Raw genomic sequence first — 57,671 nt, 5'->3', positions numbered from 1 at the left:
ACTTGTCCATGCCCCGGAATTAACAATTCGATATTGTGCTGGTCTAAAATCTGACTTGCCGTATTCATCGTTTCCTTATATGCTTTGGCACTATGATAAATAAACGGTAATTCAAAATCGGATAAATAATCGCCTGTTATCCAAATACCCAACGGTTCAATGATCGTAAACAATCCATCCGGTGTGTGTCCCGGGGATTTGTAAAAAGTCAATAATGTATCCCCTATCCTAAGTTCTTCGGCATCTTTCGAAATGATAATATCCAGGACTGGAAATTCGACGGGATACTTTCGATGAATATAATGTTTCCTATCGAATTCTTGTATCAATGAAATCTTATAGTCTTTCTTCGGATGACAGCTTAGTGCATAGCTCCCAATTGTTTTTGCGCCGGGAAATGCTTTATAACCTATAATGTGATCAAAATCGCCATGCGTAAATAACAGATATAGATCCCTATCACCTTTTACCGAATCAACGTAATTTCGAATTTCATCGACCTCATTTGGAAGCCAGTTCGGATCAACAATTAATACCATTTCCTTCGTCAGCACAACGGTTGATGTCGTCTGGTATAGTACGCTTTGAAAAACGGTTGTATGTTCATTTTGATATATAATCATCAGAATTTGGCTCCTTATCGTAAACTTTTCTTGCTAATAACCTAACCGATCACTTCTTATACTACCACGAGTATTTGGGTTACGGTATCTTCCCATTCACATTGAAAGGGTAACGGAATTATGGTTCATCGCAGTCAGGTTGCGGAGAGCGGAGAGGCAGAATTCCTATGGTGGACGCCGTTTATCGTTCCCTTCCACAAAATGGTATAATAATTCTCACATACCGCAGGCAAACCGCATGTTCATCCTATTCAAAGAGGGGGAAGGTTTATGAGATCGATCCTAGTAATTCTGTTAGCTTTATCGCTTGGGATAACCTCTGGCTGTACGCCGAATAAACAAGCTAATGAACCAGTTCCAGATCAGACAACAACTACACAATTGGATATTCCTTATAAAATGGAGACAGTCGCCGAAGGACTTAATGTTCCTTGGGAGATGGATATCGCGAAGGATGGCCGGATTTTTTTCACAGAAAGACCTGGTACTCTGCGTGTGATTGAGAAGGGGCGTCTGAACCCAGAGCCGCTAATCACTTTCGAGGCCCCATTCATCAGCGAAGGCGAAGGAGGATTATTAGGGCTTGCGCTTGATCCCTCTTTTATGGAAAACCATTATATCTATGTGTATCACACTTATCGAATGAAGGATCAAGTCAACAATCGGGTATTGAGGCTTATCGAAAAAAATAACAAAGCGCAGCTGGATAAAGTATTAATTTCCGGATTGCCAGGAGCTGAAAATCATAATGGCGGAAGAATAAAGATAGGTCCCGATAAGCTGCTTTATATTACTTCCGGCGATAGATATGATCCCCCTTTAGCACAGGACCCAACTAGCCTTGGAGGCAAAATATTACGAATTTCCCTAGATGGATCTATTCCAGCCTCTAATCCAATTAAGAATTCACCCATTTACAGCATGGGTCACCGTAACCCTCAAGGGCTCGCTTGGCATCCAGAAACAGGGCAATTATACAGCTCCGAACATGGACAAACCGCACATGATGAGATTAACCTGATTGAACCTGGGGGCAATTATGGATGGCCTTTAATTGAAGGTGAAGCATCATCGAGTCCTGGAAAAGCGAATTTAAAAGCGCCAATCCTCCAAAGCGGAACAGAAACGTGGGCACCATCAGGCGCAGCATTCGTTAGCAAAGGGCCATGGAAAGGCAGCCTTCTGGTGGCAGGATTACGGGGAGAACGGCTTATAAAAGTAGACCTAAAAGGTCCAAAGTACGATACTGTCGCCAATGTGGAACATTTATTTCAAGGGAAATTCGGCAGGCTTCGCAATGTCTATGAAGGACCGGATGGATCTCTTTATCTCATGACGAACAACCGCGACGGTCGCGGCAAGCCTAAAGCAGGCGACGATAAGATCATTCGTTTGAAGCCCCTCTAGGTCAAGAGCTCCTCATCCAAAATCAAATCTATTTTTGCATTTAGCCGGCTACAATTGTTACCATTGTTGTATTTTTTACAACAATTCACACGGCAAAACGCTATTTTGCACGTTGAAGTTGCATTTCGTACAACAATTCGAACCCATTTGTAGCAAAAAGGTCCTTTGTAGGGTCCAATTGTTGTACAGAATACAACATCAAAGGAGAAAAGCCGGATTTAGGCAGTTATTGTTGTACTTTATGCAACAATGAAGGTGAGAAGCGGGAACTATCTGAAATTGGTGTACTTCCTACACCATCATCCGGCCACGAATGTGGATTCAATCTAGAACCAGATTAGACGCATGAATCGACGATCTCTTCATATTAACATTTGATGTGGCCTTTTGTGCGATTCATTTGCTGTTGGAAACTTAGGCAAAAGAACTTCGGTACGCATACCTCATGAAAATTCAGGAAATGATGTTGATATACAACATCCTAGAACTTGGAGATAATACCACATGTTCGCTCACTGGTTGCGCTCCAAAAAGACTCCCATTGCTCCTTCGCAGAACACAATTGTAGAACCTATGGCAACCACGCCTTTGTTCTCAACAATTAAAGAAAATGTTGATTACGTTCGACAAATTCTCGGAAACAGCACGGATATTGTTATTCGAGAGTTTACCTATAATGCTATTACAGAAGGGTTAGCCCTCTTGTATACGGATGGACTAGTTGATGCGAAAGTCGTCAATGATTTCATGATGAGATCTTTGATGGCAGATTCCACGGAAATTGATCCCGATCAAGATCCCTTTGATGTCTTAACCATGCATACACTGACGATTGGTGAAATTCAGAAGGTATCGGATATGAAAGGAATGCTCCATCATATCCTGTCGGGCGATTCTGTCATATTAATGAACGGATATACCACCGGGCTGGCAGCCGCTACCAAAGGATGGAAAGACCGAGGCGTTACAGAGACGAATGTAGAAACCGTCGTGCGCGGGCCGCGGGAGGCTTTCTCCGAATCCATTCGAACGAATACCGCCTTGATTCGAAGAAAGATCAAAGATCCGAATTTATGGATGGAAACCTTCCAAGTTGGCCAGGTTACCCAAACTGACGTTGTTCTTATGTATGTGAAAGGTATTGCTCTAGATTCACTAATTGTCGAGGCCCGAAATCGATTGACTCAGATTCACATTGACGGGATTTTCGAGAGCAGTAACATTGAGGAGCTCATTCAGGATGAAGTGATAACTCCTTTCCCAACCGTGTATAACTCAGAACGTCCAGACGTAATCGCCCTTGAATTGATTCACGGTAAAATTGCCATTCTTGTAGATGGGACCCCCTTCGTGCTGATTGCTCCTGCTTTATTTGAAACTTTCCTCAAATCATCCGAAGACTATTATCATCGGGTAGATATTAGCACTTTAGTAAGGATACTTCGTTATGCTGGATTTCTTATTGCCTTATTAGCCCCGTCTTTTTATGTGGCAATAACAACGTTCCATCAAGAAATGCTGCCGACTCAACTGCTCATTAGCCTCGCTGCACAACGAGAAGGTATTCCATTTCCAGCGTTCATCGAAGCCTTATTGATGGAGATTACATTTGAGGTTTTACGGGAAGCAGCCCTACGCATGCCGCGAAGCATAGGTTCGGCCTTATCGTTTGTTGGAACGCTCGTTATTGGGCAAGCAGCAGTTGAAGCCGGAATTGTTTCGGCAGCCATGGTTATCGTTGTTTCCATAACTGCGATTTCCAGCTTTGTTTCCCCTTCTTACGACTTATCAAATGCCATTCGCATCCTGCGATTTCCTCTGATGGCTCTGGCTGCTTCATTCGGATTTTTTGGCATACTCGCCGGATTACTCGGACTTATTCTGCATCTGAATAGCTTGCAATCATTCGGTGTGCCATATTTAAGCCCTTTTGCTCCACTTGAATTGAACAAACAAAAGGATGCCTTGTTTCGATTTCCTTTTCAATCGTTATTTTCAAGGGTCCGTATTCTTAATGCCAGTAACGTAGTCAAGAAAGCGAATAGAAAGCCCTTCAAACCTTAGAAGGAGGAAAGAGGCAGATGTGAAATCATTCATTCGACTAACAGCTTGCTTACTTACCATTGTCTTATTGTTAAACGGCTGTTGGAGCCGCAAGGAACTTAATGATATTGCCATAGCCGAGGGAGTTGGCATTGATATTGCGGGCGATCAGTTTGAGTTAACCGTTCAAATTGTGAATCCGCGCAGTGTGACGAAGGCGAAAGGAGAGCATGAAATTCCTGTTATCGTGTATTCATCCAAAGGTGTCACACTAAACGAAGCTGTGAAACGATTGACTTCGTCAATTTCGAGAAAGATTTATTTCGCTCATATCCGCATTCTTGTGATATCCGAGGAATTAGCCAAGAAAGGGATTGTCAATTCGATGGATTATTTAATGAGAGGGAGTGAATTTCGATCTGATTTCAACGTGGTCATTGCCAGAGAAGGGTCCGCTAAGGAATTATTAAGTGTGATGACACCTTTGGAAAAAGTTCCGGCCAATTACATCTTTAACTCCCTCGAAGCAGCTAAGAAAGAATGGACAGCTGCAGTAACGATTCAATTAGATCAATTATCAAATGCACTAGTGACCCCAGGGAAGAGTACGGTCATATCAGGAATTCAGATTATTGGTGATCATAAGGTAGGCACTAGTAATAAAAACATTGATTACACAGGGCCTCCTGTACGATTAAAATACTCTGGTAATGCGATTATCAAGAAAGATAAACTTGTTGGTTGGCTTAACGAATATGAGTCTCGCGCTTATTCCGTTATTACCAATCAATCAAAGCGGTCTGCTATACATTTTGTATGTCCCGATGGAGGGAAAATCGGCATTGATGTTGCCCGTATCAAAAGCAAGATTTACGCAGTTGTAAAAAACGATAAGCCTGAAATATTTATTGAAACTCGAGCAGAGGGAAATGTTTCTGATGTGGAATGTAAAATCGATCTATTCAAAGTCGAAACTATCGATTACTTAGATAAACAATATGTTAAATTTGCTAAGTCTAATATGGAGAGCACGATTAAGAAGACACAGAAATTAGGTGCAGATATATTTGGTTTTGGTGAGGCAGTTCATCGCGCTGATCCGAAATATTGGAACAAAGTGAAGAACAATTGGGAAGAATATTTCAAGCAATTGGAACCCCATCTGAATATCGACGCCAAAATTAGAGGTGCCGGTACACTGGGTGATTCTGTTGTTAACGATCTGAAGGAGTAGTAGTTATGTTAATCGGCCTATGTGTACTTGCGTTTTCAATTCTCATTGCCTGCTATGAAGTTCCACGTCTATGGAAACAAGGAAGCAGGAAGGAAGTCTGGATCTACTGCGCACTCATGTTGCTTGGTAATGTGATGGCGACTCTGAAAGGAATGGCCAAAGAAATACCTAATCCGGCCGACTGGATTACGTTCCTAATGATGCCATTAACTAAAATTTTACTGCAAATCGGTTTGATAAAATTGTAAGCATTTATCCTGCTTAGGGAGGCATGTCATGAATAACGAGAACATATTAACGGCTCGTCAACTCATGATCCTGATTATTTTATTTTCGGTGGGAACGACCATTCTTGTAGTCCCATCAATGTTAGCCGCAGAAACTAAGCAGGATGCGTGGATCTCAGGTGTAGTGGGCGTAGCCATTGGTTTGCTTTTCTTATGGATGTATGTGAAGTTAGCGAAGATGTATCCCGATTGTACTTTATTCGATATGAATGAAATGGTATTTGGGAAATGGTTAGGCAAAGCTGTAACACTCTTTTTAGTCTTTATCGCACTTGTGATCAGCGCACAGGTACTATACTATATCGGCACCTTCATGACTACTCAAATTATGCCAACGACACCTATGCAAGCCATAAATATTCTTATGATTACTTTTGTAATTATAGGTGCAAAACTAGGCGTAGTTGTATTAGGGAGAACCGCGGAAATCTTTTTCCCGTGGATTCTTCTGTTATTTTTTTTATTGGTGATCTTTGTAACGCCGCAGGCCCAAATTAAGAACCTTTTGCCCATAGGTGAAGCAAGTATAATGTCTATTACACGGGCATCCATATTTATGATCGTTTATTCCTATTTTCCTATCATTTTCATATTTTGCTTGATCTCAAGCGATGCTAAACTCCCTAAAGGGTTATCTAAATCATTCCTCTATGGGGGTACAGCGAGCGGAATTTTGTTGATTACTATCGTTCTTCTCAGCATCTTGGTAATGGGACCCGACCAGTCGTCAAGACAAGTATATGCCACCTATGCATTGGCAAAGAAAATAAGTGTGGGGAATTTTTTGCAGCGTATCGAGGTCACTGTTGCATTCTTATGGTTTATTTCCATTTATTTTAAATTGACACTTTATTTTCACGTAGCACTTAAAGGAATAGCCTCATTATTTCAGATCCAGAATTACAAATCTCTATCGACTCCAATTGGGTTTATCGTCACAGTGCTTTCGTTAGTGGTATATCCGAATGTGGCTTATACACACCAATGGGATATATTGACATGGGTTCCGCTCACGTTTTGTTTTGGATTCGTGTATCCACTCTTATTGATCGGTCTTAGCTACATGCGAAGTAAAAAGGATAAATGAGGTAAATAAGGGACGTGTAGATATGGGTAAAGATCAAATTTCCCCGCGACAATTAATGATTATCGTCATTCTATATGCCATTGGAACAGCTATCTTGGTTATTCCGGCATCTGTTGCGGCAGATACGAAGCAGGATGCATGGATGCCACAAATGGTAAGCATTGCATTGGGTGTCGTTCTCGTTTGGCTTTATTTTTTTATTTCCAAGAAGTTCCCAACATGTTCTATTTTCGAAATAAATGATACCGTTTTTGGTAAGTGGTTGGGGAAGTTCATAACGCTCGGTCTTGCACTGTTAACACTCATTTTTAGTTCACAAGTTGTTTTTTATGTGGGTCAGTTTATGACCACTCAAATCATACAGGAAACGCCAATTCAATCTATTCACATCTTATTCATGCTAATTGTCATAATGGGAGCAAAGCTAGGGATGGTTGTCCTGTTAAGAACGGCAGAGATCTTCTTCCCATGGATCGTGCTTTTATTTATCTTATTCATGGTTATTAATATACCTAATATGGAACTTAACAATCTTTTACCTGTTGGGGAAATAACGACCCTTCCGGTCGTTCGATCTGCAATAAGAATCACTAGTTATACATGTATATCGTTGTTTATTACGATTGGTCCAATCATTCATCAAGTTACAAGTATGCAAAAGGCTAAGAAAGCTTATTTAATAGGCGTAATCATAAGTGGCATGATGATGCTTCTACTCATCTTATCAAGTGTTCTGGTATTAGGGGCAGATAATACTGCTGCGCAAGTTTATCCTAGTTACGCATTGGCACAAAGAATAAATATAGGGAACTTTCTACAACGAATTGAAGTGATCGTGGCATTTTTATGGCTTGTTTCGATTTTTTTCAAACTATCTATGTTTTTTAATACAGCAATAAGAGGCATTGCGCATGTGTTCCATTTTCGTGATTACAAAATGCTTTGTTTTCCATTAGGACTAATTGTTACGGTCTTATCTCTTGTTGTATATCCAAATACCGCCTATGAAGATAAATTTGATAACTTAACGTTTATTCCCCTTGCACTCTTAATAGGTGTAGTCTATCCTCTCTTGATTGTACTGATAAGTTGGATGCGAAAATCATCCGTTCGAAGTTAATCGCATGACTAAATGCGCTTATTTCGCTGCAGCCAAAACTTGTCTATCCAAAAAGCGATGATAATCCCAATGACATATCTAAATAAATCAACCGTTACATATCCTCTTCCAAGTATGAGCGATCCAATGACCGTGTTTCTTATTTCAACTATCCATTCTGCTTGATATAACTGACTGAATTCAATAGCAAAGCTAAATATCACACTGATCCCTACCGCCCATATTAAACTTCTCTTTATGAAAATAAATCGAAACCCAAAATAAACCATACTTGCCCAAAGCACGTCGCCAGCATGTTTAGCAATAAAGTGAGGGATTAGACCGGGAAACGTTCTTGAACTTAAGCCTAAAACGACGGAAGTTATAATAGCTACAACATACTTAATCCGAGTATTCAAATAGAATCATCCTTCCTATTAAATTGACACAATTTACATTATCAGCTTCACTATTTATACTAAAAGATGATTTTGATTATTGAAAGTGGAAAAAAAGGAGCTATTCGATGAGTTCTCCCATTATAAACGATGACCAATGGTTGGAGCTGCTGGAGTACGTAGCCGAAACTTATAATGACGTTACCCTTAGTCGAGGGTTTACTTACTTTAAACAACAGCGTGTAGCTTCCTTGATCATTTCTGATACTCGAGTCGTTCAGGCAAAGGTGGAGGAGGAAGAATCCGGAAACTACCGTGTCACTTTGAACTTAGACAAGCCCCGCTCCAGTCAATGCAGTTGTCCAGTTCCAGCATCTTGCAAGCATATGGCAGCCGTTTGGATGGAGCTTGGAGATCGTCTGGGTTACCCCGCTTCCCAAATTATGAATGCTAAAATGCATCTCAAGCGGATTACTTCCACTACCTCCTTGGAGTCAACGCTCTTACAATTGCCCAAAATGGATGTATCCGGCTGGCAGAAGTTTCTGAACCAATACACGTCTCTCATTAAGGCGACATATGATTTGGGAAATTATGTTGACATGCTGCGGATGCAATTGCAAAACATCACGAAGATCACTATTCCTTTTTCTGATATGGATCAGATTTTTTTTGACATGCATCAGGAATTATTTATCCTTAGAAAACTAAAAGAGCAGAATGTACAAGGTGGCGTAAGTTCCTACACGTCTTTCACCCTTTACCGGGTTTACGATGAGATTCATACTTGGCTGAAGGAAAAATCCCCCCTCCTCAACTTCTCGGTCGCCGGAGTGCGCCTTGAACAGACGTTAGGTTATATCAGACAGCAAATGGCTGAAGAATCTGGTCATAATTATCAAGATTATGGCGTCTATACCGTGCTTTGGAAACATTGGGTTGCACCAGATCCCGAGGCAAGTCACTATGTTACAAAGGAAATAGAAGCTCTTGAGACGATGACAATGGACAGTCCTTCACCTTCCCTTTCAGCCGTAAAGGCTTTCTTGTACTTGCAGCAATCCAGGAGCAAAGATGCCTGGGAGGCTTTAGAAGAGAATGGTATTTTCAAAGAGGCCCCTGCCAAACTGTTTATTCCTTTCCTTGACTATCTATACGACACACAGAACTGGGAAGAGTTAGTGAATTGGTTGCGAAAATCAGCCGCTTTTTTCAATCGAAAACGGACCAAAGAACTTGATGTTTATGCCGATTTTTGGACAAAAGCCATATTGCATCTCCCTCAAGCGGAAGAACACATGTGGAACGTTCTAGAAGAGCTATTGCCTTATTCGTTCCGGATTATAGAGGAAATGCTGTACGAACAAAGAAAATGGAAGCCTTGGTTGGAGATGCAGATTATTCAAGGACATGATCCTCTCTACCATCGCGTCAATGTCCTGCAGCCGATTGAGAAAGAAACACCAAAGCTCCTACTCCCTTATTACCATCAAGCGATAGATCATTATGTCAGTTTGAAAAATCGGCATGATTATAAATTAGCGGTAAGGCTCCTCAAGAGGCTCGATAAAGTGTATAAAAAAATGAAACAAACCGAGCGATGGGAACATTTTTTTTCTGGTTTCGTGGAACGGCACAGCAGGCTTAGGGCGCTGCAAGAGGAACTTAGGAAAGGAAAGCTACTCGGATGAGCACAAAATTGCATGATATGACATTGAACGTGACCTTAACGGACAGTGGCGATGCCTTACTCTGGGGGCTGCAGGACGGGCGTGATGTGCCTGGAGATAAATTTCGCAAGCTGCTGTTTGCGTGGCATGAGCCATCTTACTATGGGACCATTCTGGACCAACAGGTAGCGGGAGACTTGACACTAACGGTTCTACCCGTGGAGATGGTGCTCCCCTTCTTCGCAGAACCCTACTTCATGGATGTCCTCCGGTGGGAAGGGGGAAACGAAACCACTAAGGGACTGCTGGAAGTGGCGCCGGTTCTATACCGAGAAGCTAAAGCAGGACATTACGTGCCCAGTTATAGCGCATTCCGGAATGGGAATCTGGCTTGGACTTGGGATGTCGAGACGGAGTCACTGAAAGAATTGGATTGGCATGTACTACAAAGCTTAGATGGCTTAGGTGAGGGAATGTCTGGCTTGCGAGCTGCCTTCTCTGCCGTAGTTTCAGCTGAGCATTATCCCAATGAAGCTTCATTATCCGATCTTCGGCGAGACTATCCAGTCCTGTTCCGAGCACAGAAATCAGCGTCTATCTCGGCTGATGCGTTCACGGAAGAAGAATGGCTTGCCTCACTGGGCTGGAGACCGGACACCGCGCCCTTCCGCCCTGCCCTGCAGCTGCTGGAACCGGACGAGAACGATGACACTTGGCGGCTTCGGTTGGTCCTGCAAGATAAAAATGAAGGATCTTTATTGACGCCTATTCGCCTTCATGCTGACGGACGTGCTGCTGGCACGTGGGCCAGTGATTGGAGCCCGTATATCCTGGAGCGTTCTCTTGGCTGGGCGACAAGACTCATAGAAGCAATGCCTGGACGAAATAACGGCGGCGAGCTATTTGCAGAGCCTTTAAGCGACGAAGCGGCTTGGTCGTTCCTGACAACGGACAGCCGGCATTTGTTAGAGGATGGCTGGAATGTCATGCTGCCCGGTTGGTGGGAGGCTGCCTCGAAGCGTAAGCCTCGGCTGCGCGCAAAGGTCTCCTCCGAAGCTGGCGGCAAAGGCGAGTCACTGTTCGGGCTGAACTCTCTAGTAAACTTCGATTGGCGAATTGCCATTGGCAATACAGATCTAAGCGAAGCAGAATTCGCCAATCTGCTTAGCCGCAATGAACGCCTTATCCGCTTCCGTGGACAATGGGTAATCTTGGACCCTGCTTTTTTGGAGCAAATCCGGAGGATCATGGAAAGCGTGAATCCGGAAGAAGGTCTGTCCCTGCAGGATATCTTCCAGCTTCACTTGTTAAGTGAATCAGAAAAGGAAAGAGCCCAAAAGGAAAGTCTTACAGCTGAGGAAGAAGCAGATAATGAAGAACGGCTGAAGCTGGAAGTCGAGCTGAATGCGCATCTCTTGGCGCTGCTTCGTCAGCTTGGACAGCCTTCGGAATTAAAGGAAATTGCAGTGCCTGCGGGGCTGCGCGCTGAGCTTCGCAAGTATCAACACGAAGGCTTCACTTGGCTAAGCTTCCTCAGGAAGTTCGGGCTTGGTGCCTGCTTAGCTGATGACATGGGACTCGGCAAAACGGTACAATTCATTACATATTTACTGCATCATAGAGCAGAATCGGAGCACCCTGCCCTGCTCATCTGCCCCACTTCCGTGCTTGGCAACTGGCAGAAAGAGCTCGTACGCTTCGCTCCGGATCTAAAGGTTTTTCTTCATTATGGGAAGGGACGTTTAAGCGGTGAGGCACTTGCTGCCGTTCTGAAAGAAACGGATGTCGTACTGACTTCCTATACGACGGCGCTGATGGATCAAGAAACACTGCAGGAAACCACGTGGAGTTCCCTTTGCTTGGATGAAGCCCAGAATATCAAGAATGCCCAGAATAAACAATCCGCAGCGATTCGTACGCTCAAAGCTCGGCACCGCATTGCGCTGACAGGAACACCTATTGAGAATCGATTGTCCGAGCTGTGGTCGATCTACGACTTTCTTAATCCGGGATACCTCGGAAACCAACGAGGGTTTCAACATCGTTTTGCGAATCCGATAGAGAAGCACCACGACGAGGAGCGAACGGCACAGCTGCAGAAACTCGTCAAACCGTTCATGCTGCGCCGCAAAAAGAAAGATCCAGCGATCCAGCTCGATTTGCCCGATAAGCTGGAAATGAAAGTCTTTATCAATTTAACAGCCGAGCAAGGAGCACTCTATGAGCAATCCGTCAAGGATCTCATGGAACGCATGCAAAAACTGGAAGGTATGGAACGCAAAGGAGCGATCCTAGCAGCCTTAACGCAGCTCAAGCAGCTATGCGACCACCCTATGCTGCTAACGAAGGAAGTTCATCTAACGGAGGAAACACTGCTTTCCGAGGAGAACCGCGAAGCCTTCGTGATGCGATCCGGGAAGCTTGAGCGGCTGGTTGCCATGGTCGGTGAACTCCGGGACGAAGGCGACTCCTGCCTGATCTTCACCCAATATGTAGGCATGGGGCGAATATTAGCTGACGTGCTGCGGACACAAAGGAATGAACCTGTTTTGTATCTGAACGGAAGCACGCCTAAGTCGGAGCGCGATAAGATGATTGATACGTTCCAAGCCGCAGACGGAACGGGGCCAGGTATCTTCGTTCTGTCGCTGAAAGCTGGCGGAGTCGGACTCAACTTGACCGCAGCGAACCATGTGTTCCACTTCGACCGTTGGTGGAACCCTGCCGTAGAGAACCAGGCTACGGATCGCGCCTATCGGATGGGACAGACGCGCAATGTGCAAGTGCACAAGTTCATCTCCCTCGGCACATTGGAGGAACGAATTGACGAGATGCTAGAGAGCAAAATGAGTCTGAGCGAGAATGTGATCTCCACCTCCGAGGGTTGGATTACCGAACTCTCAAACGATGAATTGAGAGATTTGTTTGCACTCCGTAAGGAGTGGTAATTGCAGATCGACAGGGGCTATCCCATAAGACGTTCATCTTTAGGCTGCCTCTGATTTCACTGTTGCACTATGCACTACATGGAAAACCTACCGTTAATTTGCGAATTTTTTCATAAAAAGCTAGTTTACATGGAAAATTGCACCTAGAATAAGAAGTGGACACCTCACTAAGAGAATTAGATAATAATCATAACTAGGAGGTGTTCACATGAGTGGGCAGCGGAGGTCATTTAATGAAGAATTTAGACGTCAAACAGCAAAGTATTTGCAAGAGCAGACAAAGTCTGTAGAGGAGATCGCACTCGAACTGGACATACCTGCCAAAACGCTACATGCTTGGAAAGCAAAATACCGCGAGTTTAAAAACGAATCCGTCAATCAAAGTGAACGGGTTCGAGAACTCGAGCAACTATTGAAAGAAAAAGAACGTGAACTGAATCAGAAAGACCGCCGTTTAGCTGATGTAGAAGAGGAATTGGCTATCGTAAAAAAGGCGGTGCACATCTTCAGCAAACCAAAGAATTAAGGTTTCAATTCATTGAAGATCATCGCTCTGAGTTTCCAGTGGAGAAGATGTGCAGCGTGCTTAAAGTATCCAGGAGCGGCTATTACAAATGGCGTACGGCAGCACCGTCCGAACAGCAAAAACACAAAGAGATGCTAACAGAGCGGATTAAGTTTCACTTTAAGGACTCTGATCAGCGGTACGGAAGTCCAAGGATATGGAATGAACTTAAAAAGGAAGAATTGCGGGTATCTGAGCGTACTGTCGGCAAGATCATGCGTGAACAAGGCCTTCGCTCTTGTATGTCAAAGAAATTCAGAGTAACAACAACGGATTCGAAACACAATGAACCCATCGCTCCAAATGTACTCGAGCAAGACTTTTCAGCGACAAAACCCAATGAAAAATGGGTAGCTGACATTACCTACATTCCCTGTCGTGAAGGAAAACTGTACTTAGCAAGCGTAATGGATCTGTACACAAAGCAGATTGTAGGTTGGAAGCTCAGCGACAGCATGACGACAGACCTCGTGCTAGACGCATTAAAACAAGCTTATCACGCTAAGAAGCCCAAGGAGGGGCTTATTCATCATTCTGATCGTGGCGCTCAGTACGCGTCCAGTGACTACCGTAAACAGCTCAAAACCTATCGAATGAGAGCTAGCATGAGTCGTAAAGGGAACTGCTATGATAATGCCTGTATCGAGGCATTTCATAGCATTTTAAAGCGCGAACTTATTTACTGCACCCCGACATTCAAAACAAAGCAGGAAGCCTATGAGAAGTTGTATCGTTACCTAGAGTTATTTTACAACCGAAAAAGATCCAACAGTACGCTAGGCTATGTGTCCCCTCTTCGCTTTGAGCAGCAGTACTATAGACGCACTGCCTGAAAATTAGGAGTGTCCACTTTCTTGACAGAAGAGCAGTTTTCCAGTTAGTTGACCGTTTAGAGCAGTTAACGCCAAATGAACAGGAGGAATTCCTGTTAGATTTCGCTCCGTATCGAAACAAAATAGAGGCTGCTCGCTAGGTTATTAACCTTTTGAGTCAGCCTCTTTTCATTTCATATAATTTTCTGCGCTGAGCTAGGAGATAGTTCTTCCTGCTTCGCATTTTGTTTTTCCACAATCACTCTCACACTGATTCCGATAACGTTATAATACACGAAAGAGTAATTATACTTCCACTTAATATAGACAACAACCATTATCCAATTACAGAAGGGTTCCCCAACTGTCTCGCGCCACTTTCGCTGCATTCGGGCCTCAGAGACAGCCTTTTCTGCCTTCTCAGGACGCAAAACTAGCTAACTTACCTGCTCTCAGCAACTGAGAGGTCCTATTCAGACGTCTCGCGCCACTTTCGCTGCATTCGGGCTTCCGAGACAGCCTCTTCTGCCTTCTCAGAACGCAAAACTTGCTAACTCGCCTGTTCTCAGCAACTGAGAGGTCCTATTCAGACGTCTCGCGCCACTTTCGCTGCATTCGAGCCTCCGACACAGCCTTTTCTGCCTTCTCAGGACGCAAAACCCACTAACTCGCTTACTCTCGACAGATGAGAAGTCCTTTACTGACATCTCGCGCCGCTTTCGCTGCATTCGGGCCTCCGAGACAGCTTTTTCTGCCTTCTCAGGACGCAAAACTAGCTAACTTACCTGCTCTCGAAGTTGAGAAGTCCTTTTCAGACGTCTCGCGCCATTTTCGCTGCATTCGGGCCTCTGAGACAGCCTTTTCTGCCTTCTCAGGACGCAAAACTAGCTAACTTACCTGCTCTCAGCAGCTGAGAGGTCCTATTCGGACGTCTCGCGCCACTTTCGCTGCATTCGGGCCTCCGACACAGCCTTTTCTGCCTTCTCAGGGCGCAACATGCTATTTTATTTAGAGCATCGGTAAAGTGAGTATTCACCTCATGCTGCGCTTTAGCACCATTCCTACACTTTAGGGATGAGTTTCATCGCCTCATTAATCAATACAGAGGTTATGGACGGATATTCCGATTTCAAGCGTGTTTTTCTCACTAACATGTCACTTCCACGCGCTCCCCGCACTTTAGCAATGAATACATCTTTTTCCGCGGCGGACCATTAAAAAAGGGCTATGCTTCTACTTACCCCGAACCCAAAATTAATAGACAAATAAAAAACGGCATTCGTTCCAAAAGAGCGAATACCGTTTTTTTATATTACACTAGATACTTCTTGAGCGGTTCCCAATAGTTTGTGTGCCAGCCTGGAGCCAGGTGAGCTTCTTGACCTTCAGGAAACCCTGTATGGCTAAAAACTAGGCGGGTTCCCTCGCCTTGCCCTTCCAATTCGAACTTCACAAGGGAATATACGCCTTCTTCCCAATTCGCGACACGCCACGCTTGAACGATTCGCTTGTTTGGCTCCAGCTCAATATTTTTCCCTACAATCATCCCACCGAAGCAGGAGAAAGAACCGCCAGCCTCCGGATTTATTTCTGTAGGAGCTCCTCCTGAGACTTTGCTAAACTGCGCAGCATCAGTCAATGCTTCATAAATGCGGTTCGGGCTTGCTGCGAACTCAACCTCCTGATGAATAGCTGAGGAATCGCCTAATTGCTTGTCCTTCCCCATCAACCATTCTGTAAGCTGCTCTACAGTCATGCTTTGCAACATATCAGCGTGATCGTGAATGGCATGATGCCACATCTTCGCCTCTACTTCGTACCGGTTTTCCTCTTCTACTTTGAACCCGCAATCGCAAGATAATGTTGTCATTGTCTTCCATCTCCCCATAAGCTTTTTTATGAAATGCAATTATTAATGCATGGCCTTAACTGACCATGGATCTATACCAGGATCTCCACCCTCAGCCAACGTTTGAAGTCTAGTTGTATAATGCATCCAGCCCGCAGTGTGAGCGGCGACTTCTTCGACCGGCAAATCGTAGTGAGTTAATAGCAGAACCGTACCTTTGTCTTTAGCTGTGAATGTAAATTCGAGCGTGCTTGAACCAGGTGGAACCACCTTGGATTTCTCCCAGCCCCATGTCATAACGATTTTCTCGTTAGGAATAATCTCTTTGTACTCCCCCATCGCAATATCCGATCCATTCACATCGATCCGATATCTCCCTCCGATGCTTGGCTCGAGCAGAATATGTCTGCCCATCCAACGAACCATCTTCTCCGGGTCTGTAAAAAAGGAGAATAAGATCTCCGGACGGCAATCGATGAACATCTCTTTCCTAATCGTATCACTGGTCTGATTCATTTGATTCACGGTTACGCTGTCTCCTCTCTTCTTCTTCTGCGGCTTCCTTCAATAGCAGTAGACTATCATCCCAGAAACGGTCAATGTACGCTTTCAGATCAGCAAAACCTTCCCTCCTCATACGATAATACCGCTTGGTTCCCTCTCTCCGAACCGTAAGTAGTCCGGATTCCTCAAGAACCTTAAGATGTTGTGATACTGCTGGAGCCGAAATGTCAAAATGGGATGCGATGGAGCTTGATGTAAGCTCTCCATCCCGTACGAGATACAAAATATCTCTGCGTCTTGGCTCTACTATGGCTTGGATCACTTTTTCGATCATGACGTTAATTTAGCATATACTTAATTAAGTGTCAACTTAACTTACAAAACTATTTAAGTTGACACTTACATAAGTGATTGCTAAAATACGAGTGTCAACCATGACTTTTATTAACGAATTACGATAAGAAATAAGGAGATTATAGATATGGGAATTGATGTATCGGCCAAGCTGGTCATTGCTCGAAGCCGTAAAGAGGTTTCCCACTATGCGATGGAGCCAACCAATGATCCCAATTGGACCAAAGGCATTACCGAGGCTGAACTGCTAACGGAGCGCCCTATTGGTTTGGGAACTCAAGTAAGACGAATTGCTAAATTTCTGGGTAAAGAAATTCATTATGTACTTAAAGTAGTTGATTATGTACCTGAGCATTTGATGGTGATGGAATCGATCAAAGGTCCTTTTCCGATGAAAGTCACCTATCAATTTGATGATGAGCATCAAGGTACAATGGCACAAATTCGTGTTGAAGGAACCTCTGAAGGCTTCTATAAGTTAACGGATCTCATCATGTCTCCCCAAGTCAGAAGAAGCATTCAAGGTGATCTGAAGCGGCTTAAGTCGATTTTGGAAAAATAAATATACACAACGAAAGGGAGTTTACTTTATGTCCATGCCTCGTCCTGATGAAGAGATCAAACAATTTTTTGCTGCTGTCATGCCCAGCGATCCTCATATTCATATTCGTCCGATGTTCGGTAATCTGGCTGGTTTTATCAATGGCAATATGTTCGTAGGACTTTACGGACAACGGATCTTTATTCGCCTGCCGGAAGATGAGCGTTCTCATCTGATTGAGCAAGAAGGAGACTTCGTTATTTTCCCCCATGCCCGGCAAACCGATGAAGGAATATGTAACCATACCCGAGCAATGGCATGAAGCACCTGATACAATTACCGCGTGGATCGAAAAGTCTTTGCAATGGGTCGCAGCCATGCCGGAGAAAGTTCCTGCGAAGAAGAAACCGAGCATGAAGAAAAAGAAAGACGTATAGTTAGCTGTACGATTCTGGCATACCAAAGACCATCCACTTCAAACCTGGATGGTTTTTTTTGATGAATCACTCTTTGCAACCATTTGAATTACCTTTTATAAGGATAGTAGAGCGTTACGTTCGATCGCACCAGGCATTTTTTCCATCCAATCATTCTTTATCGTGAGTTCTGCGCCATCGTCTGCATATGTTCCAATTTCACCGGTAAGCCGAAGATATACAGTTGTCAAATCCCTCCTCATGCTTGCTGCAAGAGAAACTCCATAGTTCCCCATTCCTACCGCTGCAAGAAAGACCGTATGGTAGAGCATTAGCTTATCGGAAAATGGGGACTCCTTAGAATTCGAAATTTCTGTTTCCCAAGTCGTTGGTGCCGGCAATTGGTCATCGCGCAATAAAGCACTGAATACTTCGACATGCTTCGTGGAGATATCTCTGCCGCGCACGATATATGCAATGACATCTTTGTTTTCAGCAACTTGAGAAAAAGCTAACATCAATGCTTGACCTATGCTGTTTTTCATACTATTCAAATAAAGGTTCGTGATTTCTACGGCATTTAAAGGCCTACGATCGCCCAACAGTCCATTTAACCAACTTTCTTTGTGTACAAACTCAACTGAATCCGGATAGGGTATGAAAGGACTCCTAGTGAGAATTCCTTTAGATTGAAGAATAGCCGTAGATTTCTCTATCAGTTCAGCCGCTGTCTTCAGATTTTGATTATAAAATGCACGTATATCCTGTCTTGAACTGCTTGCTAATGCCATTCCATAGGAAACTGTACCAGCAATGCCCATATGTCTTAGATAGAGAAGCATATAGCCATCAGAAAATAGTCTTGGTGCATTTAGGTTGACATCCTTCTCGGTGAAGGCAAGAGGGATAGGGAACTCTTCTTCTTTAAATATAACCTCCCCATAGAGGCGCAATATCACCAGAAGTTAGTTGAATATGATCTGACTTCTTTTCCAAATTCCTTTCAGCTTGACTCAATGTATTGCCTCCTAAGATTATGATTTGCGCTACGATTAGAGTTCCATAAATACCAACTTCTATGTACAAAAAAAAGCCTACCGAATTATTCGGTAAGCTTCCGATCAAGATTGTTCTTATCTAGTGCAGTCCCTCTAACGCGACTTCTTGTTTCACAGCCTCATTAGGCTGCGTCTTATTACGGCGAAGGAACAAGCCTAAGAATATTCCACAGATAGCAACAATTAGCATCACGTGGAAAGTTTGGCCGAACGCTTCGGGCGCTACGGCAAGCATTGCCTTTTGCATATCAGCAGGACTTTTTATGGGAATGTTTTTCGCAGCAATGGATGAGTTCACGCGCGAGGAGAGAATTGTCACCAACGTAGCGACAGCGAAAGAATTGATAACTTGCTGCATCGCACTAGTTAAAGAAGTAACTCGGCTCACCAAATCATGCGGAGCTTTCTTAATTAGATGCGAATTAAGCGGCATCATCATAAGTCCCATTCCCGAACCAGCCATAATAAGCGGTAAAATTAAGTCATGCCCCTCTGTTGTTAGACTGACATGCGAATATTGAAAGATCGCCCCGGAAACAAGGCTGAGTCCAACGACTACCAACCAGCGAACACCGATTTTATCAAATAAGTAACCGCCAATCGGCATCATGACGGCCGAAGCTAACGCTTGCGGGAATAACGTCATCCCCGTGTCGAAAGCACCGTACCCGCGGGCTTGCTGAAGAAATTGCGGAAGTAGGAAAATAGCCCCGAACAAGCAGAATTGCAGTACCCACTGTACGAAAATACCGAAGGAAAAATCAACAGACTTGAACACTCTCAACTCGAGCAGAGGGAGTTTGGATTTCAGTTCCACAATGATAAAGGCGATCAATGCGACAGCTCCAATGATGATGCCCCAAAGCGTTTTATCAGAAGTCCAGCTCTCAGCACCTTGTGTGATCCCATACGATAAGGATGCAAAGGCAATGGGCCCAAGAATCATACCCGGCAAATCAAAACCAGCTACCTTCTTACGTGCGACAGCCGGCAGCTTCCATAGCCCAAAGATAAAGCTGAAAATACCAACGGGAAGATTAATTAAGAAAATCCAATGCCAGGAATGATACTCAACCAACCATCCGGATAAGATTGGTCCAATGGCAGGCGCCAGCAAAATGGGTACACCCAGCATCCCCATTACTTGACCAATTTTGTTCGGAGGACTAAGCCGGAATACATAGGCCATAGCAACAGGCATAACGAATCCGCCGCCTAAACCTTGAAGGATACGGAAAACAATCAACCACTCCGCGCTGTTCGGCGTAGCACATAAGACCGACGCAACGGTGAAAAGAATAACAGAGGTAAGAAATACGTTCTTCGCCCCAAATCGATCGGATAGCCATCCCGCGAGTGGAATGACTGCCGCTGTTGCCAGCATATAACCTGTTACGGTCCACTGGATGGTCGGTAAATCCGTTTTAAAATCGACGACCAGCTTAGACAATGCCACATTCATTGCGGTCGTGTCGAGGATAACCATAAATATACCTGATATGATGGCGATGAGCGGTACCAGAATACTCGAAATCTTAAACTCCGGCCCCGCTTCGCCAGATGTTATTTGTTGACTCATGTTGTGTTCCTCCTTCACAATATCTATTCCATCGTGCTACAATAGTAACGGACAATTGTCCGCAACATCATATTACGGACAATTGTCCGGAATGTCAATTATTTCTTTTGTTAAGATTGTTCTTATAGGAGGAACACGCATGAAACATCCAGATACCAATGAGAATTCATTATATAGCCAAGATATGAATGCTATTCCACCTTGCGGTCGACGGGAAGAACGTGATTCAGAGTATCGCAGGCGTATTCTCACGTCTGCCAGAAGCCTATTCGAAACCAATCAAATTGAATCCGTTACCATGCATCAGATTGCCAAAGAATCGGGTGTGGGACAAGGTACTCTTTATCGCCGTTACGCCCATATTGGCGAGGTTTGCAGCGATCTGCTTCGTTCAACAATAGCCCAGTTTCTCGCTTCTCTTGAAGATACTCTCGCGGATCCCGGTCCCGAGGCAACAGCTATGAACCAATTGTCGGACACGATCATTCGAATCATTGATTTCGTGGACGATAAAGCCGATTTACTTTCCGTTATCAACACCATGTACACCGAAAAACGAAGCTTTTATTTACACAAAAAACCCATTTATATCCGTCTTCACAACATTGTCGCTCCTCTGGTCACTCGTGCTGTTCAACAAGGGGAGATTGGACAGATCGATGTCACTTTGACAGTTAACACCATACTTGCCTCCCTAACGCCAGAACAGTACTTGTACCACAGAGAAATTCTGGGCTATAGCAAACAGCAATTTGTGGAAGGCATTTGCCGACTCTTCGTGAAAGGAATATGAGCGCATGAGAATAGATATGAATCCTAGCCAGCTCACCTTCTGGAAGAAATATATAGCTAAAGCGAAGCTTGATTTATCCTACGCAGCCTATACCAAGGTACAGAAATCCTGGAATGATGAGAACGCCTCCTGTCCGTTTAATCGCTTGTATTTTATTATCGAGGGAGAAGGCTTTGTCAAAGTTGGGGAGCATACTTATTATCCGAAACCAGGTGAACTGTATCTGCTTCCAGCGGGGAGTGATCAAGCTTATGGAACCATAAGTGATCATACTTTCGGAAAATATTGGTGTCATTTCACGGCCAAAATCGGGGATTTGGATCTGTTTCAGATTTTACAAACATCCGCTTTCATTACGATTAAAGATCCAGAAGCTTTACAAAGAAAATTCGAACAACTGATAGCTTATACTCAAAGTGAAGAGTTAACTTCCGCTTTTAGAGTCAATGCGATTATCTGTGAATTCATTGCGGATTTCATTGAACAAAGTGAAACCGTCAAGCTTAATCTGGCCTCTACCCCTACTTACGAGAAAATGAATAGTGTGCTGAACTATATGGAACAGCATATTGCGGACAACGTATCCGTAGATACCTTATCCCAAATTGCGCATTATCACCCTAACTACTTTATTAATGCTTTCAAACAATTTACGGGTTATTCACCGATTCAATATATGAACCATTTACGCTCGGAAAAAGCTAAGGATTTACTCATGATGACGGAATTAAATGTTTCACAGATCGCCGATTCGCTCGGAATGGAGTTATCGTACTTCTCCCGTATGTTCCGAGAACAGACCGGTTTTACCCCCACTTCTTTCCGTGATTTGAAACCAAAAATAATCGATTATACCGAACTGTGATTACAAAAGAATTACGGGAACAACGCAAAGAGGGCAAACGTTAATTTGCCCTTTTTCTCAACCTATTTTACGGATAGAAAGCATTAGTCTTTGTCGTTGTCGGGCACCAGCGGGAATTAAGCAGAAACTTAATGAGTGAATTCTTTGCTCGCTCCGTACCGATATAGTGCAGAGTTTCTGCAGCATGCGCACGAACATATCTGTTCTCATCATCCAATGCGATTTCCAACTGAGGCACAGCGGCTTCCGCTTGAGAGCCTAATCGTGACAAGGACAAACTTGCCATGAAGCGAACCTGCGCGTTCTCATCTTGCAGGCATTTGCCTAAGCTTGATACGATGTCATTCAGAGGTGTCTCCATGAAACCAAGTGCATCTACTACAGCGCAGCGAACACGATCAGCTGGATGTTCGAGCAGCTTTATCAAGGTAGGAACGGCTTCTGCCGCTAACTCTCTTAATTCACCAAGAGCAAAAACCGCGTGTGTCACGATTTCAATATTCTCATGATGCAACGCTGCCATTAACCCGTTAACGGCCTCACTACCTGAAACCGACAATCCATAAGCAGAAATTCGCGATACATGGGTATTCTCGCTCTTTAATCCTTCTAGCAAAGCGTCCACACCCTGCTGCCCTCTTCGTGCCAAATCATAAGCCGCATTGATGGCCAGCGGTTCAAAACCATCCAACTTAGCGGATAACTCACTAATCTGATCTGGATCTGATGCAGCTGTTCCTGCCAGACTGCCCATTTTGCCAGACAGCCAGTTCCAAGTTTCTTCCCACATCAAATCATGCTCGGCGATTGGCAATTGTAAGTTGGCTGGCTTCCTCCATGCTGCCTCTTGATTATTCCAACTTGGTGCTTTCGGCAGCTCTGTACGCATGAATTCAAACTTCAGCATGTAGCGCGGTTCTCCTAACACATTAGGCGTGGAACGATGCCAAATATCATAATGGATCAACGCAAAAGTACCCGCCTCGCCGCTTGCTAAGACCTCCCCTTCTTGCTCGCTCGATTCAAAAGTCCGAGTCTGATAATTTTGCGTACCTGGCATAACACCTGTTGGTCCTAATTCCACTGGCGTATCCTGTGGGAAATACATAATCATTGCCCAATTCGGGTGATGATTGCGCATTCTGTCATAGCCCCAATAGCTGTCCTTGTGCCAGCCTCCAGCTGTTGCGGAAGCATTGAAATGCCCATGTCTATGAGCATGCATCATATAGTTCTGGCCTAATACACTTGTTAAAGCACCTGTCACAACAGGGTGATCGAATACTTTTTGCAGCTCACGAATGCGGGGTAATAAATTATTGCCGGGGTTCCCCTCTTCCGCGTAGACCGTGTTTAATTGTGCTAAAAGATTGCTGTGAAACTCACTCGAAAAGTCGGTTTTGAGTATTAAACATCCATTTGTAATAAATTCTCTTATTTGCTCATCTGTCAATAATAATGGTGTGTTTTCCTGCATGGCTGGCAGCCTCCTTGGCTTTGAATGAATGCGGTAACAATGACCTTATTATAAGAAAGATGTCTCTGACTAAAAATAGACGATCTTAATCAGAGCTAGCACAAAACTAAGATGGAAGGTTAGCGATTCTATTAGCCAGACCTTTACTTGTCATGAACGATAAGGACGATGTTGCGACCGTGCTGCGCGATATTCCGAGCGGTGAATCTATTCATTTCTATAAGGGCGCAAGAATGCGAACGCTATCATTAGTTGATTCTGTGCCGTTTGGTCACAAGGTAGCCATCTCCTTCATCAAACAAGGTGCCGAGGTCGTTAAATATGGGGATGTCATCGGTCGAGCTACCCAAGATATTCGAGCTGGCGAGTATGTTCATATCCACAATATTGAAGGTATTCGCGGTCGCGGAGATTTACCGAAAACACATGAATCTTAAACATGCCAATGGGGCTGCGATATGACTACTATTATGAGTTATCAGAGAGAGAATGGCGACATCGGTATCCGTTAGCATGGCTGCAGGCGGCGTGCACATTGTCTGCTTCACGACGGGTCGCGGAACGCCAACGTGTTCAGCCGTTGTGCCCGTGATCAAGATTACGGCAAACAAATTCACTTACTCCAACATGGAAGACAATATGGATGTGGACGTGAGCAGCATGCTCGCTGGAACCTTAAATTTGGAGCAAGCTGGCGAGCAAATTTGGCAGGAAATTCGTGAAGTGGCTGAAGGCAAACTGACCAAGGCAGAGATACTGGGCCATCAGGAATTCAGCATTAACCGTATCGGACCGAGCTTGTAGATCCAGGAACTTTGCAGGTGTCAGCCTGCCGGATGCTAGGCAGTTTTTCCCTACAAAACGGCAGGCATCACATATGCATATACAGCAATAAAGTGGCAGCTGCTTCCCGCAAGCACGAACAAATGCCAAATAGCATGATGATATCTTAACCTTCGCCATAGAAAGAACGGCACGCCAAAGCTGTAAAAGGCAACTCCAAACATCAACCAAACTAGAGCCATAGAGGGAAGAAGTTCGCTTAGCGGCCCTATTATTGAAACCATGAAGCCGCCCATCAACAAATACATAAGAAGGCCCCAAGGCATAAACCGCTTAATGATCAAATGAACATAGCGGACGCCTCCCAATGCTAGAACCCATATCAACAGCAGCAGAGTGTAACCTAGTGTTCCTTGCAAGGTAATAAGCAGGAATGGCGTATACGAACCCGCAATGGCAATAAAGATAGCCGCATGGTCCATGACTTCAAAGCGTTTGCCCCACTTCTTCGAGCGTGAGCAATGCAGCAGGGTCGAGGACAGATATAGCAAGCAAAAAGATAACCCATAAATTGTATTACTCACGTTGTAGGCTAGATCTTCGAACAGAACGGAACGTTGTAAAAGTAAAAAAAGACCGAAGGCACTTAACGCGGCGCCCAAGCCGTGGCTTAATGCGTTTAGCCGCTCTTCCCTCAGAGCTATTCGATCCTCCATATCTAGGCTCACTCCTTTCTGCTTAACCCCTAGTTTTTCCTAATGAGAAGCCTTGTATGTAATCACTCTGCCTTGTTTATATGAACAAAAAAAGGATCCCGGCATCAAGGCCGAGATCCTTTTTATTTATTTTTCATCGCCTCTTTAAATAAACAGCAAGCTCATATCTATGGGTATATACAAGCAATAGAAAATTCCCTGACCATACCCAAAGGATTGCATCCGAATAATGCCTCATATACAAATAGGTACCTAACAGCAGAAAACCGACTACGACCTGCAAGGCGTCTGCCTCAGTCGATATAGACTTTCCTCTGTTGATTACCTTGATTGAACTCAGTAAAATGGCCAATAACACCGCAAGAGCAAGAGAAGCTTCAAAGCTGGATAAAGCACTCCATACGCCGAAGGTCACAGCGATTGCTTTGCCTCCCTTCCCTTTAAGGAAAGGAGAAAAGGCATGCCCGATAATCGGAGCCAGTGCGATGGAAATGATGGAGTACCCTTGAACTTTTTCATACCCCAATATAAAAAGAAGAATAAGGTATCCTTTTAAAAAGTCGAAAATAATACCAACAACACCAAGCTTATAACCTGCTGCCTTCCACAGATTCAGGGCCCCCGGATTCCCGTCACCAACCGTCTTCAAGTTTTTTTTAGCGATAAGGCCAAGCCAGTAAGAAAACATAAAAGAACCTGATAGAAAGGCACAAACCGTCCAAACGATGGTCATTGCCCCCTCCTGCTGCCTACCTTGACGTGCCGTCCTTTCCATGACACATGTCCAAGGAATACGACCTGATAAACGGAATACAGCATGACATAGATGAAAAATATCGTTGAGAGAACATGCAAAACGGGCATGACAATTCCGAACACACCCACATGTTTAACCAAATAAAACAGCTGTATCATGTATAAGAGATATCCGATGAAAAGTGGCAGTGCCCACGAAGTGTTGATAAATAAGAAGAAAGTTTCGGAAGCAATTAGCCCAACAACCCAAATAGCAACAAAGAGGATCGTACCCGGACTTAACGTTGACGTGCTAAGGACTGCCCCTTTTCCGAAGCCTTGAACCTCGCTCTTGATCCCTTGTGGATACATACGAAAAGAAACCAGTCCTCGCCCGATAAAATTCGTCACTTGAATTCCGGCATGCCGATAGGCGGCCCCAAGGTTCAAATCATCCAACATCTCCGACTTGATGCTTTGATGTCCCTTAATTTTCTCATAATCTTCCCTAGTCGTTAGGATGCAGGAGCCATATAGACCTTTTTTCGAATTTTTCTTTTCAAAAGGGGACGTAAAAGCGAATACACCCAGCACATTAAAGATTAGCGCCAGTCTTTCAACAAACTTCTCCGTATAATGGAAGGGAACGACAGAAATGACGCCTCCCGCTTTTTTTCTCGCCTTAACCAATGCCTCCAGCGCACGTGGAACTAAGCGAATATCCGCATCAAGAAAAGCAACTAGATCACCTGTAGCATGCAAATATCCATTCCATACTGCCCAGTTTTTACCTGTCCATCCTTGTGGAAGACTCGTATTGCTAATCACAGTAACCCCGTAGCTTTCAGCAATTTCCTTCGTATCGTCCTCCGAAAAATCATCCACAACGATAATTTCAAAGGGTTCCAGGGTTTGGACCTTCAGTGCGTGGAGGAGATAAGGCAAATTGCATGCTTCATTCCTTGCAGGGATTATAATAGACAGCTTCACATTTTTCGGAACTGGTTCCTGACTGACCAGGATCACATTTTTTCTAAATAACAAGAACCCACATAGACATCCGATGACAAATAAGACGAATATCGCCACCCTCGAACCTCCTCCTTCGATTCCCCCATAACGGATGGATGAAAGTGCTGTTACTACAATATGGAGAATAGGTTGTATTCATCTATATGAACTTGGGGGTAATTTTAAGCCAATTTCACAGGTAACTACATGCAGAAAGTGAAGCAAATCATCATTTTCAGCCAATAGATACTGTCTCCTTACCTTCTTTATCTACCGCTGCTGTTGCTCGTCAAGCGAACTTTTCCGCAATTGTGTTATAATGGTCAATATCAAATTACTGGAGGCACAACGGCATATGAAAATATATGTTATCCTCTCCTTCGATGGCGAAGGAATGGAAAATGTTTATGTAGGCGCTGACGAGGAGAAAGCACTCTCTCTGAAGCCGACTGACTTTGAAAACTGTGATGCCCTTTTCGTAGAGATATGGGAAGACGGCGAGAAAACCGACGATTACCGCTTAGAATAACTAACGATACATACTCCCAACAAATAATAGAAAGGCGGACAACTCATGGTCCATGCGTTTACCATCCAACCCCCAACGTATAACACTTTCGAAGACGAGACTGAGCAGCTCGAACAATGTAAAGAGTGGGGCTTGCTTTCCGAGAAAGCAGCGAAAACAAAGGCATTCTTCTACAAGGGGAATGGTATGAATCTGCCATGCGGCATTGTTGGTTATGTGGATAAAATGACGGCTGTCATTGAATTCGACAACAAGCAGCTGCACTGCATCCACCCCTCTTATCTGAAAGAAATGCAAGCAGCCAATTACAGCCAGAGAGGAGCAGGAGCCGCTGACGCCACAGAGGCGGAGGTTTTAGAGCTTGAAGCTTTGCAAGAAGATGCTCCAGTTGCCGTAGAAGCTAATGTGGAGGCTACTGCAGAAGCTAGTGTTGAAGAAGTTAAAAAGGCCCCCAAAGAGCCGAAAAAAGAGAAGGCAAAAAAAGAAAAAGCTCCAAAGCTTGAGCTTCCCGAAGATAAGGTGAAAATGATCGCTACAGTAAAAGAATTTACAACTGTCCCGAACAATTTTTCTGATACGGAGGATGAAGTCGTTATCTACGAAGCTGTTTCCATGACAGAACCTGAAATGGAAATCGGCGAAGCCTGGTCCAGCCACAGTGCCACACTTAAGAAGTTGGAGCTAGAAATCGGGGACAAGCTCTCATTCGAATGTAAAATTGTAGCAAAGAAGCTCTCCAAACATCCGATACCTTACAAAATCAACAATCCTGCTAAATTACAGAAGGTAACATCTTGAATTTAGGTGTTGAAAACATGTAAAGTTGTACTTCGTACAACAATATTGAATCCGTTTAGCGTTATCCTAGCTAATGTTGTATTGAATACAGCAATTCCAAGCAAAATTGGCCATTTCGCAAGAAATAAGGATAAATTGTTGTACGAAATACAACATCTCCAGCCTGGAGGGCAGAAATCAGAGAAATTGTTGTACGTCGTACAACATTCCGCAAATACCAAGGAAAAGTTAATCACTTTGCTACTTTTCCGGCGTTGAGAAGTCCATTTCGGCTCTCTCAGATACATTTGTCGGTTAACAAGCATGTTTCTGGCTCCGTGAAGTCCTTTTCGGACTTCTTAGTAACACTTTGCTACTTTTCCGGCAGTGAGAAGTCCATTTCAGCTCACTCAGATACATTTGTCGGTAAACAAGCATCCTTCTGGCTTCAAGAAGTTCTTTTTGGACTTCTCAGCAACACTTTGCAACTTTTACGAGGATGAGAAGTCCATTTCGGCTCTCTCAGCATACATCTCATGATCTAATGCCTCATCTTTCTTCTTGCTTCTAGCTCCTTCTTCAACGCATGTTCAACGGATTCTGCAAGGATATCGAATTTCTCTGCAACGGTGTACGTCAGGATCTTCCCACAATGGATGCAGCGCTGCATTTGAAGATCTGTAGCTTTCGAACAATGGGTGCATTTAATCATCGTATGTAGACCACCTTTGAAAATATCATACCTCTATTATACACATAACTATCAAAAATCCACCTATTTACCTACCCAAGTGAACCCCCAGGTGACACCAAGACTAACCAAATATTTACGGTAAGCGATGCTCATACGATCGCTCTTTAAATGTAGTTCTTGAAGGTCCAAGGGGAGTTCCTCCGCTTTTGATGTTGAAGTATTTCAATATCCTGACCAAAGATGAACTCCTGAAAAGCAATAAACTCAGCTATATCTACCCAGACCATCTGCATTCGGTTGAATAATTGTAATTTCATCCGATACCCAGTGGTTATCCAACCAATATACCTGGTAATCTGAAATATGTGGAAACAGGGACCACCCATCTCCAACTCGCGACTGCCTACCTTCACCATCATACCTATACACTCCTCTGCGTATTGATTTATAGTCTAAGTGTAGGTGAAAAACAGACGTTGAGCCATGGATGATCGCATTTTATGCATGTATAATCGTACAAATTTAACGAAAAAACCGCCCAGTTTTGGGCGGAAATTAACGTTAATATTCACCATGCTAGTCTTGCCATGTACCGATCAGTTAGCCGCCTCGGCTGTTGTCTTGAGGGCTGCGAGCCAAGCGGTGAGCGAGGACGTGAGTGCCGCACGCATACCGTCGGGATCAGCTGCCACAGGCGGGCCGTCCCAGGACTCGGTGGTATGCACGACGACTCCGTTGGCGGTCGTTTTGAATGTCCACACGTGGACGCCGTCGATGCCGAGTGCTGGGCCGCCCCAGACAATGCGTCGCATAGGGTCTACCTCGCGGATGGTGGAGACGACGGGCAGCCCGTGGGTCTCCCAGTTAAAGGAGCTGTCAGCTGCGATCGGACCGGACAGCCGCGCTTGAGTGATGTCTTTCTGCCAGGTGGGCCACTGGTCGATACCGGTCTGTAATCGCCATACGGTCTGCAGCGGAGCGTTGATGACGATGGAAAGGTCGACTATGTCCTGGGCGTTGCGGTCGACATCGATGTTGGCCTTATTTGATTCATCAGAAGGACTATTTGTAGTTGTTGCTCTATAGATGCCCCCGCCAATCAGTATGGATATCAATAATAGAAAGCTTATTATAAATGCGGTTAACTTAAACGATTTTTTCATCTCTATTACCTCCTTATTAATTCCATTGCTTTTCCAATGGGATTATCTCATTTAATGCAATGTTATCGATTAATCACTAACATGAAGGCAACCGAAATTGCCATACCTGCTCTACAGATTGTTTTCTCTTCCTTGCTTCTCCTTTATACTCGCTACAGTTGCGGCAATACCCGCTTCATACGATGTAGCCTCACCGCTTCTGACATACTCAAGTCCGAATTCCTGATCGATGTGTCCGCCTTTTTCATAGCGGTTCAGAATCTCCTTCGCCCTCGGCTCGTGCCATTGAAGCAGTCTCAGTTTCCAGCCACCAATTCTTTCGATGCGTGGAGTAACGTGAACGACCGAACCAGCGATTGCGATCAATTCCTCCGCAGTAATGGCCGGTCCGCCGCACAGACGCCATGTTTCTCCGAACGAGGAATCCTGCGAGGCAAGCTCTACTACATCTTGGACGGCATCGGCTATATACAAATACTCTCGTTTAAAGGCTGGGTTAGTCATCAACTTGACCGCTTTACCTTGCGCTATTTTTTTGAGCTGATAATGAACGATCGTATTAGAAACGTCCGCCCCGTATAGCTCTGGACTTAACAAACGCATATACCGCTCATCGGAACGCAGGGCTTGCTCATTTTCACCAGCTGGACGATAAATTCCTTCAATTATTACTACTTTGACGCCAGTTTTTTCCGAGACCTTCTCGATAGCCACAAGCATCTGCTCAACCTTCTCCGGATTCTCGTCATAGGTCAGATAAATACCACAGAAAATTACGTCAACTCCATCTGCAGCAGCGGCGAGTAGAGCATCTGAATCATTGGCGTCCCCCAACACCGTACGTAAATGAGAGGAATGAGCAAATGTTTCCTCCAACGCCGTTAGCTTACGTCGTGACCCGGAATAGGCGACAACATCGACGCCACCTCCGATTAATCTCTCGATCAGCGCTCCGCCGATTCCCTTGCCCACTCTTACAACCATTGCTTTTTTCATCGTGATCACTCCCAAATTAATTTTTTTATTATCCATTTCATAGATCAGGTAGGTTGCCCGACTTGGTTCCCACCCTGTATTTCGTCGTGATTCCCTCATAGTTGAGCATCATGCTCATCCCCATCGAGGCATGCCCGAGATTGTGGCAATGCGCCATCCATAAGCCTGGATTGTTTGCCTCCAGAAGAACCTCGTAGGTTTCGCCATCTTTCATCAGAAGAGTGTCCAGATAGACGGGGCTGCCTTTCAATGGAATGCCATTTTTGCTAAGTACACGGAAGGTATGGCCGTGAGTGTGGAACGGATGATCACCTCCTCCCTCATTGATGAGGGTAATACGCACATGTTCCCCCTCCTTCACAGTCATGGGAGGAATCTCGTGGAACGAATGGCCATTGATCGTTTTGACAAAGATGGATTGGCCGAGCCTTAGAACGAAGCTTTGGTCAGGCTTAAGCTTGCTCATCGGATCCTCCGCCAGAGGAGTGCCGTAATCGACGAACGAGAACATCCCGCCTCCTTCAGACCGGTTCGGTTCACTCCCGCTGCCGAGTGTAATCGACAGGTTCTTGACCGATTGGCTGCTTACGATAACCTTGTTCGATTCGGGCAACCGGATAAGCAGATCGTAACGTTGGCCCGCTCCTACCGGAATGATTGTACCGCTTAGGAGGCCTGGTTCATGCAGGTCGTGACCATCCATCGCAATAACTTGGAAGGGGGCCCCGTCGACCGAGAAGTTCATCGTTTCATTGTCTCCATTGGTCAGCCTCAGTCTGACTTGTTCGCCTGCTTTTCCCGGCATGCTCAGTCCCTTGGCGCTGCCGTTCAGCAGCATGGTGGAATCCAACCGTTGATAAAGCGCGGATACCTCCTTCACAGAGGATAGCAGAGCGGACGGTTCCCGCGGTTGGACGACAATGGAGCCCAGAAGCCCTTTTTTCGCCTGTATCGAGCTCATCTGATGCGAATGGTACCAATAAGTGCCAGGATCCGACGCGACAAAGGTATACGTAAACTTTTCACCGGGCTGCACGGCGTCCTGAGTCACCCCTGCAATGCCATCCTGTGAGCAAGGAACATTGATCCCATGCCAATGAATCGTAACACCATCTGCGATATCCTTGTTGAAGAGCGTAACTTCGACACGATCGCCTTCTGTGACGCGAAGCTCCGGACCGGAGAAGAGCCATTGAAGGTCCACGCATCGACCGTCTTACCGCCCTCCAGCTGTAGAACCGTCTGAGCGGCTGTCAGATCGAACTTGCGGATCGGCCCCGAAGTATCCTTTGCTACAATCGACTCACAGGAAACGCCTGTCGCAGAATGACTTTGCATGGCAGCTTCGGAAACAGCGCCTGAGCTATGTTCATGATGGGCCATATTGACCTCCATCGGTTTCTGAAGCCGCATTTGCCAGAAATAAACGCTCACCGTTACACCGATCAGGAGCAAAAGCAGCAGAGAGAATCCGAAGTAGAACGGACGTTTAGAGCTGCTCTTCTTAGCCATGGCCGATCACCCTCTTTTCTGTAATGTCATTGATTCTTTAATAGCACTTCGTGATAAGGAAGGGCGAACAACCTTGAGGACAATAATCGCTCCTATGATGGCAAAAGCGGCCGCACCGAGGAACACCCACGTGAATCCGCTGGTCAACGCTTGCGTCTCGGCTATTCCATTACTCAATAAGTCCCTTGTTCTGGTCGACGATATCGTCGCTAATACAGCAAGCCCAATAGCTCCACCGATTTGCTGGCTCGTATTGACAAGTCCGCTGGCCATACCCGCTTCGCTGTCGTCAACACCATGGACCGACAACTCCGTCCCGGCGACGAAAGCCCCTCCCAACCCGATTCCGATCACGATACTAGGTCCAAGCAGATCAACCGCAAACGATGCATCACTTGGCGCCAAAGACAACCAGATTAAGCCGGCGGCGAGCAAAAGTAATGAAGAGGCAAGCGTCCGACGCGTTCCGAGCTTCTTAACAAGTGCCGGTACGGCTCCCGCTATCACAACCAGCGCTCCCGCCAACGGAAGTTGGGTAAGCCCTGCCTTCATTGCGTCATAGTGAAGCACCTGCTGCATATAGACCGAGAGTGCGAAGAATAGTCCTGTTGTCGCTCCTCCGATAAGGAACATTGCCAGATTGCCGCCTAATACTGACTTGTTGCGAAATACACCTAGCGGCATAAGTGGGTTCTTGGCGCGTCGCTCGATGAAGACAAACGCGGCGAGAAGCAAGACTGATACACCAGCAAGCATCAACGTCAGCGGAGATGTCCATCCAACTCGTTCGGTTTCGGAGAGCGCGAAAACTAAGGTTACGATGCCAGCGGTAACCGCGGCTGCTCCAGGCATATCCAGACTTGCGCGTTCGCCTGGCTTATCTTTGGCGATGAGAAAAGGAGTTGCTGCGATAACCAATAGGCCTACAGGAACATTCACGAAGAACACCGATGGCCATCCGAAAGAAGAAGTCAGTACTCCTCCTAGCAATACGCCCGCAGCGCTGCCAATGCCGGCAACAGCCCCCCAGATGCCAAGGGCCTTAGCCCGATCCTGCGGATCCATGAAAAGCTTGGTGAGAAGAGCAAGAGCCGCGGGAGCGAGAAGAGCGGCCGAAGCGCCTTGCACCGCTCTTGCAGTCAATAGCCACGCTCCCGAGTTCGCGAATCCAGCTGCCGCCGAAGCGACCGCGAATCCAGTGACCCCAGCGATAAATAACCTGCGATGTCCGTACCGGTCGGAAAGTCTTCCGCCCAAAAGCAGCAGCCCTCCGAACGGTAATACGTAAGCCGTGATCACCCAACTAAGCGTAGTTGTATCCAGGTGAAGTTCCGCCCCCAACGACGGAAGTGCAATATTAACGATGGACGCATCCAGTACGACAAGGAATTGTGCAAGCGCAAGCGCGATAAGCGCCCACCAACGGTAGGGTATAATATTTGATGACGCTGATATTTGTTGAGCTTTGAAATTCATCATACATCTCTCCTTTAGTTTGTTATTGATTGATTAATTACATCTGATTAAATTGCGTTCTTTTACGCCTTTTCTTTCGTTTCCGAAGGATTGCGCATCATTTCCGAAAGCTGTGCGAGCCAAGATTTCCTATCCTCGGCGGTCGAAGCATACATCGAGTCGAATACGAGATGGCGAGTCACTTCGAAGCCGCAATACGCGAGTATCCCTTCATCTATCGTAAGACGAATCGCATTCCCCAACCCGCTTGCTTCATATGCTTCTCGGGACTTATCCTGCGTATGGATGAGTGTCACCTTCTTGCCCGTTAGCAGCGCGGATTGAACCCCATTGTCATACTTGTAGGCGAATCCATACGAAAATACACGGTCAATATAGCCCTTCAGCATCGCAGGCAATCCCGTCCACCATAGCGGAAAGATGAACACAACATGATCCGCCCACGATACATAGGATTGCTCTCGGACGATATCCTCACCCACCCCGCCGAGCATTTCACTTGAGCCAAGTGCCGGCTGGAAACCCATACCGTATAAATCCCGAACGATAACTCCATCCCCCTCTTGGAGATAGCTTTCCGTCACCGCGTCCAGAATTGCGTGATTGAAGCTGCTTTTTCTTGGATGTGTATAAATGATCAAATGGTTCATTGTCTATTCCCCCACAAATTAATTAGTGATTGATTACTTACTATTAACTTTAAAAGAAGCGCCATTTCTTCTCTGCAACGCGTGAACCGTAGCCGTGATTCCTTTTTCGAAGCTGGTCGCCCGTGCCGGTCCGATCAATCGCTCGTATTTGTCCCCGCTCAAGACAAGCGGCTCTTCGGTCAAATAAAGCATCTCCACCACTTCCTTCATAACTGGAACAGCTATACCGAGCAAAGACAGCCCGACTCTTCCGAGCGGAATAACCGATTTGGCGCTTCCGCTAGCCTGCTGGGCTATTTGCACGATCTCCTTTCCTGAGATCAAGCCTGCACCAGGTATATGCCAGTTCTGCCCATAAGCATCGTCCTTGCTGGCGAGCTCCGCGATCATGAACGCCGCGTCCGGTAAGTAGACGAACTCGCGGGGGACACGCATATTGCCTATGAAAAATGCCATCTTGCCAGCCGCAATCGCTTCAAGAGTAGAGCCCAGATATGAAGCCTCATTCGCCGTGGGACCGTAATAATCCGGTAAGCGGACGATCATAACCCTAGCACGACTCCACCGTCCATCGAACAGCATCTTCTCATAAGCGAGTCTGGTCTTGCCCTTCTTCGTATGCGGCTGCTTGGGATGCTCCTCGGTCGCCCGAGCCATCTGCTTTCTTCCATAGGGATAGATACCGTCGATCGCGACTACCTTTATGCCCAGCCTATCAGCGGCCTCCATCACCGATTCGCCAAGAGGAATCAGCTTGCTTACCATTTCGTGATATGGCACGTTCGCACAATGGAACAGGAGATCTGCACCTTCCGAAGCAGAGACGATGTCATCCGGACGAAAAGCATCACCTATGGCAATCGTCAGATTCTTAGGATGGCCCAGCCTAGCCCTAAGATCCTCCAGCTTTTGACGAGAACGCCCGAAGGCCACCGTCTGAATTCCTCGCTTAACGAGCTCTTCCGCAACTGAAGCACCCGTTCCTCCCGTTGCTCCTACTACAATAGCTTTTTCCAAAGGAATCACCTCATCATTTGTTTTGTGATTGATCAATTACTAACCTGAATTCAATATATCATGTTGTTATTGATTGGTCAATCACTATTTTAAAAAAACTTGTAATCCTTCTCATACTTCCTTCAATTCGGGCATTGCCAGTACGACTGATATGTTGCATAGTATTCCCCTAGCCAGGAACAGCATAGTCCGTTCCTCAGCATTCGGACTGCCGACTAGGCGGAAAGCGTCCAAAACAATTCGGCGAACTTCCCCGTATCCATTACGCATCGCTTCCCGGATTGAGTCTTCCTGGATCGTCTGTGCTTGCATCTGGAGCAGCACTTCATTTTGATACGTATCCAGAATATTTTCGTAAGCCCGGATCAGGTCGGTCTCCAACTGTCCAGACGGCGCGGCTGCTACCACCTTACGAAAGGAATCGATCACACGCGTCCAGGATACCTCCAGCGCAGTCAACAACAAAGCTTCCTTCTTCGAAAAAAAACGAAAAATATACGGCTGCGATATGTTGGCTCGTTCCGCGACCTGTGCCGTCGTTGCACGGAAATACCCGATCTCCGCAAATACCTCGATCGCTGCCGATATGATATCCGATTTGCGATTGACCATGGCCATTTCGATTTTTGTCATCAGATTGCCTCCTTCACTATTAATTAGTGATTAATCAATTACAATTTTAGTATATACGAATAATTGTTGTTAAGCAATGCGAAGGTACCTTGAATATTTTAGGTATGGGCGTCCGGAGTATAAGCGATTTTTAAAAATGTTTAAGGTTGAGAAGCCCTTACTCTTCCCAAAAGGAAAAGAAAGGGCTCCTTTTTATGGATGGCGAATAATAACTTTACCAAATTTCGAAGCCTCCTTGCAGTAGCTGAACGCCTCCTTGGCTTCGTCGAAAGAAAATATACGGTCGATGACAGGCTTCATCCGGTGGGCCGCAATGGCGCGGTTCATCGCGTGAACGGGAATTGATAGTCACTCTGACACCCATGGGCGTAAGAACCCTAGATGAGAACGGCTGGTTTAATAAGTTCATTGAACACTATGAGGATGGAAGTGGTCAGATCCGTATGATGATCCCCGTGAACAAGGTGTCGTTTTACGCGGAGATGATTTTGGGGGGTGGAGAAGCGGTCAGGATTTCGAACCGCCTGAGGTGATAACTTATATAGAACAAAAGTTGAAGATGATGAGGCAGCAGTACGGGCTTTTGTAAATTGGGGAGCGCTCCAAATATGGAGAAGAAGGCTAGCATCTCTGCTAGCCTTCCTACCGTTATTGGGATTCCAAGCTTAATGGATTCGATTTTTTGCGAGAACTGTTCCTCGTTCACCAGATTATCCAGGTTGGTACCGAATTGTGGAAACAAATCTCTTTCATCAAGAAAAAGGTCATAGAGAATCTCTTTATCTTCAATGTTTAATACCGAGTAACCCATACTTCCGGAATGCGCAAGTGAAGTTGTTGCTCGACTTCGTTCGAGGAAATACAGCTTTAGATCACCTAAGGTACCATTAATCGTCCAAATCGATGAGGGGGAGAAAATTGATCTCCCCCCATATCAGTACCGATCATCCAAATGTGATCAAATAATGTTCTACTTTTGTGTCACTAAATTTTGAGCGTCTCGCAGCAAATAGGTTGCCGCTTCGCTTGAAATGTGTTTCCCGCTTTGCGCCTCCACCTCGTTCACAAAGCTCTTCAAATTGTTGTTCGCCAATTTGGCCTGCAGGCTGTTGGCAATTCCCGCATTGTCGATCCATTTGGCATCGGCAAAGCGTGTTACCAGCGCCTTCAAGGAATCGATGCTGGCCACCGTCTGGAAATGAACGGTCTTGCTTCCCACATTGCCGGCCATGTCGCTGGAGGTAACAATAAGAGTATGCTTACCGAGCGGCAACTTATAAAGCGGGATCGCCGTTCCGATTTGGTAAGAATACGTATCCATCGTCACCGTCGTCTTGCTGCTGTCCACACCCGACAAGTTATCTGTCCATGCAATCTGAGGCGTCAAATCCACGGAATCTTTATAGATACTGTTATCTCCCGGTACGGACACCGCGATCGACGGGGCTGTCTTGTCGATGCTAACGGATACTGTATGTGCCCGTTCCACGTTGCCTGCTTTGTCTACACTCCAATATACAAGCTTATGCACGCCTTCTTCCGACAATACGACGGTCTTTCCCGTTTGCTCAGCGCCATCGTCTACGATGTAGTAGGTATTGGCTACACCCGATTCGTTATCGCTCGCGCTTAAGGTTACAGTGACATCTTGATTGACCCAGACCGCTTGGCGCATTGTCCGTTGTAGTTGGCGGTTGATGTTCAACTTCAAAGACATTAATCTCCGCAGCCGATGCCCAGCCGTTAACACCCGCCGTTGCTTCGAGTTTGACATATAATGCATCTGTCGGATCAAAAGTTGCTACTTTCTCCGCATTATCGTTTGCCCAAGTTCCGCTTGCAACTTTAGTAAAGGTCACTCCATCCTTACTTACAAACACGTTATAGGCTGTAATAATTCCGTTGCCGCCTGATTGCCTTGGCAAATACGTGACTTTATCGATTAGGAAAGCTGTTCCAAGTTTTAAGGTAATCGATTGAGGGAGAACGTCGGATTTATTCCACTTGGTATGCCAAATCGTTTGTGGGTTTCCGTCAATCGCCATGGAGGCACTATCATCTTCACCGGCTGTTTCTTGGCTTGTCGCCGTTGCCGACTGAATGATCCTATTAACAGTTACTCTAATGCTTGTTGTCAAAGGCACGTTATTGGGATTTGCCACCCCAGTTGGCAAAGTTACAGTTCCATTTACAGTGAAGGTCTGTACAGTCATTACAGTGGGATCATAGTTTGAAGCATCTACATTCCATGTCACATTGGCATTCCCAACGCCTTCATCAGTAACCAAGGATACTGTCCCTGGCAATCTAAGGGCGTCCGCTGTCTTCGCCGATCCGAATGCCACCCCTGTTATGTCAGCAGGCGCAGTGATGCTTTTTAAATTACCAGTGTTAATCTTAAGGTCAATGTCCTCCGACGAACGGTTATACATGGAATCGTCGGCGAATACCCTGATTATATATGGAGTATTTGGGGTCAAACCTGTAAACTTATAATGCCTGTACACATCGAATGGTTTGTCCATCGGATACGAAAGGCTGTTAAACGATTTGTCCACTTTCCCCGTGAGCTTGTTGATAAGCTGAATATTATATTCCATACCGCGCACATTGTCATTTGCTTGCTTTATTGTAAAAGCAACTTCGTTGTTATTGAAGGAATCGATCTTAATGCCCTCATCAAACTGCGGAGCTATGAGTTCTCTTATATCGCTCTTGCTATAGCTAAAGGCATCTTTGCCTTCGCCAACGTTGACTACACGAGGTATGCTTACAAATTCATCTGTAGCTAAATTGTACTGCTTGAGGATCAACTTTGTACCGTAAACCTCTATGAAATTCGAGATGCGAGGTGTGGTATGATAGCTTCCATACGAGCCTTCTATATATCCGCCGAACGGACCGTCATCTTGATAACTGGAATAGTTCGAACCACCGGAATCGAGAAACGAAGCCGTACCTTGATAGAGAGAACGTTCGTCGGTCGGGTCATATTGCGTATGACCTGACATATAGAACACCTGCGAAAAATTATTGTCGGCAATAAATTTACCGAAATTATTACTTGCACCGCTGCTCCATGCCGATCCCCACACGGTTCCGCCTACCGGGTAGTGAGACATTGCAAATATGGGTTTTGTTGGATCATAATCCGCTTCACTTTTAATTTGGTTGAGGTAATCTTTGGCTTTTCCCACCGTGCTATTGCTGTTAATATTTGCATCAAATCCAATCAAATTATATCCTTTTATCTTTACCCTATAAGCACTGTTATAGAAATCGTTATTGTACGAATTCGTTGATTCGTTCCACGCGCCCGCCGTACCGACAGGTATTAAATCCTGGACGTCTCCCTTAACCATATCATGGTTGCCTCTTACTATATATAACTTCGTAGTGTTAAATAAGCCCTCAGCTTTAAGTTTATTGTATACTTTGGTAAGCTCACCCATCCACACATATTCATTGGCATTGTTACCGCCGGTAATGTCGCCAGGCTGCACCAATACGTCGGCCTGCGGGAATACTTTCAGGGCTTTTCTATAATCTGCTTCCACGCGCGCGATTGTACTGGGATTTGCAGAGATTTCCGGGTCGCTGCTATCCGCTATATTTAAATCGGCGGGAGTTAAAGTTTTATTGCTTTTTTGATAAATGAATATGGCGTTGTTTAGTTCACGTTCGTAATAATTGATGGTTTCCTGTGTATATAATTTTACTTTTTGCGTTGTTGCAACCGAACTTGCCATATTAAAAACATTTTTCAAATAATCAAAATCGGTTTGGCTGAAGCCGTTGCCGAGACCGCCTGCTATGATTGTATTTGCTTTTGATATGGTGTCGTTAAGTGCCTTCATATCTACTTTATTTGCACCGTAACTATTATAATTAGCTTGAACTACATCACTGCTTAATACACCTTTCCAAACCTTCAGATCAGCGATATCGAATGAATTACCACCATTGCCGCCCAATCCGTCGCTGCCTATATTTAATAGGTTCGATGTATCTAAAGTTCCGATCCCCAGCGAAGTTTCAGCCATTTCGTAACCATCAATATACAACGACCCGAGCATTTTATCTCTGTCTACAACAAATGTCACGTAACGCCAAGCGGAAGCATTAAACGTGTCGCGCCCAAATTTTACTGATGTGGTCGGAAATCCTAAATTCATATTGACCGAATTGGGTGATGTATAAATCGCCCAGCCTGCGTTAGAGCTCTTACTAAAATCCTTGTTCGATAATATGACCTGATTATCCTTAGTGTCGCCCTTATACCAGAAGGATGTGGTAAAACTGTCATTACCAACATTCAAACTTTGCGTCGTACCGACATAATTGCCGTTTCCGCTTTCTACGTGCAGAGCTTTGGTCCCGGGTAATACACCGTCTACATAACTATAATTTCCATGTGCTATCAACGATTGCCCTTGATTTGCATCGTCCTTTAAATTATTATCGAATTTAATCGATGCCATAAGGGGGTTGGCATTTACTACGTCATTATCTGCATTTACTGCGGTGTTCGATAACGTACCGATTAACATCATTGATGCGAGGGTAAAGGATATAACTCTTTTCACTACAGAAAACCTCCATACTTTAGTTTTTTAAGGATCTGTTCAAAAAGCTCGTAAAATCATTCAACCAACATCGAGAAGGTGCCAACGCACAACTCTCTGAGCAAATTACCTGTGTCAGAGCAAGTGCGCTTGTGAGAAGACGTATTGATTCGATAAATAAAGGTCATTTCAATCCCTAAGCACCACCTCCCAAAAATTCTCTCTTCCCTGTGAAAAAAAACTTGCATATCGAAAGTGAATGACTCGTTAAATACTTGGGGATGTCGAGTCTTGGCTCAAATAGCGATTTTCGCGTTTAAATTTCGATGACTTACGTTCAATTTTTTTTTTACTTTTATAATATTCATATAAAAAAATCTATTCTTTCATATTCGTACAAAAAATACTGTACAATAAAATCGCGTTCATTAGGTTAACTACAGGTAAAATCTGGATTAATCTATTGTAAACATGAGGCTGTAATCCGCCATATCAATGAACCTTACTGCTTAACTTCAAGCCGATGACACCGACAACGATAAGTGCCGTCCGTGCTAATGAGGAGGCCACTGAAGAACTTGTAGTTTTTTCGAGCTGCCAAAGATAGACGAATAAAAAGACGACCTTCATTTCCATTTTTTAGGATGAAGGTCGTCTTTTCGTTATCTAAGCAGGACTGTATGGCTCGTTTCTTACTTCATCTGCTTCTAATGAGCGCAAACTTGGTACCTTGTACAGTTACCGTTCAAAAAGTACGCTATTTTGATGCACCAAGCGTCTCTGCTGCTACAAATTATAATCCGAACTCGAGACGACTACCTCGACCGGACTATACCAGCTAGTTGTGCCTGACTTGGTTAGACACGCAATAATAAAAAGAGCTAGCAAAAATACCGCTAACTCTCGTATTGATCAATGAATGGCCTAATTACAATCTTTCAATCAACCAATAAAATGCCAGCACAAAAATAAGCCAAGACGTTGAAATCATCATTTTACGATACCATGGGAACCTTCGCAACCAAATCAAGAGTGGCAGTAATAGGCATAAGACCATCAATTGGCCCGTTTCTACACCCAAATTAAACGTCAGGAGCGTTCCAATCAGATTGCCCTTTGGAAGTCCTGTTTCAGCCAAAGCCCCGGCGAAGCCCATGCCGTGAATCAGGCCAAATAAGGCTGTCAGTACCCACCGCCATTTCGCCTTTTTAACAAACATATTTTCCACGGCCACGTAACAGATCGTCACCGCAATCAATGCTTCGACCCAAGATGAGATGACATGGAGGCGGCCCGACGCCACCAAGAATAGTGTAATGCTGTGGGCGATTGTAAACGCAGTAACAATTTTCAATGCTTCCTTGAAGCGAGAGGCGATTAATACTAAGGATAACAAAAACACCAAATGATCATAACCTGTCAAAATGTGTTCGATTCCAAGCTTATAGTATTTCCACAAAACAGCGCCAAGCTTAGGCTGTGGAAGGTTGCTCGGATTATCTATTTTAGAGCTCTCATTCATATCCTGCTGGGGAGGTTTGGGAAGGTTGATCAGAATATCTCTTTTCGTGCTATCAATCAAATCCTGCTGGACATATTCTCCTGCATGTACCAAGAGTCCACTAGTATGAGCAGGCACATGGTCAAACAACTCCAGATCGTAATGAAGAGTACATTGTTCGATCACTTTATCGGCGGTAAACTTCAGTTGAAGTTCCACGCCTCTTATGCTAGCCTTATTCGCCATCTTCATCGAAAGAAATTCCATCGTGAAGGGCTTCGAATCCGCATCTATGCGAAGTCCTTTCTGTAGAAAAGATTCAACTTTTTGCGAGAATTGTTCCTCGTTCACCAGATTATCCAAGTTGGTGTTGATACCGAATTGTTGAATCAAATCTCTTTCATCAAGAAAAAGATCATAGAGAATCTCGTTCTGTTCAATCTTTAATTCCGAGAAACCCATACTTTGAACATGCGCGAACGAAGTTGTGGCAGTCCCAAAAAATAATAAGATCATGATGAACAAGGACAGGAAAGAACGCTGCTTCATAGCGGAACCTCTTTTCATGAGATGCAACAATCTGCAATTTAGTTTATTCGGTGACGACCGTTCATTCTGCAACTTGAATTAAGAACGCCCAAAAGTATGCAAAAATGGAGGAGAAGGTTAGCATCTCTGCTAACCTTCTTACCGTTATTAATTTAAAATCTTTTTAGCAAAGGCATCAAGGTCGATAATCGAAATTTCATTATCTTGGTTGATGTCATATTTCTGAATGTCTGCCCAGTCACTACTAGCGGATGTTGACCCATAGTGTGAGGATATGATGGCCAAATCGCCGATACTTGCTTTCACATTCACAGCTCCTACGAAACTTTGTAAGGCGGAATTTAGGGCGATAACTGACTGATCGATTTCCGCCTGAGTTGCATTGACGTTACTCCATACTGCGTTGGCAGCACTAATCGCTGCTTTCAAGGCGCTAGCTGCACTTTGCGAATATTGTCCCCACTTGGAACCGATCGACGCCGAGTCTATCTTCGCTTGAGCAGCTGCAATCGCATTGGTTAGATTATTGCCAGGTGGATCCACTCTAACACTCGCTGATGCCGTAAAATTACCATCATAGGTTGTCGACGTTACTGTCGCCGTTCCAGGAAGATTAGCATTTAGCGTAGCGATCCCGCCTGTGGCGGTTACGGACACGATACTAGGGTCGCTGCTTGTCCAAGACACGCTGGGATCTGTCGCATTAGCTGGTGCAATAATAGCTCTTAGTACGGCAGTTGTGCCTTGAGTTATGCGTACGCTCGGCTGATCGAGAGACACACCGCTCACAGGAACGATGACTTTTACTGTCGTACGGGCTAACTCCGTATAACCGCCATTGGAAAAAAATAGTACCTTATAATCGCCTGGTGTCAGCCCACTAGCTAAACTCATTGTACCATTGCCGGCGGGTGCGTATTTCCAGCTCAACGCTCCAATTGGGCCCGGAGTATCTCCGGGTCGGTAGATACCTATCCAATCCTGCCCATTGGCGGCAGCCCCTGTATACTTTAGGGTAATTGCTTCCGATTGCTTGAATTGGGTTTTATCCATGACTATTGTCTGGCCAGTGGCTGCGTCAGCGACATGAATGTAAAATGCTGCGAATAGGTTAAGGATCAACATCATGATTAAAGCAATAACACCGGTACGACGCATAGTCTTTCGGTATCGGTTGTTGATGAACGACAACTGTGGTAAGGAATCCATTTGGGCACAACCTCATTTCTATTGATAAATAACTGGAATAACAAGCTGCTCGACTTAATTCAAGCTGTCCAAAAGTGTTTTTACTTGAGGGTTAAGGTTCAATGCATTCAGTACGATCGTAAGCGCCTCCGCACGTGTGGAGTTGCCCTGCGGATCAAATATCCCATCATTCTTGCCACTGATGATACCTGCTTCTGCTGCATCTTTGATTTGGTTAATAGCATAAGAGTTTGCTCTTGCCATATCCGTAAAATTGCCTTTGGAAGCATCTTTGTCCAGTTCAGTCAAGTTGACGATGCGGGATAAAATAACGACCATTTCTTCGCGGGTGATTGTTTTGTCGGGCTTGAACGTTCCGTCTTCGTATCCGGTAATCACTCCTGCGCTAGCGAGTTTGTCGATGGATGTTTTAGCCCAATGACTATCAATATCTTTCATTTTATGCGAAAGATTAGCATCACCATTGATTTCGAATACGCGCGAGATGATCATTGCAAACTCGGCACGTGTGATTTGACCATCCGAATGGAATGTTCCATCCTCATAACCATCAATAACGCCTAGTTTCACAAACGTATTAATGGTTTTTTCACCCCAGTGTCCTTTAATGTCAGCCAGTTCAACCTTTTTATCAGCTTTCTTGGCTTCCTCTACTTTGGAAGTGATCTCATTAACAAGTTTAATCTCATCGACAATACCGCTATTAAATGCATTCTTATTCTTATTATTGTTGTTATTGTTGTTACCGTTGTTTCCATTGTTTCCATTGTTTCCATTGTTACCATTGTTACCGTTGTTACCGTTGTTACCGTTGTTTCCGTTGTTTCCGTTGTTTCCGTTATCACCATTGTTCGATGATCTCTGAGTGCTTGCACTTACCTGTGCACTCCATTCGCTGACTCCTGCTGAATTCTTTGCCCTTACCATATAAGTATGGGCCGAGTCCTCTGCAAGACCTGTGTGCGCGAACGGACTTGATTTATCCGTTTGAACAACTCCGTCTACCATCAGGTCATAACCCGCTGCGTCTGTTGAACCATTCCAAGTTACGTTAATCTGTGAGGTACTTGTTGCTGTAGCTGTCAAACCTGTAGGCAGAGCAGGAATTTTGACCTCATTACCACTAATTTGTATTTCATGGGAGGCTCCGGTAACCTCCAGTTCATTACCCTGTCCGTTGGCAATAACAACATTGTTTATTGAAATTATCGAACTATTTGTAGCTTGAGTGATAGATTTCGCCGTAAAGTTGAATGAGAGCAGATCGCCTTGTGCATACACTTTCGAGCCAATGCTAGCAGCCAGAATCCGTACTTCTCCTGGCACATTCTCTTTTTGATCGATAACTTTAAATCCATCTATTACTGAGGTAGCCGAATTGAACTGCAAACTCAACGGATCAAAGTGAAGCGTCAAATCTTGCGCATACACTTGCTGGGATACGCTTTGCTTACCGCCGGTCAGTCCCATCATAAGATTGAAGGTTTGACCAGAGTTCACCTGCTGTAAACCTGTCAATGTAGTGGCAGGTGGTGCTATTGGTTCGCTAAATACATTAATCTCCGCAGCCGATGCCCAGCCGTTACCACCCGCCGTTGCTTCGAGCTTGACATATGATGCATCTGTCGAGTCAAAAATGGCTTCCTTCTCCACATTGTTACTTGCCCAATTTCCGCTTGCAACCTTGGTAAAGGTCACTCCATCCGTACTTACATATACATTATAGGTTGTAATAATTCCGTTTAGCCCTGATTGCCTTGGTAAATACTTGACTTTATTGACTTGGTAAGCTCCTCCAAGGTTTAAGGTAATCGATTGAGGGAGAACATCAGATTTATCCCATTTTGTATGCCACACCGTTTGTGGGTTTCCGTCAATCGCCATGGATGCTGAGCTATTTTCACCAACTGTTTCCTGACTTGTCGCCGTTGCCGTCATTTGTGACTGAGAGATCTTATTAACAGTTACTCTTATGCTAGTTGTCAAAGGCACATTATTGGGATTTGCCACCTCAGTTGGCAAAGTTACTGTTCCATTTACAGTGAAGGTCTGGACAGTCTTTACAGTGGGATTATAGTTTGAAGCATCTACATTCCATGTCACAAGGGCATACCCCATGCCTTTATCGGTAACCAAGGATACTGCCTTTGGCAATCCAAGGGCGTCTGCTGTCTTGGCTGCTCCGAATGCCACCTCTGCAATGTCAGCAGGCGCAGTGATTTTGTTTAAATTACCACCATTAACATTAATTTCAATGTCTTGCGACGAACGGTTATACATGGAATCCGCAGCGTATACCCGGAGTATATATGGTGTAGTCGGCGACACACCTGTAAACTTATATTTCCTGTATTCAAGGTATGGATTGTCTAGCGGCAGTGAAAGGCTGTTAAACGTTTTGTCCACTTTCCCGGTAAGCTTGTTGATAAGCTCAATATTATATTCCAAATCGCGAACATTGTCATTTGCTTGCTTTATTGTAAAAGCAAGTTCGTTGTTATTGAGGGAATCGACCTTAATACCCTCATCAAACTGCGGAGCTATGAGGTCTCTTGTATCGCTCTTGTTATAGGTAAAGGCATCTTTGCCATCGCCAACGTTGACTACACGAGGTATGCTTACAAATTCATCTGTAGCTAAATTATACTGTTTAATGATAATTTTCGTACCGTAAATTTCCATGAAATTCGAGATGCGAGGTGTGGTCGTATAATTGATATACGATCCCTCTATATATCCGCCGTACGGACCGTTATCAATATAACTGGAATAGTTCGACCCACCAGAATCGAGGAACGTTGCCGTACTTTGATTGAGAGAACGTTCGTCGGTCGGGTCGTATTGCGTATGACCTGACATATAAAACACCTGTGAAAAATTATTGTCGGCAATAAATTTACCGAAGCTATTACTTGCACCGCTGCTCCATTGCTGTGACCACACGGTTCCGCCTATCGGGTAGTGAGACATTGCAAGTATGGGTTTTGTCGGATCATAACCCGCTTCATTTTTAATTTCGTTGAGGAAATTGGTGGCTTTTCCCACCGTGTTACTGTTGTTAACATTTGCATCAAAACCTATCAGATTAAATCCTTTTATCTTTACTCGATAAGCACTGTTAGAGAAATCGTTATTGTACTTTTGCGTTGATTCGTTCCACGCGCCCGCCGTACCGTCAGGTACAAAGGCTTCGGAGCCGCCCATATCATGATTGCCTTTGACTACATATAACTTCGTCTTGTCAAATAAGCCCTCAGCTTTAAGTTTATTGTATACGGTTTTAAAACTATCCATCCACACATATTCATTGGCGTTGTTACCGCCAGTAATGTCGCCTGGCTGAAGAATGACGTCGGCCTGCGGGAATACTTCCAAGTCTTTTCTAATATCTGCTTCCTGACGCGTATTTACAGCATTACCATTGTATTCTGGGTCGCTGCTATCCGCTATATTTAAATCGGCGGGAGTTAATGTTTTATTGCTTTTTTCATAGATGAATATGGCGTTGTTTAGTTCACGATCATTATAATTGATGGTTTCCTGTGTATATAATTTTACTTTTTGCGTTGTTGCAACCGAATTTGCCATATTAAAAACCTTTTTCAAATAATCAAAATCGGTTTGGCTGAAGCCGTCGCCGAGACCGTCTGCTATGATTTTATTTGCTTTTGATATGGTGTCGTTAAGTGCCTTCATATCTACTTTATTTGCACCGTAACTCTTATAATTAGCTTGAACTACATCACTGCCTAATGCACCTTTCCAAACCTTCAGATCAGCGATATCGAATGAATTTCCACCATTGCCGCCCACTCCGTCGCTACCTATATGTAATGGGTTCGATGTATCTAAAGTTCCGATCCCCAGCGAAGTTTCAGCCATTTCGTAACCATCAATATACAACGACCCCAGCATTTTATTCCTGTCTACAACAAATGTCACGTAACGCCAAGCGGAAGCATTAAACGTGTCGCGGCCAAATTTTACTGATGCGGTCGGTAATCCTAAATTCATATTGACCGAATTGGCTGATGTATAAATCGCCCAGCCTGCGTTAGAGCTCTTACTAAAATCTTTGTTTGATAATATGACCTGATTATTCTTAGTGTCGCCTTTATACCAGAAGGATGTGGTAAAACTGTCATTACCAACATTCAAGCTTTGCGTCGTACTGACATAATTGCCGTCTCCGCTTTCTAAGTGCAGAGCTTTGGTCTCGGGTAATACACCTTCTACATAACTATAATTTCCATGTGCTATCAACGATTGCCCTTGATTTGCATCGTCCTTTAAATTATTATCGAATTTAATCGATGCCATAAGGGGGTTGGCAATTGCTACTGCGTTCGTGGCGCCATTATCTGCATTTACTGCGGTGCTCGATAACATACCGAACATCATCGTTGATACGAGTGTAACGGATAAAATTCTATTCACTACAGAAAACCTCCATACTTTAAGTTTTTTAAATAATGTTGATCGAGAAAGTCAGATGCAATAAATTAAAGGCCATTTCAATCCTTAAGCACCCCCCCAAAAAATTCTCTCATCCCATATCGAAAATGAACGACTCGTTAATACTTGGGGATGTCGAGCCTTTGCTCAAACAGCGTTTTCGCGTTTAAATTTCGATGGCTTACGTAAAATCCAGATTTGTTTATTGTAAAGATGGCAGCAATCCGCCATATCAATTAACCTTACTGCTTAACTTCAAGCCGATGACACCGACAACGATGATTACCGTCCAAGCTAATTGGTTAATATTGAATGATTCCTTGAAAAGCACATATCCCACCAGTGTAATGAGAACAATACCGACGCCTGACCAAATCGCGTAAGCAACTCCAACTTCAATGTAGGTTAGAGCAAAGTTAAGCAGGGTAAAGCTGCAGCCATATAAAACAAACATCAAAATAGACGGCCAAAATCGAGTAAAACCTTCGGATAACTTCATTGACGTCGTACCCGATAATTCAAAGAGAATGGCAAGTATTAAGAGTATCCATCCCAAACCACTCTCACCCTTCATCTGTGGATTCCTCCAAGTGAAGCTCAGCGTACGAAGAGACTAGCACATTCGCGTCATTGAGCCAGCAATCGCCAGACTGTGCAGCATGTTTCATCATTATCCCTATAGTGGCTGCAACCCCTGCGGATTTCCCCATCTGCATATCGCTGTTGGTATCCCCAATCAAGGCCACCTGATTCGGTGCTAATCCAAGCTCTAAGCAAGCCTTATGTACCATTTCGGGATAAGGCTTTCCCTGTTTCACCAGATCGTTCCCGACAATAACTTTAAAAAACTGGCGAATGCCTAACCACTGCAAATGTTTTTCCGCATCCGCTGTCTCATCAGCCGTTACAATGCCCATGGGCACTTTTTGATCATGGCATTGCTTCAGAAAACCTATAACTCCCGGCATTGGATAAGCCGGACGAACCTGTTCCATTTCTTCATCTGCCAAACGCTTACTTTCCCTTGCAAACCGCATGGATTCACTCCAAGGGAGTCCTAGCCGGTAGCCTTGCCATGCTAATATAGCGAGCAAATCGCCAATCGATCCCATGGCGAGTGGACCGTTTCTACTATAATCAGTCATATGCCCGGCGGCGTCATGAACTGTTCCCCACAAATCAGAGATAGGATCGATGACCCCCGTTGTAACAGCCAAGACTTTACTTGAATAATTCCGGTATAACGACTCGCTCCAATATCCCCAAAGACTTATAAAATCGAGTAGTGTGCCATCCTTATCAAATAACACCCCCTTTACAGAATAACTTCTCTTGTTAATCATCAATTTTGGCATTCCAATCGCTCCTGAGATCATATAGTGAAAACTAACTATCTTTCCTTACCAATAAAGCTTCCGTTCGCCGACGCATCCTTCCGGACGCCAACATGACAACTGTTCGCATAATCAGGTTAGCCAGTATGATCAGCAGCGACATGGCTGCTGCCTGAGCGGTATCACCTGAGTCCTCCATATTAACAATCGCAATGGCAGCCGGTTTCAGGTCTGGCGCATACAAGAAGATGATTGCCGACACCGTCACCATACTGTTAATAAAATAATACATACAAATCTCCAAAATGCTCGGCAATGACATAGGCAGCGTAACCCTGACAAGTGTCCTATACCAGGGTACATTCATCGTTTCTGAGGCGGCCTCGAACTCGCTATCCAGCTTTTTAAGCGCCGAGGTCATCGTTAAAAATGAAACTGAATAAAAATGTACAATATTACAAATAATCATAATCCAGATGGTCCCATAGAGCCCATGTAATGGTTGGTTCGGATTGTTAAAGAAGAATACATAGATGAGACCTAGCACCAATCCCGGCAATGCAAGCGGCAGCATCGACAAGAAATAAGCCGCATTGCGTAATAATGCATAACCGCGAGATTTTTCAATGAGATAGGCGAATAGGAATGTCACTACACCGCCAATCAGTGCAACACCAGTTGAAATGAGCAAACTATTCACAAACGGTCCCGCCCCATCAAGAAAACCATCGTAATGGGAAAAAGAGATCTGTAAGTTATAAGGCCACACTTTCACTATTGATCCATAGAGTGCCACAAGAATAATGCTTAGAATAGCAGCTGATATAACCGAACAATGCAGGAATAATAGGACGTCGCGCAGCTTGTTTGCTTCAATCCGATATGGCATTGATTTCGCGCTAAGCCACCCGCTCTGCTTCCGTTGAGAAATTCGGTCTATAACAAACGAAAGCACAGCTGGAATTAACATCAGCACACCGACGGCGGCCCCCATTTGCATGTTCTGTTGACCAATCACTTGCTTGAATAAATCAGTTGCAAGAACATTGAATTGTCCGCCTACAACCTTAGGTGCTCCAAAGTCAGTAAACGTCAGTACAAAACAAACAAATACAGAGCTAATAAGCGCAAACTTGGAGCCTGGTATGGTTACTGTCCAAAAAGTACGCCATTTTGACGCTCCAAGCGTCTCTGCTGCTTCATATAATCGATAATCCGAACTCGCAAAAGCTACCGAGAGGATGAGAAATGCTTGAGGAAAGGTATATAATATTTCGGATAGAACGATCCCAATCTGCCCGTAAAGCTCGATTCGAAATTCAGGCAGCAGACCGAAGAACCCCGTTGAAATAAGTCCTTGATTGCCAAACAAATAGATTAATGCTAATCCATGCAGCATCGAAGGAGCAAAAAGCGGAAGAAGAGCTACGGAACGGAAAAACCATTTCCCTCGGATTCCGCTTCTCTCAAGCGCATAAGCAAATCCGAATCCGAGTGTCACAGAGACTACGGTCGTAATTATTGAAACCCTAATTGAATTTAATAATGAAGTTACTAGCGTCGGTGTAGAAAAATATTTAGCAAAATTAGCGAATCCAATAAAATTTCCATCTCGATTGCTAACCGCTTTAATCAAGAGCTCTCCAAGCGGCAATAGGATCGTAAAAATTAAGGCGAGTATCATTATTAGAATGAAACTGTTTTGACTCCAATTGTTAGCATTCGGTCGTATTCGTTTTAACCACGTATCCATGCCATTCACCTCCTCACCCAACCGCAATATCGGATAGCGTATCAAACCGAATCACATGTTCATGTGGTAAGTTGAACGTTACCTTCTGATTCAGTTTGACATTAAAAGTCATCATAGACTGCGTTGGCAGATCAACGGTAAGAAATTGCAAAAGCGGATAATCCTGATGATCCAATAATTCTAGAACCATGCGGTAATGTGTCCCTCGATATTCAATTTCCCGTACGATTCCCTGTCTACCCTTCTCGTGACCTTCCCGAACTAATTGAACATGCTCTGGACGGATAGCCAGTATAGGGTTCCCTTGTTTTCCGTTATCCGTTTCGATAAAGCTGACTGCTCCGATAAAATCGGCAACAAAGGGACTATTCGGACGTTCATACACTTCATTCGGGGTGCCGATTTGAACGATTCGCGATTGGTTCATAACGACTATGCGATCAGCCATGGTTAAAGCTTCCTCCTGATCGTGCGTCACCATAATTGTCGTCATCCCAAATTGCCTGTGCAGACGGCAGATTTCACGTCGCAGCTTGATGCGAACCTTAGCGTCGAGTGCGGATAATGGCTCATCCAGCAACAAACAATCCGGTGAAAATGCGAGCGCTCGGGCAAGAGCTACCCGCTGCTGCTGGCCTCCCGATAATTGTGAGGGTACTTTATGGCGTTGTTCCTCTAACTCCACTAATCCTAGCAGCTCGTCCACGCGATTTTCGATTTGGGATTTGGTTAACCGATTGCGAAGTCCGTACGCAATATTCTCGGAAACCGATAGATTTGGAAATAGAGCATACGATTGAAACATCATGCCGAAGTTCCGTTTTCCAGCCGGTACAGAGGTGATATTTTTGCCCCCAATGGTCAAATGGCCCCCATCCGTTTTTTCCAGACCTGCAAGGATGCGCAGCAATGTTGTTTTGCCGCATCCGCTTGGCCCCAACAAACAGATGAATTCATGTTGATAAATATCTAAATTTATATCCTGCAGCGCAGTTTGCTTCCCAAATTGCTTGGAAAGGTTGCGAAGCGATAAATACCCTGGTTTCATAACAAATGCTCCTTTTTAACTAAATTACCCAAATAAATCCCCCGAAAATGGGAAGGATGCCAAACATCGGCATCCCATAGTGATCCACCCTCTATTTTTTCGGCTCTGACTTAGAATCGTATTTCTTTGTCCAATCTGCCAGTACTGATTCACGGTCTCTCGCAGCTTGATACAAATCCAACTTACTCAATTGCGATACCGGATCTTTACTGTAACCATCCGGAATTATGTTTCCTTCTTGTTTAATACTTAAGATAGCGTAGTTTTTATTGTATTCCTTCATCGGTTCCGCGCTAATTGCCCAATCCAAGAACAATTTCGATTCCGGCTTAATGTCTTTCTTACTCACTAATGCATTTGCTTCCATATCCCAGCCTGATCCTTCTTTAGGAAAAATAACTTCAACCGGGGATCCTTTTTTCTTCTCCTGGATGCCGCTGTATCCATATGAGATACCAATCGGTGCTTCTCCTGAAGCTGCCATTTTCGCCGGCTTGGATCCGGATTGGGTATAAATCATCATGTTATCATGCAATTTATCCATAAAAGTCCAAGCTTTATCCTTACCGTACAATTGGAGAAGTGCATTAACAGTCAAGTATCCTGTTCCTGAGGATGCAGGATTCGGCATTGCAATTAATCCTTTGTATTCCGGCTTACCTAGATCTTCGTACGATTGAGGAATGGCCAAGTGACGTTTTTCCATTTCCACCTTGTTTACAATGATGGCTGTCTCCCAGATATCAATACCAACCCATTTTGGAATACTCGATTTATCTTTAAATTCAGAGAGTACCTTATCGACACCTTTAGGCGCATACGGCTCAAGCATTTTTTGATCATCCATAACGAGCAAGCTTGTTGCGGCCAATCCCCAGATGACGTCGGCTTGAGGATTTTCTTTCTCTGCAATTAACTTGGCTGTCATGATCCCTGTCGAATCACGAACAATATTCACTTTAATTGAAGGATATTGAGCCTTAAATGAAGTAAGATAGGTTTTAATTTGTTCATCTTCCATTGCGGAATATACCGTGATTTCTGCCGGTTTGTTTGTAGCCGCAGTTGCTGCCGGACTCGGTTGGCTGCTGTTTGGAGCAGTGCTTGCCGGATTTGCTGTACCGCATCCTGCCAATAAACCAGTAATAAGTAACATAGACCCAAGTGATTTCCATTTCGTTTTCATTGTTAATCCCCTTTTCCTGATATCATAGTTTTGAGATGATTCTACTTCGATTGTTATGGATTGTACGAATTAATCAAGCAGAAAAGTAAATCTCTATATGTTCAAAAAATTTTGAATTAATGAGATTTTATTACCATTTTTTTCTTCATGACTACTCTGTACAAAATTTATTGTACACTATGAATCTCTTTTTTGTGTCAACCGAGCGTTAACTCAACATTAAGATTATGTAAATCCACAAAAACATTTTCCTTATCTATCTCAAGTGTGTTTTTTTGCTATAATATATGTACTACAAACAAAATCTATTGAATCTATCAGTCGATCAGGAATAGGGAAGTGAAAACTAATGTCTCAAAAAGAAGAAAATCAAGCATCAGAACAACGGGTGCGTATCAGACAAGACATCATTGATGCTATTGCAGAAACGATGGATTTGTACGGAGCCACTCATTCATCCGGTCAATTATACGGGATTATGTTCTTTGAAAATCGGCCGATGACTCTCGATGAGATGAAAATTCGAATGAATATGAGTAAAAGCAACATGAGCTATGCGGTTAGATCATTGGTAGAATCCCAAATGGTAAAAAAGCTAGAGGAAAAGCAGGAGCGAAAAGAACTGTATGCTGCTGAGGTTGATTTTTTTCTTGCGTTTCAAAACTTCTTCACGCTCAAGCTCCAGCGTGAAATCAATGTTATGACAGAAGCCATTAATAAAGCTCTTCCTGAATTGACAGAAATGATTTTAGACGAGCATATAACAGACCAGGAACGCAATCTTGCTCTTCAAGATTTATATAAACTTCGGCATGGACATACCTATTACGAATGGCTTCAGCAGTTTGTCGATGCCCTGAAGCGAGGGGAATATTTCAAGGACCCTTCTTCAACGTAATGGATTGTTTAACTAAGAACCAAGCGGCTTTATGGAGCGCTTGGTTCTTTTTTCATTTTTTAGTTCTCGACTCCTATGTTAATAAAGTTGTAATACTTTGTTCAAACCGTATTCACATATTATGTGAAAAAAATCACATACATCGAGTAAGATAGAAATATATAACAAATCAAATTGAAAACAGAAGGTGATACCCCTTGAACCAATCTCGAAAACATGAAAAACAATTGATGTATCTGATGTTCATTGTTGCTTTTGTCATGCTGCTCTCTTTTATCCGCAAGTTTTTTTGAACCTATGCAAGCTACTGAGGAGATGAGTCCATATGCCAATCTACGATTCTGTATTTTATAGCCGCCTACTCACTGAGACTACACTGGCATTTCATATCATTTTCGCTACCATCGGCGTTGGTGTTCCGGTCATGATTATGTTAGCTGAGTTAGCCAGCATTCAACGTAAAGATCCCTATTATGCCTTGCTGGCACGAAGATGGGCTCGGGGATTCGTTATCACCGTTGCTATCGGGGTGGTTACGGGTACGGCTATCGGGCTTCAACTCAGCCTGTTGTGGCCGAAGTTCATGGAGATTGCTGGGCAAGCCATTGCGCTTCCGTTATTTCTAGAGACTTTTGCCTTTTTCATCGAGGCTATCTTCCTAGGGATTTATTTATATACATGGGAACGTTTAAAACCTAAACATCATCTGTTACTACTCGTGCCAGTTGTCATTGGCTCCTCTGCTTCAGCGTTTTTTATTACGACTGTGAATGCCTTCATGAATACGCCGCAAGGCTTCACGCTAAAAGATGGCTTGATTACGAATGTACAGCCGATTCTAGCTATGTTTAATCCATCCATGCCTACCAAAGTGGCACATGTACTCTCCTCTGCCTACATGACCAGCGCATTCATCTTGGCTGCTGTAGCGGCCTATTCCCTTCTCAGGAAAAAGGGGGACACTTTATATGCCAAGAAAGCTTTAAAGCTGACCGTCACGGTTGGGCTCGTGTTCGCCATATCTACGGCAATGATCGGTGATCTATCAGCCAAATTTCTAGCTCATACTCAGCCTGAAAAACTTGCCGCGGCAGAGTGGCATTTTGAAACGGCTACGAATGCACCGCTCGTTCTTGGCGGTATTTTGACTAAAAATAATGAGGTTAAATATGCGTTGAAAATTCCTTATGCACTAAGTATCTTGGCAGGTGGAACTCCCGGAACCGAGGTTAAAGGGCTGAATGAGATTCCCAAAGATCTCCGTCCTCCTTTATACGTACATTATTTCTTTGATGCCATGGTTGCTATAGGGATGTTTGTGATTGCCGTTGCCATTTGTCATATGTGGTATGCCCGCAAAAAGTCCCGTAAACCTTATCCTAGATGGCTTCTAGCGATTATCGTTGTTTGTGGTCCTCTTTCCATGCTAGGCATTCAATGTGGATGGTTTTACGCGGAGGTTGGTCGCCAACCATGGATATTGCGTGGATATATGAAGGTAGCAGATGCCGCTACAACTTCACAAGACGTGGATACGATGCTACTGCTGTTCTGTTTACTTTATCTCGTTTTAGCTCTGACCGCAGTAAAAGTATTATCCAAACTCTTTAGAAAAAACGATGTCGCAGATGAACTGATTGCACTTGGTATTTTCGGGGGGAGGACCAAAGAATGAGTTTAGAATTTATCGGAATCACGGTTTTGTGGATTTTCCTATACGGATATTTAATTGTGGCATCCATTGACTTTGGTGCAGGCTTCTTCAGTTACTATTCGGTTATTACGATGAAAAAGCATATCATTCATAAGATTATTGAGAGATATTTATCTCCCGTCTGGGAGGTTACCAATGTATTCCTAGTTTTCTTCTACGTCGGCATGATTGGTTTCTTCCCTGAAACTGCACGTTATTATGGCACCGCGTTACTTGTACCAGGCAGTTTAGCTATCATATTATTAGCCATACGTGGAGCTTACTACGCTTTCAGCAACTATGGTTCCAAGGATAACAAATGGTACATGCTGCTTTATGGAGCAACTGGCTTGCTCATTCCTGCAACTCTTTCAACGGTCCTAACCATTTCGGAAGGCGGCATTATCGTTGAACAGAACGGCATGATTTGGCTAGATTGGAGCAAGTTGCTTGCGAGTCCTTATACTTGGTCGGTCATATTGCTATCGCTAGTCAGCGTCCTCTATATTTCGGCGATGTTCCTTTCCTACTATGCCAATAGAGCAAAAGACTATCCCGCTTTTGGCATTTTACGAGGCTATGCTCTTTTCTGGAGCGGACCTACAATTCTAGCAAGCCTTCTTGTATTTTTCGCTATTAACCAGCAAAACCCAGAACATTTCCGCAATATGATTAACTTGTGGTGGATGTTCGGAGCATCATTGCTCTGCTTTTTACTTGCCGTCTACTTCCTTTGGAAAAAAATCAAGCTAGGTCTTGCGTTCATATTGGTGCTTTTGCAATTTGCTTTTGCTTTCTTTGGTTATGGTAAGGCCCATTTGCCGTATCTTTTATTTCCCTACATCTCCATTCACGAAAACTTCACTAATCAAGCAATGGGAACTGCGCTAGTCATCGCCTTTATGGCAGGGCTTGTTATTCTAATCCCCTCTCTGTTTCTGCTTATGCGTCTTTTTCTTTTTGATGCTGATTATGTGCAAGGTAAATTTATCAAGAAGGGTGACTAAACTTATGGAAAACTTGCTAATCCAATACGCTCCACCGGTATTTGTTCTATTTTCACTTGTTTTTATGATTTTATGGGTACCAAGGGCATCCGACGTGACAGAATAATCCGTAAGACGAATAAGTCGACTATTTGCTAGTCGACTTTTCTTTTCTTATGATTCGTGTTCAATA

At 44.3% G+C, this 57,671-nt stretch carries 54 protein-coding genes and 1 pseudogene (2 of these 55 running past the window's edge); 22 read left to right on the top strand and 33 right to left on the bottom strand.

The window, feature by feature from the left end:
* Positions 1-623 carry the 5' portion of an MBL fold metallo-hydrolase gene (locus tag ACBP55_RS14630; protein WP_464652542.1) on the bottom strand. 196 nt of this gene lie to the left of the window's left edge, so 623 of the gene's 819 nt are visible here — the first part of the coding sequence; it begins with the start codon at positions 621-623; its stop codon lies off the left edge, out of view.
* A gap of 270 nt (positions 624-893) precedes the next feature.
* On the opposite strand from ACBP55_RS14630, the gene ACBP55_RS14625 reads away from it, so the two are divergent.
* The 6 genes from ACBP55_RS14625 (at position 894) to ACBP55_RS14600 (ending at position 7,801) form a co-directional block, all read left to right on the top strand.
* Entirely contained in the window at positions 894-2,030 is a 1,137-nt protein-coding gene (locus ACBP55_RS14625) for a PQQ-dependent sugar dehydrogenase (protein ID WP_464652541.1), read from the top strand.
* A 504-nt stretch (positions 2,031-2,534) separates the two neighbouring features.
* Positions 2,535-4,094 carry a spore germination protein gene (locus ACBP55_RS14620; protein ID WP_464652540.1) on the top strand — a complete coding sequence of 520 codons (1,560 nt, stop codon included), beginning with the start codon at positions 2,535-2,537 and terminating at the stop codon, positions 4,092-4,094.
* Between the two features lie 19 nt (positions 4,095-4,113).
* Positions 4,114-5,307, top strand: a complete 1,194-nt coding sequence (locus ACBP55_RS14615) for a Ger(x)C family spore germination protein (protein WP_464652539.1) — start codon at positions 4,114-4,116, stop codon at positions 5,305-5,307.
* Positions 5,308-5,312: 5 nt separating this feature from the next.
* Positions 5,313-5,555, top strand: a complete 243-nt coding sequence (locus ACBP55_RS14610; RefSeq protein WP_464652538.1) for a hypothetical protein — start codon at positions 5,313-5,315, stop codon at positions 5,553-5,555.
* Between the two features lie 28 nt (positions 5,556-5,583).
* Positions 5,584-6,681: a GerAB/ArcD/ProY family transporter gene (locus ACBP55_RS14605; protein WP_464652537.1), complete on the top strand. Its 1,098-nt coding sequence runs from the start codon at positions 5,584-5,586 to the stop codon at positions 6,679-6,681.
* A gap of 22 nt (positions 6,682-6,703) precedes the next feature.
* Positions 6,704-7,801 (top strand): GerAB/ArcD/ProY family transporter, encoded by a 1,098-nt coding sequence (locus ACBP55_RS14600; RefSeq protein WP_464652536.1) that lies wholly within the window; start codon positions 6,704-6,706, stop codon positions 7,799-7,801.
* A gap of 8 nt (positions 7,802-7,809) precedes the next feature.
* Here ACBP55_RS14600 and ACBP55_RS14595 read toward each other — a convergent pair whose 3' ends face one another.
* Positions 7,810-8,199 carry a ribosomal maturation YjgA family protein gene (locus tag ACBP55_RS14595; RefSeq protein WP_464652535.1) on the bottom strand — a complete coding sequence of 130 codons (390 nt, stop codon included), beginning with the start codon at positions 8,197-8,199 and terminating at the stop codon, positions 7,810-7,812.
* Between the two features lie 107 nt (positions 8,200-8,306).
* Here ACBP55_RS14595 and ACBP55_RS14590 point away from each other — a divergent pair, with 107 nt between their 5' ends.
* From ACBP55_RS14590 to ACBP55_RS14575, 4 genes are all read left to right on the top strand, one after another.
* Positions 8,307-9,869: an SWIM zinc finger family protein gene (locus tag ACBP55_RS14590; protein ID WP_464652534.1), complete on the top strand. Its 1,563-nt coding sequence runs from the start codon at positions 8,307-8,309 to the stop codon at positions 9,867-9,869.
* On the top strand, positions 9,866-12,796 hold the full coding sequence (locus ACBP55_RS14585; protein WP_464652533.1) for a DEAD/DEAH box helicase: 2,931 nt from the start codon (positions 9,866-9,868) through the stop codon (positions 12,794-12,796). The genes ACBP55_RS14590 and ACBP55_RS14585 overlap by 4 nt, the downstream gene beginning before the upstream one ends.
* A 208-nt stretch (positions 12,797-13,004) precedes the next feature.
* Positions 13,005-13,322, top strand: a complete 318-nt coding sequence (locus tag ACBP55_RS14580) for a transposase (protein ID WP_464644440.1) — start codon at positions 13,005-13,007, stop codon at positions 13,320-13,322.
* Complete coding sequence (locus ACBP55_RS14575) at positions 13,271-14,194, top strand: IS3 family transposase (protein ID WP_464653293.1); 924 nt, start codon at positions 13,271-13,273, stop codon at positions 14,192-14,194. Before ACBP55_RS14580 ends, ACBP55_RS14575 begins: the two co-directional genes overlap by 52 nt.
* A 1,291-nt stretch (positions 14,195-15,485) precedes the next feature.
* Here ACBP55_RS14575 and ACBP55_RS14570 read toward each other — a convergent pair.
* The 3 genes from ACBP55_RS14570 to ACBP55_RS14560 are packed head-to-tail and all read right to left on the bottom strand — an operon-like array spanning position 15,486 to position 16,860.
* Complete coding sequence (locus ACBP55_RS14570; RefSeq protein WP_464652532.1) at positions 15,486-16,043, bottom strand: SRPBCC domain-containing protein; 558 nt, start codon at positions 16,041-16,043, stop codon at positions 15,486-15,488.
* 42 nt (positions 16,044-16,085) lie between these two features.
* A complete protein-coding gene (locus tag ACBP55_RS14565) occupies positions 16,086-16,538 on the bottom strand; it encodes an SRPBCC family protein (RefSeq protein WP_464653321.1) in 453 nt (150 codons plus the stop codon).
* Positions 16,522-16,860, bottom strand: a complete 339-nt coding sequence (locus tag ACBP55_RS14560) for an ArsR/SmtB family transcription factor (protein ID WP_464652531.1) — start codon at positions 16,858-16,860, stop codon at positions 16,522-16,524. Before ACBP55_RS14560 ends, ACBP55_RS14565 begins: the two co-directional genes overlap by 17 nt.
* 147 nt (positions 16,861-17,007) lie before the next feature.
* Between ACBP55_RS14560 and ACBP55_RS14555 the strand changes: the two genes are divergently transcribed.
* Positions 17,008-17,442 carry an SRPBCC family protein gene (locus ACBP55_RS14555; protein WP_464652530.1) on the top strand — a complete coding sequence of 145 codons (435 nt, stop codon included), beginning with the start codon at positions 17,008-17,010 and terminating at the stop codon, positions 17,440-17,442.
* A gap of 28 nt (positions 17,443-17,470) precedes the next feature.
* A complete protein-coding gene (locus tag ACBP55_RS14550) occupies positions 17,471-17,743 on the top strand; it encodes a TfoX/Sxy family protein (RefSeq protein ID WP_464652529.1) in 273 nt (90 codons plus the stop codon).
* Positions 17,744-17,953: 210 nt separating this feature from the next.
* On the opposite strand, the gene ACBP55_RS14545 is transcribed toward ACBP55_RS14550, so the two are convergent.
* Together ACBP55_RS14545 and ACBP55_RS14540 are read right to left on the bottom strand one after the other, a co-directional pair.
* On the bottom strand, positions 17,954-18,796 hold the full coding sequence (locus ACBP55_RS14545) for a DUF3231 family protein (RefSeq protein ID WP_464652528.1): 843 nt from the start codon (positions 18,794-18,796) through the stop codon (positions 17,954-17,956).
* A gap of 178 nt (positions 18,797-18,974) precedes the next feature.
* Positions 18,975-20,474, bottom strand: a complete 1,500-nt coding sequence (locus ACBP55_RS14540; protein ID WP_464652527.1) for an MDR family MFS transporter — start codon at positions 20,472-20,474, stop codon at positions 18,975-18,977.
* A gap of 139 nt (positions 20,475-20,613) precedes the next feature.
* Between ACBP55_RS14540 and ACBP55_RS14535 the strand changes: the two genes are divergently transcribed.
* Both ACBP55_RS14535 and ACBP55_RS14530 read left to right on the top strand, forming a co-directional pair.
* The gene (locus ACBP55_RS14535) at positions 20,614-21,267 is read left to right on the top strand and encodes a TetR/AcrR family transcriptional regulator (protein WP_464652526.1); all 654 of its coding nucleotides are present in this window, start codon (positions 20,614-20,616) and stop codon (positions 21,265-21,267) included.
* A 4-nt stretch (positions 21,268-21,271) separates the two neighbouring features.
* Positions 21,272-22,132, top strand: coding sequence for an AraC family transcriptional regulator (locus ACBP55_RS14530; protein ID WP_029198265.1), 861 nt, complete (start codon positions 21,272-21,274; stop codon positions 22,130-22,132).
* 67 nt (positions 22,133-22,199) lie between these two features.
* On the opposite strand, the gene ACBP55_RS14525 is transcribed toward ACBP55_RS14530, so the two are convergent.
* On the bottom strand, positions 22,200-23,609 hold the full coding sequence (locus ACBP55_RS14525; protein ID WP_464652525.1) for a HEAT repeat domain-containing protein: 1,410 nt from the start codon (positions 23,607-23,609) through the stop codon (positions 22,200-22,202).
* Positions 23,610-23,761: 152 nt separating this feature from the next.
* Here ACBP55_RS14525 and ACBP55_RS14520 point away from each other — a divergent pair, with 152 nt between their 5' ends.
* Positions 23,762-24,046, top strand: a complete 285-nt coding sequence (locus ACBP55_RS14520; protein ID WP_464652524.1) for a UxaA family hydrolase — start codon at positions 23,762-23,764, stop codon at positions 24,044-24,046.
* 76 nt (positions 24,047-24,122) lie between these two features.
* A pseudogene (locus ACBP55_RS14515) lies at positions 24,123-24,413 on the top strand (UxaA family hydrolase); the annotation flags it as partial.
* Between the two features lie 50 nt (positions 24,414-24,463).
* On the opposite strand, the gene trhA reads toward ACBP55_RS14515, so the two are convergent.
* From trhA to ACBP55_RS14500, 3 genes are all read right to left on the bottom strand, one after another.
* A complete protein-coding gene (gene trhA, locus ACBP55_RS14510; protein WP_464652523.1) occupies positions 24,464-25,108 on the bottom strand; it encodes a PAQR family membrane homeostasis protein TrhA in 645 nt (214 codons plus the stop codon).
* Between the two features lie 133 nt (positions 25,109-25,241).
* Complete coding sequence (locus ACBP55_RS14505; RefSeq protein ID WP_464652522.1) at positions 25,242-25,841, bottom strand: glycerol-3-phosphate acyltransferase; 600 nt, start codon at positions 25,839-25,841, stop codon at positions 25,242-25,244.
* Positions 25,838-26,932, bottom strand: coding sequence for a glycosyltransferase family 2 protein (locus ACBP55_RS14500; protein WP_464652521.1), 1,095 nt, complete (start codon positions 26,930-26,932; stop codon positions 25,838-25,840). Before ACBP55_RS14500 ends, ACBP55_RS14505 begins: the two co-directional genes overlap by 4 nt.
* Positions 26,933-27,209: 277 nt before the next feature.
* On the opposite strand from ACBP55_RS14500, the gene ACBP55_RS14495 reads away from it, so the two are divergent.
* Positions 27,210-27,383: a hypothetical protein gene (locus ACBP55_RS14495; protein ID WP_464652520.1), complete on the top strand. Its 174-nt coding sequence runs from the start codon at positions 27,210-27,212 to the stop codon at positions 27,381-27,383.
* Positions 27,384-27,428: 45 nt separating this feature from the next.
* Positions 27,429-28,181, top strand: a complete 753-nt coding sequence (locus tag ACBP55_RS14490; RefSeq protein WP_464652519.1) for a hypothetical protein — start codon at positions 27,429-27,431, stop codon at positions 28,179-28,181.
* A gap of 520 nt (positions 28,182-28,701) precedes the next feature.
* On the opposite strand, the gene ACBP55_RS14485 is transcribed toward ACBP55_RS14490, so the two are convergent.
* The 21 genes from ACBP55_RS14485 to ACBP55_RS14385 form a co-directional block, all read right to left on the bottom strand.
* Entirely contained in the window at positions 28,702-28,872 is a 171-nt protein-coding gene (locus tag ACBP55_RS14485; RefSeq protein WP_464652518.1) for a hypothetical protein, read from the bottom strand.
* A gap of 146 nt (positions 28,873-29,018) precedes the next feature.
* On the bottom strand, positions 29,019-29,273 hold the full coding sequence (locus ACBP55_RS14480; RefSeq protein WP_464652517.1) for a hypothetical protein: 255 nt from the start codon (positions 29,271-29,273) through the stop codon (positions 29,019-29,021).
* Between the two features lie 177 nt (positions 29,274-29,450).
* Complete coding sequence (locus ACBP55_RS14475; RefSeq protein WP_464652516.1) at positions 29,451-30,017, bottom strand: SRPBCC family protein; 567 nt, start codon at positions 30,015-30,017, stop codon at positions 29,451-29,453.
* Between the two features lie 111 nt (positions 30,018-30,128).
* Positions 30,129-31,013 carry a Rossmann-fold NAD(P)-binding domain-containing protein gene (locus tag ACBP55_RS14470; protein ID WP_464652515.1) on the bottom strand — a complete coding sequence of 295 codons (885 nt, stop codon included), beginning with the start codon at positions 31,011-31,013 and terminating at the stop codon, positions 30,129-30,131.
* A gap of 37 nt (positions 31,014-31,050) precedes the next feature.
* Positions 31,051-32,217: a multicopper oxidase family protein gene (locus tag ACBP55_RS14465; protein ID WP_464652514.1), complete on the bottom strand. Its 1,167-nt coding sequence runs from the start codon at positions 32,215-32,217 to the stop codon at positions 31,051-31,053.
* Between the two features lie 314 nt (positions 32,218-32,531).
* The gene (locus tag ACBP55_RS14460; protein WP_464652513.1) at positions 32,532-34,004 is read right to left on the bottom strand and encodes a DHA2 family efflux MFS transporter permease subunit; all 1,473 of its coding nucleotides are present in this window, start codon (positions 34,002-34,004) and stop codon (positions 32,532-32,534) included.
* Between the two features lie 59 nt (positions 34,005-34,063).
* Complete coding sequence (locus tag ACBP55_RS14455) at positions 34,064-34,651, bottom strand: NAD(P)H-dependent oxidoreductase (RefSeq protein ID WP_464652512.1); 588 nt, start codon at positions 34,649-34,651, stop codon at positions 34,064-34,066.
* A 33-nt stretch (positions 34,652-34,684) separates the two neighbouring features.
* Positions 34,685-35,668: an NAD-dependent epimerase/dehydratase family protein gene (locus ACBP55_RS14450; protein ID WP_464652511.1), complete on the bottom strand. Its 984-nt coding sequence runs from the start codon at positions 35,666-35,668 to the stop codon at positions 34,685-34,687.
* Between the two features lie 111 nt (positions 35,669-35,779).
* Positions 35,780-36,301, bottom strand: a complete 522-nt coding sequence (locus tag ACBP55_RS14445) for a TetR/AcrR family transcriptional regulator (protein WP_464652510.1) — start codon at positions 36,299-36,301, stop codon at positions 35,780-35,782.
* Between the two features lie 192 nt (positions 36,302-36,493).
* Positions 36,494-36,628, bottom strand: a complete 135-nt coding sequence (locus ACBP55_RS14440) for a zinc-binding dehydrogenase (RefSeq protein WP_464652509.1) — start codon at positions 36,626-36,628, stop codon at positions 36,494-36,496.
* Between the two features lie 145 nt (positions 36,629-36,773).
* Positions 36,774-37,112 carry a hypothetical protein gene (locus tag ACBP55_RS14435; protein ID WP_464652508.1) on the bottom strand — a complete coding sequence of 113 codons (339 nt, stop codon included), beginning with the start codon at positions 37,110-37,112 and terminating at the stop codon, positions 36,774-36,776.
* A 159-nt stretch (positions 37,113-37,271) separates the two neighbouring features.
* Complete coding sequence (locus ACBP55_RS14430; RefSeq protein ID WP_464652507.1) at positions 37,272-38,012, bottom strand: OmpL47-type beta-barrel domain-containing protein; 741 nt, start codon at positions 38,010-38,012, stop codon at positions 37,272-37,274.
* Positions 37,918-40,887, bottom strand: coding sequence for a discoidin domain-containing protein (locus tag ACBP55_RS14425; protein ID WP_464652506.1), 2,970 nt, complete (start codon positions 40,885-40,887; stop codon positions 37,918-37,920). The genes ACBP55_RS14430 and ACBP55_RS14425 overlap by 95 nt, the downstream gene beginning before the upstream one ends.
* 907 nt (positions 40,888-41,794) lie before the next feature.
* Positions 41,795-42,916, bottom strand: a complete 1,122-nt coding sequence (locus ACBP55_RS14420) for a HupE/UreJ family protein (protein ID WP_464652505.1) — start codon at positions 42,914-42,916, stop codon at positions 41,795-41,797.
* Positions 42,917-43,063: 147 nt separating this feature from the next.
* Entirely contained in the window at positions 43,064-44,125 is a 1,062-nt protein-coding gene (locus ACBP55_RS14415; RefSeq protein WP_464652504.1) for an Ig-like domain-containing protein, read from the bottom strand.
* A 54-nt stretch (positions 44,126-44,179) separates the two neighbouring features.
* Positions 44,180-48,562: an S-layer homology domain-containing protein gene (locus ACBP55_RS14410; protein ID WP_464652503.1), complete on the bottom strand. Its 4,383-nt coding sequence runs from the start codon at positions 48,560-48,562 to the stop codon at positions 44,180-44,182.
* Between the two features lie 250 nt (positions 48,563-48,812).
* A complete protein-coding gene (locus tag ACBP55_RS14405) occupies positions 48,813-49,154 on the bottom strand; it encodes a DMT family transporter (RefSeq protein ID WP_464652502.1) in 342 nt (113 codons plus the stop codon).
* Positions 49,144-49,935 (bottom strand): HAD family hydrolase, encoded by a 792-nt coding sequence (locus ACBP55_RS14400; RefSeq protein ID WP_464652501.1) that lies wholly within the window; start codon positions 49,933-49,935, stop codon positions 49,144-49,146. Before ACBP55_RS14400 ends, ACBP55_RS14405 begins: the two co-directional genes overlap by 11 nt.
* Before the next feature lie 31 nt (positions 49,936-49,966).
* The gene (locus tag ACBP55_RS14395) at positions 49,967-51,667 is read right to left on the bottom strand and encodes a putative 2-aminoethylphosphonate ABC transporter permease subunit (protein WP_464652500.1); all 1,701 of its coding nucleotides are present in this window, start codon (positions 51,665-51,667) and stop codon (positions 49,967-49,969) included.
* Between the two features lie 13 nt (positions 51,668-51,680).
* Positions 51,681-52,715 (bottom strand): ABC transporter ATP-binding protein, encoded by a 1,035-nt coding sequence (locus tag ACBP55_RS14390; RefSeq protein ID WP_464652499.1) that lies wholly within the window; start codon positions 52,713-52,715, stop codon positions 51,681-51,683.
* A gap of 91 nt (positions 52,716-52,806) precedes the next feature.
* Complete coding sequence (locus tag ACBP55_RS14385; RefSeq protein WP_464652498.1) at positions 52,807-53,901, bottom strand: putative 2-aminoethylphosphonate ABC transporter substrate-binding protein; 1,095 nt, start codon at positions 53,899-53,901, stop codon at positions 52,807-52,809.
* Between the two features lie 349 nt (positions 53,902-54,250).
* Here ACBP55_RS14385 and ACBP55_RS14380 point away from each other — a divergent pair, with 349 nt between their 5' ends.
* The 4 genes from ACBP55_RS14380 to ACBP55_RS14365 all read left to right on the top strand — a co-directional run bounded on the left by ACBP55_RS14380 (position 54,251) and on the right by ACBP55_RS14365 (position 57,605).
* Positions 54,251-54,799 (top strand): GbsR/MarR family transcriptional regulator, encoded by a 549-nt coding sequence (locus ACBP55_RS14380; RefSeq protein ID WP_464652497.1) that lies wholly within the window; start codon positions 54,251-54,253, stop codon positions 54,797-54,799.
* Positions 54,800-55,124: 325 nt separating this feature from the next.
* Complete coding sequence (locus ACBP55_RS14375; protein WP_464652496.1) at positions 55,125-56,474, top strand: cytochrome ubiquinol oxidase subunit I; 1,350 nt, start codon at positions 55,125-55,127, stop codon at positions 56,472-56,474.
* The gene (locus ACBP55_RS14370) at positions 56,471-57,499 is read left to right on the top strand and encodes a cytochrome d ubiquinol oxidase subunit II (RefSeq protein WP_464652495.1); all 1,029 of its coding nucleotides are present in this window, start codon (positions 56,471-56,473) and stop codon (positions 57,497-57,499) included. The genes ACBP55_RS14375 and ACBP55_RS14370 overlap by 4 nt, the downstream gene beginning before the upstream one ends.
* A gap of 4 nt (positions 57,500-57,503) precedes the next feature.
* A complete protein-coding gene (locus tag ACBP55_RS14365; protein ID WP_464652493.1) occupies positions 57,504-57,605 on the top strand; it encodes a cytochrome bd oxidase small subunit CydS in 102 nt (33 codons plus the stop codon).
* A 47-nt stretch (positions 57,606-57,652) separates the two neighbouring features.
* Here ACBP55_RS14365 and ACBP55_RS14360 read toward each other — a convergent pair whose 3' ends face one another.
* Positions 57,653-57,671, bottom strand: partial view of a substrate-binding periplasmic protein gene (locus ACBP55_RS14360; RefSeq protein WP_464652491.1) — the end only. Its footprint extends 791 nt past the window's final position; the window shows 19 of its 810 coding nt (coding positions 792-810); its start codon lies beyond the right edge, outside the window — the gene reads right to left on this strand; it ends in the stop codon at positions 57,653-57,655.

Source organism: Paenibacillus sp. WG02 (genome assembly GCF_055396115.1).
The sequence above is the reverse complement of the archived record's forward strand: the minus strand, read 5'-3'. Positions and strand labels throughout refer to the sequence as shown.

Excerpts from the sequence above, each read along its gene's own strand:
- ACBP55_RS14625 (WP_464652541.1), top strand. The coding sequence starts at position 894 with ATGAGATCGATCCTAGTAATTCTGTTAGCTTTATCGCTTGGGATAACC.
- ACBP55_RS14620 (WP_464652540.1), top strand. The coding sequence starts at position 2,535 with ATGTTCGCTCACTGGTTGCGCTCCAAAAAGACTCCCATTGCTCCTTCG.
- ACBP55_RS14610 (WP_464652538.1), top strand. The coding sequence starts at position 5,313 with ATGTTAATCGGCCTATGTGTACTTGCGTTTTCAATTCTCATTGCCTGC.
- ACBP55_RS14605 (WP_464652537.1), top strand. The coding sequence starts at position 5,584 with ATGAATAACGAGAACATATTAACGGCTCGTCAACTCATGATCCTGATT.
- ACBP55_RS14600 (WP_464652536.1), top strand. The coding sequence starts at position 6,704 with ATGGGTAAAGATCAAATTTCCCCGCGACAATTAATGATTATCGTCATT.
- ACBP55_RS14590 (WP_464652534.1), top strand. The coding sequence starts at position 8,307 with ATGAGTTCTCCCATTATAAACGATGACCAATGGTTGGAGCTGCTGGAG.
- ACBP55_RS14585 (WP_464652533.1), top strand. The coding sequence starts at position 9,866 with ATGAGCACAAAATTGCATGATATGACATTGAACGTGACCTTAACGGAC.
- ACBP55_RS14580 (WP_464644440.1), top strand. The coding sequence starts at position 13,005 with ATGAGTGGGCAGCGGAGGTCATTTAATGAAGAATTTAGACGTCAAACA.
- ACBP55_RS14570 (WP_464652532.1), bottom strand. The coding sequence starts at position 16,043 with ATGACAACATTATCTTGCGATTGCGGGTTCAAAGTAGAAGAGGAAAAC.
- ACBP55_RS14565 (WP_464653321.1), bottom strand. The coding sequence starts at position 16,538 with ATGAATCAGACCAGTGATACGATTAGGAAAGAGATGTTCATCGATTGC.
- ACBP55_RS14560 (WP_464652531.1), bottom strand. The coding sequence starts at position 16,860 with ATGATCGAAAAAGTGATCCAAGCCATAGTAGAGCCAAGACGCAGAGAT.
- ACBP55_RS14555 (WP_464652530.1), top strand. The coding sequence starts at position 17,008 with ATGGGAATTGATGTATCGGCCAAGCTGGTCATTGCTCGAAGCCGTAAA.
- ACBP55_RS14550 (WP_464652529.1), top strand. The coding sequence starts at position 17,471 with ATGTCCATGCCTCGTCCTGATGAAGAGATCAAACAATTTTTTGCTGCT.
- ACBP55_RS14540 (WP_464652527.1), bottom strand. The coding sequence starts at position 20,474 with ATGAGTCAACAAATAACATCTGGCGAAGCGGGGCCGGAGTTTAAGATT.
- ACBP55_RS14535 (WP_464652526.1), top strand. The coding sequence starts at position 20,614 with ATGAAACATCCAGATACCAATGAGAATTCATTATATAGCCAAGATATG.
- ACBP55_RS14530 (WP_029198265.1), top strand. The coding sequence starts at position 21,272 with ATGAGAATAGATATGAATCCTAGCCAGCTCACCTTCTGGAAGAAATAT.
- ACBP55_RS14525 (WP_464652525.1), bottom strand. The coding sequence starts at position 23,609 with ATGCAGGAAAACACACCATTATTATTGACAGATGAGCAAATAAGAGAA.
- ACBP55_RS14520 (WP_464652524.1), top strand. The coding sequence starts at position 23,762 with ATGAACGATAAGGACGATGTTGCGACCGTGCTGCGCGATATTCCGAGC.
- trhA (WP_464652523.1), bottom strand. The coding sequence starts at position 25,108 with ATGGAGGATCGAATAGCTCTGAGGGAAGAGCGGCTAAACGCATTAAGC.
- ACBP55_RS14505 (WP_464652522.1), bottom strand. The coding sequence starts at position 25,841 with ATGACCATCGTTTGGACGGTTTGTGCCTTTCTATCAGGTTCTTTTATG.
- ACBP55_RS14495 (WP_464652520.1), top strand. The coding sequence starts at position 27,210 with ATGAAAATATATGTTATCCTCTCCTTCGATGGCGAAGGAATGGAAAAT.
- ACBP55_RS14490 (WP_464652519.1), top strand. The coding sequence starts at position 27,429 with ATGGTCCATGCGTTTACCATCCAACCCCCAACGTATAACACTTTCGAA.
- ACBP55_RS14485 (WP_464652518.1), bottom strand. The coding sequence starts at position 28,872 with ATGATTAAATGCACCCATTGTTCGAAAGCTACAGATCTTCAAATGCAG.
- ACBP55_RS14480 (WP_464652517.1), bottom strand. The coding sequence starts at position 29,273 with ATGATGGTGAAGGTAGGCAGTCGCGAGTTGGAGATGGGTGGTCCCTGT.
- ACBP55_RS14475 (WP_464652516.1), bottom strand. The coding sequence starts at position 30,017 with ATGAAAAAATCGTTTAAGTTAACCGCATTTATAATAAGCTTTCTATTA.
- ACBP55_RS14470 (WP_464652515.1), bottom strand. The coding sequence starts at position 31,013 with ATGAAAAAAGCAATGGTTGTAAGAGTGGGCAAGGGAATCGGCGGAGCG.
- ACBP55_RS14460 (WP_464652513.1), bottom strand. The coding sequence starts at position 34,004 with ATGATGAATTTCAAAGCTCAACAAATATCAGCGTCATCAAATATTATA.
- ACBP55_RS14455 (WP_464652512.1), bottom strand. The coding sequence starts at position 34,651 with ATGAACCATTTGATCATTTATACACATCCAAGAAAAAGCAGCTTCAAT.
- ACBP55_RS14445 (WP_464652510.1), bottom strand. The coding sequence starts at position 36,301 with ATGACAAAAATCGAAATGGCCATGGTCAATCGCAAATCGGATATCATA.
- ACBP55_RS14440 (WP_464652509.1), bottom strand. The coding sequence starts at position 36,628 with ATGAACCGCGCCATTGCGGCCCACCGGATGAAGCCTGTCATCGACCGT.
- ACBP55_RS14435 (WP_464652508.1), bottom strand. The coding sequence starts at position 37,112 with ATGGGTTACTCGGTATTAAACATTGAAGATAAAGAGATTCTCTATGAC.
- ACBP55_RS14420 (WP_464652505.1), bottom strand. The coding sequence starts at position 42,916 with ATGAAGCAGCGTTCTTTCCTGTCCTTGTTCATCATGATCTTATTATTT.
- ACBP55_RS14415 (WP_464652504.1), bottom strand. The coding sequence starts at position 44,125 with ATGGATTCCTTACCACAGTTGTCGTTCATCAACAACCGATACCGAAAG.
- ACBP55_RS14405 (WP_464652502.1), bottom strand. The coding sequence starts at position 49,154 with ATGAAGGGTGAGAGTGGTTTGGGATGGATACTCTTAATACTTGCCATT.
- ACBP55_RS14400 (WP_464652501.1), bottom strand. The coding sequence starts at position 49,935 with ATGCCAAAATTGATGATTAACAAGAGAAGTTATTCTGTAAAGGGGGTG.
- ACBP55_RS14395 (WP_464652500.1), bottom strand. The coding sequence starts at position 51,667 with ATGGATACGTGGTTAAAACGAATACGACCGAATGCTAACAATTGGAGT.
- ACBP55_RS14390 (WP_464652499.1), bottom strand. The coding sequence starts at position 52,715 with ATGAAACCAGGGTATTTATCGCTTCGCAACCTTTCCAAGCAATTTGGG.
- ACBP55_RS14385 (WP_464652498.1), bottom strand. The coding sequence starts at position 53,901 with ATGAAAACGAAATGGAAATCACTTGGGTCTATGTTACTTATTACTGGT.
- ACBP55_RS14380 (WP_464652497.1), top strand. The coding sequence starts at position 54,251 with ATGTCTCAAAAAGAAGAAAATCAAGCATCAGAACAACGGGTGCGTATC.
- ACBP55_RS14375 (WP_464652496.1), top strand. The coding sequence starts at position 55,125 with ATGCCAATCTACGATTCTGTATTTTATAGCCGCCTACTCACTGAGACT.
- ACBP55_RS14370 (WP_464652495.1), top strand. The coding sequence starts at position 56,471 with ATGAGTTTAGAATTTATCGGAATCACGGTTTTGTGGATTTTCCTATAC.
- ACBP55_RS14365 (WP_464652493.1), top strand. The coding sequence starts at position 57,504 with ATGGAAAACTTGCTAATCCAATACGCTCCACCGGTATTTGTTCTATTT.